This is a genomic window from Dyella sp. 05T440 (assembly GCF_056395965.1).
The window spans coordinates 1-55915 of record NZ_JBFTKN010000017.1 but is presented as its reverse complement, the minus strand read 5'-3'; the positions used below and the strand labels follow the sequence as shown (position 1 = coordinate 55915).

The following is a 55915-nucleotide window of genomic DNA, read 5'->3' as shown; positions in this document are numbered from 1 at the left end:
ATGGCCGGTACGCGATGTATTTCACCCGCGGCAACGTTGGCGGCGATTATTTCCCTGGCGTGGCCTTCAGCGACGACGGCATCCACTGGGAACGCCGCGACGAGGCCCTGGGCATGGCCTTGTCCGAGAGCGGCTGGGACTCGCGGACCATCTGCTACCCGGCCTTGATCGAGCGCGGCGACGACGTACTGATGTTCTACAACGGCAACGACATGGGCCTGGATGGCTTCGGCGTGGCCGTGGCCCGAGAGCCGCTGGCGGGGATGGCGCATGTTTAGGCTGCGCCCGTATCGCGCCGAGGACGCCGCCGCGTGGGACGCCGTGGTGGGCCGTTCGCGCAACGGCAACTTTCTGCATCGACGCGGCTACATGGACTATCACGCTGATCGTTTCCTCGACAGTTCGCTGGTGGTGGAACGCGGCACCGAGATCGTCGCCGTATTTCCCGCCAGCCGTCGCGACAACGTGGTCACCAGCCATGGCGGCCTGACCTATGCCGGCCTGATTACTACCCACGACCTGCGCGCCGACTCCACCTTGTCGGTGTTCGAGATGATGGGCGAGCACTACCAGCAGGCGGCCGTGGATCGTCTGATCTACAAGGCGGTGCCGCATATCTTCCATGCCTATCCGTCGGAAGAGGATCTCTACGCCCTGCAGCGGGTGGGCGCCAACCTGAAGCGGCGCGACATCTCCTCGGTGGTGCCGCTGCAGCACGCCGTCGGGTTTTCCGAGGCGCGCCGGCGGGCGATCCGGCGTGCGCGTGCGATGGGCGTGGAAGTTCGTCGCAGCGACGATCTGGCCGGCTATCACGCGCTGCTTGGCGACGTGCTGCGCCGGCACGACGCCGTGCCGACGCACACCCTGGCCGAGCTGCAACTCCTGCGCGAGCGTTTTCCGGGACAGATCACCTTGCACGAAGCGCGGCAGGGCGATGTGCTGCTTGCCGGTGCGCTGGTCTACGACTTTGGCCGCACGGTGCATACGCAATACCTCGCCGCGTCGGAGGAGGGCAGGCGCGTTGATGCGCTGAGCCTGCTGCTGGGCAGCCTGGTCACCGAGGCCTATGCGGACCGCAGTTATCTGAGTTTCGGCATCTCGACCGAGCAGGAGGGCACGGTGCTCAACAGCGGCCTGATCGCGCAGAAGGAATCGTTCGGCGCCCGCGGCATCGTGCACGATATCTACGAGTGGGTGCTGTGATGGACGTGCCCTTTCTCTCCCTGCGCGATGTCAATGCCCGTTACGCCGACGAGCTGAAGGCGGCTGCGTCGCGCGTGATCGACTCGGGCTGGTACGTGATGGGTGATGAACTGGCCGCGTTCGAGCGCGAGTTCGCGGGGTACTGCGGCGTTGCCCATGCCGTGGGCGTGGGCAACGGCCTGGATGCCTTGTCGCTGATCCTGCGTGGCTACAAGGAACTCGGTGCGCTGCGCGACGGCGACGAAGTCATCGTTCCCGCCAACACCTTCATCGCCACCTTGCTGGCGATCACCGCCAATCAACTGGTGCCGGTGCTGGTGGAGCCGGATCCGGCGACCTTCAACCTTGATCCGCAGCGCGTGGAGGCGGCCATTGGCCCACGCACGCGCGCCATCATGCCGGTGCACCTGTACGGCCAGCTGGCGGATATGGCCGCGCTATCGGGCATCGCCGGCCAGCACAAGCTGCTGCTGATCGAAGATGCCGCCCAGGCGCACGGCGCCAGCAGCGAAGGGCAGCGCGCGGGCGCTTTCGGCGACGCGGCCGGATTCAGTTTTTTCCCGGCCAAGAACCTGGGCGCGCTGGGCGATGGCGGCGCCGTCGTCACCAACGACGACGAACTGGCGGCGCGCGTGAAAGCCTTGCGCAACTACGGCTCGGAAGTGAAGTACCAGCATCTGTACCAAGGCGCCAATTCGCGGCTGGATGAAATCCAGGCCGCCATGTTGCGGGTGAAGCTGGCGCATCTGGATGAGGAGGTGGCGATCCGCCGCGAAGTGGCCAGCCGCTATCGCGCAGGCATCGATCACCCCCGCATCGTGTTGCCGCGCGTCGAGAGCAACGAGCGCCACGCATGGCATCTGTTCGTGATTCGCTGTGGCCAGCGCGACGCGCTGCGCCGACATCTGGAAGCCCAGGGCGTGCATAGCCAGGTGCATTACCCGGTGCCGCCGCATCGGCAGGCGGCGTATCCGTCCTTGCACACGTTGAGCCTGCCCATCACCGAGCAGTTGCACGATGAAGTGCTGAGCTTGCCGATGGGGCCGACCATGAATGACCAGGCGATCGAACGCGTGGTCGCCGCCTGCAATGCATTCGAGCGTGCGCCATGAACATCCTGCGCGCCGGTTTCTATGCCTCCTTCGCCACCGCGGCAAAACTGCTCGCGGGCCTGGTGATACTCAAGCTGGTGGCGTGGATGGCGGGGCCGGAGGGCGTGGGCCGGCTGGGCCAGTTCATGAGCCTGATGTCCATGCTGGCGGTGCTGGCCGGCGGCGGCATCAGTGCGGGCGTGGTCAAGTACGTCGCCGAATATCGGGATCATCCCGAGCGCCTGTCGCGTCTGCTGTCAGCCGCGCTGTGGTATGCGCTGTGCGCGTCCTGCCTGATCGGTTGTCTCGGCCTGCTGCTCAGCCGGCAACTGGCCGGCTGGCTGCTGGGCGATATCCGCTATCAGGGCTTGATTGCCGTGCTGGCGGCTGCGCAATTGGGCATTGCGCTGATCAACTACATCCTTGCCGTGATCAATGGCTTCATGGATGTGAAGCGCCTGGCCTTCGTGCAGGCGCTGGGTTCGTTGCTAAGCATCGTGGTGGCCTTGCTGCTGGCGCGCTGGCTGCAGCTCTACGGCGCGCTGCTGGCGCTCGTGATCGGGCAGCTGCTGGTGCTCGCCGTGGGCCTGCCGGCGTGGTGGCGCAGCCCGTATTTCCACCGCGGCATGTTGCGCATTCGTTTTGACCGCGACATGACGCTGCGGCTGGCGACCTTCTCGGTGATGACGCTGACCTCCGCGCTGGTGCCGCCGCTGGTCAATATCGCCGTGCGCGATCATCTGGCCGCGCAGTTCGGCTGGGGGCAGGTGGGTTACTGGCAGGCGGTGAGCAAGGTGTCGGACGCCTATCTGTTGTTCCTCACTACCGCCATCAATGTCTACTACCTGCCGAAACTGGCCTCGACCCACGAGCGCGCGCCGCTGCTGGCGGAACTGCGCCTCGCCTATCGCTACATCATGCCGGCCGTGCTGCTGCTGGCGGTGGGCATCTATGTCTGCCGCGGCTGGGTGACGGCGCTGCTGTTCAGCGCGGATTTCTCCGCCGCCAACAGCCTGTACGCGCCGCAGCTGGTCGGCGACGTGGTGAAGATCGCCTCGTTCGTACTCTCCTACGTGATGCTCGCCAAGGCCATGACGCGGCTGTTTGTGGCTTCGGAATTCGCCTTCGCGATCAGCTATGTGGTGCTGGTGTACCTGTTCACCGCGCGCTTCGGGCTGGTCGGGGCGATGTACGCATTTACGGTGAACTACGCGCTGTACCTGGTCTTCAACGTGATCGTGGTACGCCGCTACCTGAGGGAGCTATGACGATGAACGACGCCAAGCCGACGGGGGCACGCATGCCGCTGGTCTCCATCCTGGTGCCCGCGTTCAATCACGAGCGGTTCGTGGAACGCTGTCTGGACAGCGTGCTGGAGGATCCGTACCCGTGCAAGGAAATCGTGATCATCGATGACGGTTCCACGGACGATACGGGTCTGCGCATTGCCGCGTGGATCGCCAGGCACGGCAACGACGTGCCGGTGGAGTACGTGCGTCGCGCCAACAAGGGCGTGGCGGCCACGCTCAACGAGCTGGCGGCGCGGGCGCGTGGCGAATTTCTGCGGCTGGGCGCGAGCGACGATTACCTGCTGCCGGGCGGCCTCGACGCGCAGGTCGACTATCTGCTGGCGCATCCCGACAAATGGGCGGTGATCGGCGATTCGGAAGTGGTGGATCAGGACGGACATCGCCTGTACGACAGCGGCATGCGCGACCTGCACCACGCGGACAAGGGGCTGTATGGCAGTGCCGAGGGCATCCGCCGCGCGGTGATCACCCAGTGGGCCATCGGTGGGCCGGTGACGCTGGTGCGCCGCCGCGCGCTGGAAACCGTGGCCGGATGGAGCGAGACCCTGCGTATCGACGACTGGGATTTCTTCCTGCGCCTGGCCGCGCATGACGCGATCGGCTTCATCGATCGCAATGTGTGCGCCTACCGCATCCATGGCAACAACTTGAGCCGCACGCGCGACACGCGTACGCGCATCCATAACCTGATGGAGGCGCGCGACGTGGCGATCCGGCGCTCGGCCATGTTCGAAGAGCCGTATCGCACCCTGCTGCTGGCGCAGTCGCATCACATGGGCGCCAAGATCGCCTTCCTCGAGCGACGGGTGTGGGCGGTGGGCGTGCACATGGCGGGCTACGCCTTGCTGAGGTTGATGTCGCGCACGCGCAGCCGCTGGCCGCACCACCAGCTGGAGCGGGCATGAAACAATTGCTGCGCCTGCCGTCGTTCTATATCAGCTTTCCGCTGCTGCTGACCTGCGGGCTGACCCTGCTCAGCTACGACCTGCCGCCGGATTACCTGCAGGGCATCCTGTTGCTGGCGGTGATGGCGGTCGCCATTTTTGTGTTCGATGCGGTGGCTGGCATACGGCTGCCGCGCAGCACGGTGTTCCGTCATCGCGATTACGTGGGCACGCGCGACGGCCTGGTCGCGCTGCTGTTTGCCGGCTTGATCGTGGTGTTCTGCGTGCTCGATCTCACCCTGTTTCCCATCCCGCTGTTCGCGACGCCGTCGGCCTACGCGAACATGGAGGGCGGTCGCGATCATATCCGGCACGTATCGGACATGTGCTGGGTGCTGCCGCCCATCGGCCTGCTCTGCGCGCGCAACAAGTGGCTGCGTGCGGCGCTGGTGGTGGCGGGTTTGCTCTTCCCGGTGCTGGTGATCGATCGCAACCGCATCTTCGCCGCCTTGTTCTCGATGGCGCTGATCTTCCTGTTCCGTCGCGACGACGCGCGCCCCTTGCCGTGGAAGACCGTCACCGTGCTGGCGGTGGGCGGGGCGGTGATGTTCTCGGTGTTGGGCATCCTGCGTTCGGGCACGCTCGACTACGTGACGCTTCCCTTCAGCGACATGTACAAGGCCTCGCCGCAAGGCGTGAAGTGGCTGCTGCTGTACGCCAGCGCGGGGCCGTACAACTTCGGCTCCATTCTCGCCAAGCACTACACGGACAGTCACTTCCTGATCAATCAGCTGGTGCCGATGTCCGGCTCGATTGCCACGGCCGGCACGGGCATCCCGCTGGATGCAGCGAACATCAACGTGGGCACGGAGTTCTTTCCGTTCCTGATGGCGTTCGGCCCCGTCGGCGCCGTGGGATCGATGGTGGCGCTCTACGCGTTGCTGCTGTGGAGCGTGCGGCGGTTGCAGCCCACCGTGCCGCTGTTTGGCTGGCTGATCTTCCTGCGCGTGTCCTATACCTGCCTGATGGCGCCGTTCGCGCCGCAAGCCTTCACCTGGACCAATGCCGGTTTCATCCTGCTGTGCCTGCTGATGCAGCTGATTGCGGCGCTGCTGCCGAACCGCCGGCACGCCCGTCCCCAACACTCCCATGCCCACGCGCTGCCGAGCGGCGTGGTCCCACCTTCTCTTCCATGAGTCACGCCATCATGCAAAACGACGAAGTCTACGTAATGGATCTATGGCACATCCTGGCGCGCGAATGGGCGTGGTTCCTGGCCGGCCTGCTGGTGGTGCTGCTGGCGGTGTTTGCGTATGCGCACACGGCGCGACGACAGTGGGAAGCCACGGCGTTCATCCAGATCGGGCAGGTGCCGGCGCTTCAGGGTACCGATCCCAAGGTGGAGCCTCTGGCGCGCGTCCTTGAACGTCTTCAACTGGTGCCGTTCCAGAACCACGTACTGGCCAATCTGGGCATCAAGGAAGACGCGCCGGAAGCGAAGCTGTATCGCAAGAGCGTGAAACTGGATCCCTTGCCCTATGCCGGCCCCCTGATCAAATTCAGCGTGCGCGGCTGGTCGCCCGAGCAGGCGCGCAAGTTCGCCGAGGCCACCGTGGCGGAGTTGCAGGTCGTGCATCAGGCCTTGATGGCCAAGCCGCTGGCATTGACCCAGGCGCGCCTGGATGAAGTGAGTGCGGACCTGAAGGCGGCCGAGGCCGAACGCAGCCAGTTGTTGCAGGCGGCCACGCCGGCAGGTGCCCATGACAAGGATGCGCAGGGCGCGGGCGTCGCCTCGATGCTGTTGACGGCCACGGATGCGCAGATCCGCGAGCTGCGCCAGACGCAGGGCGAGCTCAGCGTGCGCCTGGCCCATAACTTCACCTACCAGACCTCGCTGATGTGGCCGGTTTACGTGCCTCAAGGGCCGGCATCCCCGAATCTGGCGCTGATCTGGGGCATGGGCGTGCTGTTTGGCCTGTCGTTGGGCGTGTTGGCTGCGATCGTGCGCAATGCGCTGCGCCGCGCGCATGTCGCCACGGTCTCATTCAACCAAACACACGCCTGACGGCACCTACAACGGACCGCATGCGCGGTCGCATCGATCAACCTGCAAACACTGTTGGAATCAGCCATGGAACAAGCGAGCCGGCGCCCCCTGGAAGCCACCTTGAACGAGGCGCAACTGCTCGACACGCAGCGCGCCTTCGACAGCGTGGCCGCCGACTACGACGGTCCGCGCGGCAACAATGAGCTGATCCAGCGCATGCGCGTCACCCTGTGGAATACCGTCTGCCGCGAGGTGCCGGCCAACGGCCAGCTGCTGGACATCGGCTGCGGCACGGGGATCGATGCGCTGGAATTCGCCGGCCGCGGTTACCAGGTGGTGGCCACCGACTGGTCGCCGGCGATGGTGGGACGCACGCGCTCGCGCGCCGCCGTGGCGGGTCTGGAATCGCATGTGGAGGCCAGGCATCTTGGCGTGCAGCAACTGGATCAGCTGCAGGAACAGTTCGACGGCATCTATTCCAATTTCGGTCCGCTCAATTGCGCACCCGACCTGCACGCGGTGGCCGAGCAGTGCGCACGGCTGCTCAAGCCCGGCGGCAAACTGATCTTCTCGGTGATCGGACGCATCTGTCCGTGGGAAATGGGGCACTACGCGATGCGCGGACGCTTCCGCCGCGCCAGCGTGCGCGGCACCCGCGGTCCCGCTGCGGTGGGCATGAACAAGCACACGATCTGGACTTACTACTACCTGCCGCGCGAGTTCTACCGGGCGTTCGCCGATCTGTTCACGCTGGACGACTATCGTGCGCTCAGCCTGTTCATGCCGCCGCCCTACCTGGTGGACTACTACCGTCGCCGCCAGCCCTGGTACGAGAAGCTGGGCCGACTCGACGACCGCCTCGGCGCGCTGCCCTTGCTGCGCGACATGGGCGATCACTTTCTGATCGTGATGCGCAAGCGCTGACGCCATGGACGCCTGGTTCGCTCGAACCCATGCCAGTCTCTGCGGAGCGGCATGCGTCGTGCCTGAGGGCATCACGCGCGGGCCATTGCGGATACGCGGCAGCCGCATCGACGCCTCGGTGCCGGCCTGGGCGCATCGCATCGACCTGCGCGATCACTTGATTTTTCCAGGCCTGATCAACTCGCACGAACACCTGCAGGTGAATGCCGTGCCGCCGTTGCCGGGCGCGCAGGTATTTCCCAACAGCTACGCGTGGATCGAGGCGTTCCAGTCGCACTTCGGCGATGCGGCCGTGTTGGCGGCCCTGCGCGTGCCCAAGGCGCTGCGCCTGCGCCACGGCGCACTGAAAAACCTGTTGGCCGGCACCACCTGCGTGGCGCACCACGATCCCTGGCACGAGGCGCTGGACGCGGAGGATTTCCCGGTGGCGCTGCTGCGCGACTACGGCTGGAGCTATGCGCTGGGCTGGAGCTCGTACGGGCCGCCGGTGCAACAGAGCTTTGCGAAGACGCCGATCGACCAACCCTGGATGATCCATCTGGCCGAAGGCAGCGATGCCACGGCGCAGGGCGAACTGGCGGAGCTGGACGAGCTGGGCTGTCTGGCGGGCCACAGCGTGCTGGTACATGGCGTGGGCATGCGCGAGCAGGATATCGATCGGGTGATCGAACGCGGCGCGGGCGTGGTGTGGTGTCCCACCAGCAATCAACGTCTGCTGGGCTGCACGCTGGATCCCCGTCGCCTGGCCGAGGCGGGACGCCTCGCGCTGGGTACGGATTCCCGGCTCAGCGGTTCGCGCGACCTGCTGGAGGAATTGCGGGCTGCATCGATGCACGGAGACCTCACCCCACAACAGTTGCTTGGCCTAGTCTCCACCGATGCATCGCGACTGCTGCGCCTGCCATGGCACGGCAGCCTGCAGGCTGGCGCGCAGGCCGATCTGCTGATCGTGGAAGACCGCGGCGGCGATCCACGGGCGAGCCTGCTCGGCCTGGAGCGCAGCGACATCCGTGCCGTGGTGCGCGACGGTCTGCCGCGCATTGCCGATACCGACTTTGCCGACTGGTTTGCCGTGGCGGGCGTGGAGACCGTGTCAGTGCTGCTGGATGGTCGTCCCAAATTGCTGGCCAAGGCGCTGGCCGATCCCGAGTTGCTGGCGCTGGAACCGGGGCTCGAACTTGCCACGGTGCGCCACGCGCCGGTCAACGCTGTAACCGCCGAGGCGCGCTGCTGATGCTGCACCACACTCCCATCCTCGATCCCTCCGACGCGTATGCGCTGTGGGCTCCCAGCTACCCGGCGCGGGCGCACAACCCGGTGATGCTGGCTGAAGAACGCGCCATGCTCAGCCTGTTGCCGCAGGATTTCAGCGGACGCAACGTGCTCGACGCCGGCTGCGGCACCGGCCGCTATATGCGGCATGCGGTGCAGCGCGGCGCCGCGCGCGTGGTGGGCGTGGACCTGTCGCCCGACATGTTGATGCGCGCTCACGATGAACTGGGCAACGTTCGTCGACGCGCCTCGATCGAATTGATGCAGGGCAGCCTGGACCAGCTGCCGGTCACCGACGCCTGGGCAGACCTGACCATCTGCGGACTGGCCGTGGGCCATGTCGAACAACTGGAGCCCGTGCTCGCCGAGCTGTGCCGCGTCACCCAGCCGGGCGGCATGGTGTTGTGCAGCGACGTCCATCCGATCGGCCATGCGCTGGGCTGGTTGCGCGACTTCAAGGCCGAGGGCCGTCGCTACGCCGTGCGCCACACGGCCCATCTCTACAGCCACTGGCACGCTGCCTGCGGCAGGCTGGGCCTGGATATCGGCTGCGTGCTCGAACCCATGCTCGACCCCACCGATATTCCGCCCGGCGCGCATTTCGACCGCGCCGCGCTGGAGGTGCCGGTCGCCCTCATTTTCCAGCTGTGGCGCAAGCCATGATCACCGCCACGACACGTCCGCCCATGAACCACGCGCCGCACACGATTCTGATCAACCCGACCATCACGTCGCGTTCCAGCGCGCGCTTTCCGCTGTCGTTGCTGCACCTGTCGACCTCGCTCGATCGTGCGGGCAGCAGTCGCATCATCGACGGCAATATGGAGCGCGACTTCGTCCAGCAGACGCTGCACGCGCTGGATGAAGGCCACTGCACGGCGGTCGGCATCAGCGTGATGGGCGGCCCGCAGATCGAGCCGGCCATCGCGGTGTCACGCGCGATACGCGCGCATCGACCCGACGTGCCCATCGTGTGGGGCGGCTACTTTCCCACGCTGTATACCGAGACGGCCCTGCGAGCGCCGTATGTGGATTACGCGATACGCGGGCAGGGCGAAGACAGCCTGCCGGAACTGGTTGCCGCCTTGCACGCGGGCGCGTCGGACAAGCTTTCCACCATCAACGGCCTGTCGTGGCTCAAGGATGGCGAGCTGGTCAACAACACGAGCCGGCCGTTCTCCCGCAATGGGCCGCCGACGGTATTGCCGTACGAGAAGCTCGGCGATCCCAGCCGCTATCTGGCGCGTACGTTCCTCGGTCGTCGCACGGCTGCGCATCAGGCGTCGGTGGGTTGCCGATTCCGTTGCACGTTCTGTGGCGTGGCCGCGATGTTTGGCGGCGCCACCGCGCTGCCGCCGCTAGAGCGTCTGGAACGCGATCTCAAATACCTGAAGTACGAGCTGGGCGCCGATTCCATCCAGTACTTCGACCACAATTTCTTCGACCGCGAGCAGGACATGATTCCGCTGCTGGAAATCATGGCGCGCTATGAGCTGCCCTGGTGGTGCTATGCGCGCGCGGATGCCTTGCTCAATCTCTCCGAGAGCACCTGGAAGCTGGTGCGCAAGAGTCGCCTGCGCATGGCCTACATCGGCGCGGAATCGGCGAGCCCGACCATGCTGAAGGAAATCCGCAAAGGCACCCGTCCGGACCAGACGCTGGCGGTGGCCGAGCTGTGCCGGCGGCATGGGGTGATCCCCGAGCTGTCCTTCATGGTCGCGCCGCCGGAGAACTCCGAAGAGGAGACCGAGCATACCTTCGAGTTCATCCGCGAACTCAAGCGGGTCAATCCGCAATCGGAAATCATCGTCTACGTCTATACGCCGCTGCCGGAAAGCAGCAAGCACGAGAAGGATCGCGGCAAGCGTGCTTCCACGCCGCTGCTCGACCTCAACGGCGAGCCCCTGGTGTTTCCCTCGACACCGGAGGAATGGACGCAGAAGCGGTGGGTGGACTACGCCTGCCATGCGGATGCGCCATGGGTGACCGACAAGCTGCGTCAACGCATCCACGATTTTGTCACCGTGCTGCGCTGCCGTTATCCGACTGTGCAGGACCTGCGTTCGCCGACCTGGGCCAAGCGCACGCTGTCCGCGGCGGCCTCGTGGCGCTACCGGATGCGTCGCTACGACCGGCCGTGGGAGTTGAATCTCGCCAACCGCCTGGTGCGCCTGCGCATGCCTCAGGTTTCGGGACTCTGACCCGTGCCATTGCATGTTGCGCAGATCAACTTTTTTCCTGCACCGGTGGACCTCATGCCGGCTGACATCCTCCAAACATGGCCTTCGCTGGTGGACATTGCCGAGATCGCCGCGAGCGCAGGCACGCGGGTCAGCGTGGTGCAACTGGCGGCGCATGCGCAGAGCCTGCAGCGCAACGGCGTCGACTATCACTTTGTCGCCGGCCATGACGGCAACGCCACCGATCGCGTACGACGGATCGCCCGGTTGCTCGGCGAGTTGAATGTCGACGTGGCACATGTCCACAGTCTTGGCGCAGCCGGCGATGCCTATGCGCTGTCGCGCGAGCTGCCGCAACTGCCGATCCTGTTGCAGGATCACGCCGACCGCATGCCGCCGCGTTGGCGCCGCCTGCGCTGGCGGCGCTGGTACGCGGCGGCGGCAGGCGTCGCCTTCACCGCGCCGGAACTTGCGCGCCCATACGTGACGGCCGGCCTGCTGGGCTTGTCGACGCGCCTGTTCGTGATACCCGAATCCACCAGCCGCTTCACCCCGGGCAGTCGCGAGCAGGCGCGGGCCGAGACCGGTCTGCACGGTGACCCCTGCGTGGTCTGGGTGGGTCATCTGCAGTCCGGCAAGGATCCCTTGACGGTGCTGGATGGTGTCGCCGAGGCATCAACGCATCTGCCTGGCCTGCAACTGTGGTGCGCCTTTGGCAGCGCGCCGATGCTGGCGCAGGTGCAGCAGCGCATCGATGGCGATGCGCGCCTGCACGGGCGCGTGCATCTGCTGGGCAAGGTGCCTCACGAGCAGGTGCAGTCGCTGATGCGCGCCGCCGATATCTTCGTGTCAGGCAGCCATGCGGAAAGCTGCGGCTACGCCCTGCTGGAGGCGATGGCCTGCGGCGTGACGCCGGTGGTGACCAATATTCCTTCGTTTCGCGCCTTGGTAGGCGACATGGGCGAGCTATGGCCGCGCGGCGACGCCAAGGCGCTGACCAGCGCCTTGTTGCGCAGTGCGACGCGCCGCCCGTCTGCTGCCGACGTGCGCCGTCATTTCGACCGCTGTCTGTCGCTGCAGGCGGTGGGTCGCCGCTGGGCCGACGCGTATGCACAGCTGCACGCCGGTCGGCGGGGAGGCACCGCATGAAACTGGCGCTGGTAGTCCCCGGCGGCGTCGATCGCAGCGGCGAATTCCGCGTGATTCCCGTGTTGCTTGCCTTGATTCGCCGTCTTGCCTGCGAGCACGAAGTGCACGTGTTTGCCCTGCGCCAGGAAGCGTCGGCCGACTGCTGGCATCTGGCCGGCGCGCACATCCACAACATCGGCGATGGCTGGTCGCGCCTGCGCGCCATCCAGGCGATACGCAACGAGCATCGCCGTGCGCCGTTTGACCTGGTGCAGGCGATTTTTTCCGGCTCATGCAGTTTCGTAGCGGTGGCGGCAGCGATGCTGCTGCGCCTGCCCAGCTTCGTGCATATCGCCGGCGGCGAGCTGGTCGCCTTGCACGATATCGGCTATGGCGGCCGCCAGCGCCTGAAAGGGCGGATTCGCGAAGCGCTGGTGCTGCGCAGTGCGGACGCCGTGACCGCGGCGAGCGTGCCCATCATCGACTCGCTGCAGGCGCTGGGATTGCGCGCCCGTCGCGTGCCGCTGGGCGTGGATCTGCGCGCGTGGCCGCCGTTGCCGCCGCGCTGTCGTCGCACCGGTCGCGCGCGCTTGATCCATGTGGCAAGCCTCAATCGCGTCAAGGATCAATCGACCTTGCTGCGGGCGCTGACCGTGCTGGCCGAATCGGGTGTGGATTTCCAGATGGATATCGTGGGCGTGGACACGCTCGATGGCGAGATCCAGCGACTTGCCCGCGAGCTGCGGCTCAACGGCCACGTGCACTTTCATGGTTTCAAGACGCAGCGCGAGTTGCGGCCGATGATGGAAGCGGCCGACGTGCTGGTGATGTCATCGCGCCATGAGGCCGGACCGCTGGTGTTGCTGGAAGCGGCAGTGATGGGGCTGCCCACGGTCGGCACCGCCGTGGGCCATCTGGCGGAATGGTCGCCGAGTGCGGCGTTGGCAGTACCGGTGGGTGATTGGGCAGCGCTGGCGGAGTCGATCCGGCAGGTATTGGCCGATGACGAGCTGCGCCTGCGCCTGGCGGTGGCTGCGCAGCGTCGCGCGGTCACCGAAGATGCGGACTACACCGCCCGCGCCTTCGAAGCACTTTATCTGCAGGTGCTGACGGCCGGTTCCGGGCGCTGAGCCCGGCTCGTGGTGGTTTGCGCCAGCGCGGCGCGCACCACGTACATGGTGTCCATGCGTGGCACCGAACGGGTCAGCAGGGTGACGATGCGGCTCAGCTGGCGCGACTTCACCCATGGCGAGCCTTGCAGCCAGAGCTGGGTGCGGATCATGTCGTCGCGTTCCTGCTTGGCCTCCTCGGAGGGGCGCAGGCGGTTGAGCAGGTAGTGGCCTGCTTCGCGTACCGAGCGCACCCATTCCAGGCCCGGCCACGCATGCAGCCACAGCTCCGAGCAGGACACCTGGGTGAGCGTGTGATGGCGCGAGACGCTGCGCAGCAGCGCATGACAGTCCAATTCCAGCTCGTACAGCAAGGCAGCCGGCACGGCGCCCTGGTAGTAGCGCGACACCAGCTGCAGCGGCGGCAGTGCCCACCACGGTGCCTCGTCGGTGTCGTGATCCCACAGGACATGCCAGTCGTTGCGCTGCATGCGCGAGGCCAGCAGCGAAATGTCGTTGAGATGGATCAGGCGCAGCGTGCGGCTACAGATATTGCCGGCGGCATGCAGCAGCAGATGGCACATCAACGCACCGAGCGAAGGGTAGGGCTGGATGCCCGGCAATGGATGGCGCGGATAGATGCGCTCAGTGATATCGACGGTCGCCACCGGCAGCCGTTCCTGGATACGCGTATGCAGCTCGATATTGACCGGCGTGTCGCGATGGTCGCCCAGGCCCACCGTCGGCGTGCCATGGAGCGGTTTGTAGACGCGGTGTTTCCAGCACGCGTAGGACTGCGCGTAACCCAGCGCTTCCAGCAAGGCGCCGGCGCGTTCGGCGTCGGCTTCGCTGACCAGCAGGTCGATGTCGGCCATCGGCCGTTCGCCCGGCGAGTAGACGCCGAGCGCATGCAACGCCGAACCCTTCAGCGCGACCAGCGCAATACCCGCATGGCGCGCATCGGCATCGATGCGTTTCAGCAGGGAGGCGATGCGTTGATGGCGCAGTGCCACGTGTTCGTACTGGCTGTCGATGAAACGGGACCATCCCGGGTTCTGCCAGCGCGGCTGCAGGGCGAACAATGACGCGACGCCGTGCGCGGCAGCTACCGCGGTGGCCAGCCGCCATTCCAGTTCGGTCCAGCCCGGCGTCTCGCCGCTGGGGTGGGCCAGTTCGGCAGCCAGCATCTCGGTGGTGTGTTTCAGACCGGATTTGATGGCGTCCAGCGGTGGCATGGAGGTGGACATGGCGAAGGCATCACACATGGCACGAGGTTCGCGGTCGCAGCGTGATCTCTGCGGCGCCGGTGCGGTGCACCGCCTCGGTGGCGATCAGGGCGTCCCAGCGCGCGTCCAGCGCATGCGCCGCCGTGCGATGGCGATCGGTCTGGCCCACCACTTTCCACTGCTGAACGATCGCCTGTTCGTGCAGCAGGTCGCGCACGTGGCGATAGAACTCCGAATCGTAAGCGCCCTGGAACATCATGGCGAGGTCATCGCTGTCCTGCCAATGCGTCTTCTCGCCGAGCTGCGCCTTCACCTGTTCGTAGAAGCGCGTGCCGGGCAGGGGATAGGACACGCTCACGCCGATGTCGTCAGGCGCGGCGCGGGTAATCAGATCGCGCGTGGCCATCAGGTCCTCGAGCTGCTCGCCCAGATAGCCCAGCTGGATGAAATAGCCCACCCGAATGCCTGCCGCGCCGAGCCGCTCGCGCGCCGTGATCAGTTCTTCGACCTTGGTGCCCTTGTTCATGTGATCGAGCACGCGCTGGCTGCCGCTCTCCGCGCCGATCCATGCCTCCTTGCAACCGGCGTGGCTCAGTGCTGCAGCCATGCGTTCGCTCATCAGGTCCGCGCGGGTCTGGATGGTGAAGGGAATGGAACCGTTCGATGCATTCACATGCGCAGCGAATGCCTCCACCCAATCCACGTGGAAGCCAAAGATGTCGTCGGCCAACCAGATGTGGTCGGCCTGGAAGGTGTGCTTGAGGTAACTCATCTCCGCCGCCACGTCTTCAGCGGTGCGGCGGTTGTAGTGATTGCCCCAGATCGGCTTGGCGCACCAGTTGCAGCGGAACGGGCAGCCGCGCGAAGCCGCCATGTTGAGGCTGAAATAGCCGTGGCGTTCTTTCCACAGCGTGCGGTAGCGCTCGATGTCGACCAGGTCCCACGCAGGCTGGCCGACGATGCGCGGATCGGGCGGCACGGCGCCGATTCGCGTCAGCTGCAACTGTCCGGCGCTGCGCGAGGCAACCCCGGGAAGGTTGGCCACCCAATCCTGGGTGCTGATCGTCGGATTCTTGTCGAGCCGTCCCATCAGTTCGATCAACGGCGCGACGCCTTCGCCGATCAACACCGCATCGGCGCCGGCTGCGAGAAAAGCCTCCGGCTGATCGGAAGCATCGGAACCGGCAACGATCACGCGTGCACCGTTGGCGCGCGCCATGGCGATCATCTCGCATGCGGCGTCGCGCATGCGGCCAAGACACATCTTGGTCAGGTAGTTGAAGTTGTCTTCGTAGATGACAACGACCTTGGGCGACGCGGCGCGCAAGGACGTGTCGAATTCGTCCACGCCTTCGGCGAGCATGGAGTCGAACAGCGAAACCTCGTGGCCCATGCGCCGCAACAAGGCGGCAACATGCAGGGTCGCGAGCGGCGGATACGGCTTGCCGCGCTCCCATTGCTTGCGGTCGAACCGCAGGAAGTAGGAGTGGCCGACCTGAATCGTTAGCATCTTCGAAGAGCCTCAATGGGTGAGCCCGTTCCACGGCAGACCGACGGCCCGGTCTCCTGCGTTCAAAGCTCGTCGCACGTGAGTGCCGGGCAGGGACGCAGGGGTTGCGGGCTGTTTCGAAAATATTTCGATGTCGCCGCGTGAAGGCTTGTGCTATCACAGCGCCGCAACCCTGCGAATGAAGCTCATGGCCGCGACCTTGGACCTTCTGACGGGCGATCTCAGCCCCGATCCCTTCCTCGAACGGATGCCTGAACGGTATTCGATGGACGTCCATGTGCTGGGCGGCCATTTCCATTTCACCAGCGACAGCGCCGCGCTGATTGACGTGGTGGCGATGGCCTATGCGGGCCTGCCAGCCCACGCGCTGCCGGTGGCGTCACCGGGCTTTCACGTCGAGCTGCGGCTCGCACCTGCCGGTGCCGGGCCATCGACGGAGGATCTCCCGCCGGCGCGCATGCAGTCGGGGGCCGGTTTCCTGTGCGGCGTGATGGACGCAAACAACTATGCGGTGCTGTTTCCCGAACAGCGCCGGGCGCTGGTGGTGGCCTCCGCCGATCAGTTGGTGCGTCCGTATCACCTGCGTTATGAGCTGATCGAATTCGCCGTGTTCACGCTGGCCACGCGTGCGCTTTCACTGGCGCCGCTGCACGGCGCCTGCGTGGGCTGGCACGGGCGGGCTGCGCTGGTGATGGGCAGCAGCGGTGCGGGCAAGTCCACGCTGGCCTTGCACAGCCTGCTGCGGGGCATGGACTTTCTTTCCGAGGATGCGGTGTTCGTGCATCCGCCAAGCGGAAAGGTCACCGGCGTGGCGAACTATCTGCACGTGCAGGCGGACGCCCTGCGTTTCGTCGACGAGCAGCGCCTGCGTGACTGGATCGGGCAATCGCCCGTGATCCGCCGCCGCAGCGGCGTGGAGAAGTACGAAGTGGACCTGCGCCATGGCCACGGTCGGCTGGCGCTGGAGCCGCTGGAGCTGGCCTGCGTGGTGTTCGCTTCGGCCCGGTCGGCCGATGATCCGCAGGCCTTGGTGCAGGCCATTCCCGATCACCAGATCGAAGAGCGCCTGCGCGCGGAACAGCCCTACGCGGCGTCGCAGCCAGGGTGGGACGCGTTCGTCGGCGCGATCCGGCGGCGCGGCGCGTACGAGCTGCGGCGTGGCCGTCATCCCACTGACTCGGTCGACGCCTTGATGCAGCTGTTGGGCTGAAGCGACCGTCGCGGCATGCAACCTTCCGCGCCCCGCCGCGCACCCATGGGCATGGGAGCTGAAGCGGATCGAGAGGTTTTTCTGCACTGTCATCAGGTGCCACCTGTGCCGCGACGGGCGCGTGTAAGAAGTCGTGTGGTTGGTTAGTCATGCAGAACGCAACCGCACGATCGCATCAGCAGTTACGTGGCCTGTCGCGGCCTTTTTTTGCCACGCTCGCCAGCCTCGGGGCTGGCGGCATCGCGTGGTATGTCGCGTTGTCGCTGGCCAGCGCGCTGATCGGCAATCTCGCTGCGATCTGCCTGGTGCCGCTGGTCGAACCTGGCCAGCCCTTGCCGGCGGGTTTTGGCTGGCTGGTGCGCGGCCAGGCCGATACGCAAGCGGTGGCCTTCCTGGTGGCCTCCGCACTGTTCGCCCTGCTGCGTTGGCAGGCTGCGCGCGTCGGTGCGCGCCTTAGCGGGCGTTATGCGATGACGCTCAGGCAGACGGTGCATGCCCGTCTGATCGATGCACGACTGTCGTCGTTGTCGGATGCCACCTCGGCCGAGGTGGCCAATGTGCTCACCTACAATATCGAAGTCGTCACCCAGGGCTTCAACGCGCTATTGCAGTTGCTGGTAGCCGGCATGACCGCGGCCGTGACGCTGGCCATGGCGTTGTGGTTGTCGCCACCGCTGTTGCTGGCGGTTCCGTTCGTGCTGGCTTTCGGCTTGATCGCTGCTCGCATCAGCAGTCGCGAGCAGGTGGTGGTGAGCCGGCAATACGTGGCCGATCTCACGCGCCTGTTCTGGTTGAGCGAGGATTTCCCGCGGCGCTGGCGGCATATCCGCTCCTTTGGGCGCGAAGACGCCGAGAAGGCCCATTACGCCGATATCGCGCAGCGGCTTGGCCGCGGCTATCGACGTCAGCAGGAGTTGATCGCGTCCGGTCGGCTCGCGCTGGAGATGCTGGCAGCGCTCGGTATTGCGTCGATCTTCCTGATCGCCAATCGATGGCACGGCGTGGACCGTGCCGCCCTGATCGCGGTATGCCTGTTGCTGGGGCGTCTGCTGCCTTATCTCGTCTCCACCCGGCAAGGTTTCCAGCAGGTTCGCTCTTCCATACCGGCGTTCGAACTGTGGCTTCGCCATGTGGGCATGGCTGCGGACAAGGCACCGCAGGCGGCCTCTTCGGCACGCTTGAACGAGGCCCTGCATATCCATCAGCTTCGGCTTGAGGCGCCCACGGCGCTGGACTTGCGCGAACTCACCCTGGTGCCCGGTGAACTGACCCTTGTGTGCGGCGATTCGGGCATCGGCAAGAGCAGCCTGGTCGATGTGCTCGCAGGCATGGTGACGCCCGCCATGTTCCGTGCGAGGGTCGGCGGCAAATCCATCGACTTCGCCAGCTACGCCGCACTCGTGCGCAAGTCGGCCTATGTGAGCCAGAGCGTGCGACCGTGGCAAATCACCGTGCGCGAATGCCTGTTGTGGGCCGCGCCGGATGCCACGGAGGCGATGATGCTGCAGGCGCTGGTCGACGTTGGCCTGGGCAAGCGCCTCGCCGATGCATCCACCGCGCTGGATACGACCTTGAACAGTTCGTCCAGCCGCCTGTCCGGCGGCGAGCTGCAGCGCTTGCTGCTGGCCCAGGTGCTGCTGCACGGGCCGGCGATCGCATTGCTGGACGAGGCCACCAGCGCGCTGGATGCGGAGTCGGAACTGTCTGTGCTGTCCGTGCTCAAACGCCGCTTGTCGCAAACGGTGCTGATCGTGGTATCCCATCGCGCCGGCGTCGCCGCGGTAGCCGATCAATGCCTGGCGATAGCCGAGGGCAGCGCCACGGTGACGGTGGTGGAAGCCAGGGACGCGGCTGCTTCCTAAGAACCACCCAGCGCATTCGGGTTGGGCGGCAGCGGGCCGAGAAACATCGCGCGCAGCCGCTCCACGCCGATCACGCGCGCCAGTTCGGCAAACACGCAGTAGTTGAAGATCAACACCAGCAGCAGGATCTGGATCGCCCAGAAGTGTGCCCAGTTCATGCTGGCGACGAGCTGGTGATTGGCGGCGGAAAGATCGTGCGTGTCCTTCCAGAACTCGTGCAGACGCTCCAGGTAGTGGATGAAGGTGGCGACCACGGTGTAGATCACGGTTTTCCATGCCGCGTTCCAGATCAGCGGTTTTTCCGGAAAGCGGTTGATGAAGGGCAGCATATTGGCAAGCAGCACCGCCTTGCCCAGGATCAGCGCGGAAATGAGCACCGTGGCGAAGGTGGGCAGCGACAGGCCGGTTCCCCGTGTCAGCAGCGCGCGCACCAGCAGGACGATATTGAGCATGACGAAGAAGAAGATGGTGGGCGGCAGCATCTTCAACATTTCGTGTTTGATTTTCGCCATGGTTCCCATGCTGTTCTCCGCCGATGCGCCAGGCCGGGTGGGGTCGGGGATCACCTGCGCCGGAGGCGTCCCGCGACGCGTAGACCCGGGCTATTTCATACGCTTGGATACACAGGGTGCTAGCGAACATCTACGTGCATATGACTAAGTAATTTCCCCTAAGTAGATGCAGATCTGGCGAGGCTCACGCAGAGGACACGGACCTACGCGCGATCTTCACGTCGGTTGCGCGCTTATTCCGGCTGGGGAACCAGCGCGCACGTCGCGTCTGTGCGGCATCGGCAGGGTTCCCCGCGGGGGATTGGACATGCCTTATGGCCTGCAACCACGACGACTCATCACACCGCATGCGGAAGGAGCGTTGCCATGGGTGCGACTGGCGTGACCGGCATCCCCACCGTATTGGTGGTGGACGATGCCCCCGACAACCGGATGATCCTGTGCGAACTGCTGACGCCGCTTTATCGCGTCATCGAGGCGCCGGACGGTGAGACCGCCATGCACATGGCCGCCGCCGAACAACCGGACATCATCCTGCTGGATGTGGTGATGCCGGGCATGTCGGGCTTCGATGTCTGTCGCCAGTTGAAATCCCATGGCGAGACGCGCGGCATCCCCGTGATCTTCCTGACGTCGTTGAATGCGCCCGAGGATGAAACGCGCGGGCTGGTGCTGGGCGGCGTCGACTACATCACCAAGCCGGTGAATCCGCCGGTGGTGATGGCGCGCGTGGCCAACCATCTGCGCCTGCGGGCGGCGGCGGATTTCCTGCGCGACCAGAATGCCTTTCTCGAACAGGAGATCTCGCGCCGCACGCGCGAAGTGACGGCCATCCAGGAGGCCACCGTGGTCGCGCTCACCTCGTTGGCGGAGACACGCGACAACGAAACCGGCAATCACATCCGGCGCACGCAGCATTACGTGAAAGCGCTGGCGGACAAGTTGCAGGATCACCCGCGTTTCGCCGCGACGCTGGATGAAGTCACGCGCCAGATGCTGTTCCAGTCGGCGCCGCTGCACGACATCGGCAAGATCGGCATACCCGATCGCATCCTGCTCAAACAGGGACGCCTGACGCCCGAAGAATACGAGATCATGAAGACGCACACGACGCTGGGGCGCGACGCCTTGCAGCGCGCCGAAGAGCGGCTCACCACGCCCGTGTCGTTTCTACGCGTCGCCAAGGAGATGGCCTATGGCCACCAGGAACGCTGGGACGGCAGCGGCTATCCGCAGGGGCTCAAAGGAAATGCGATTCCCATCTCGGCACGCCTGATGGCGGTCGCCGATGTCTATGATGCCTTGATCAGCAAGCGCGTCTACAAGCAGGGCATGACGCACGAGGCGGCGGCAGCGGCGATTGCCGCCAAGCGCGGTATCGATTTCGATCCCGACATCGTGGATGCCTTTCTTTCCATCCAGGACACGTTTCGCGGGATAGCCCATCGTTTTGCCGATGACGAGGCCGCCCACAGTGGCTCGGCGCATCACCTGGCGACCTGACGCTACGCCATGAACGCGCTGCTCGAACGCCTGCAACGCCTGTCGCTACGTCGACGACTGCAGCTGGGGTTTGGCGGCATCCTTCTGCTGATGACCTTGCTGAGTGTGTACAGCCTTGGCGTACAGCATCTGCAGAAAGAACAGATGCGCCGGCTCTACGAGCAGGACATGCAAGGCCTGCTGCATGTCGAGGCGGCACGTGCCGCGCTGGCCGACATGGGGCAAGACCTGCGCGAAGCCGTCTTCATGCGCCAGGGTCCGGCGCGCGCGGAGGCGCTGTACCAGCTGGCCGGAGCGCATACGCTGGTGCGACGCGAAATCGAGCTGGCCAGGACCAGGATCTACCGCGACGCCATTGTGCGCAGCCTGGCCGAGTTCGAGCTCGCATTCTCCGACTATGAGCGGCGGGTGGATACCATCGCCGAACTGCTGGAAACCAAGGCGGACAGTGGGCGCTCCGCCGCCGATCTGATCGTGTCGCCGGAATTTCAGCGCGCCGACGAAGCGGCCAAGCATGCGCTTGAGCGCGTTGAACGCCTCAAGCGGGAAGGGGCCGACGACGAGGTCAAGAACGCCAATGCCCGCTACCTGTTCGGCGTGCAGCTCACGGTCTGGTTGCTGATCCTGGGACTGGTGGCCGGCGTGCTGTTCGGCAGCCTGATCAGCCGCACCATCCGGCGACCCGCCGCCGCCTTTCGGCGCGCACTGGATTCGTTGAGCGCCGGGCAACTGGATATCGCGGTGCCTTATACGGAGTATCCAAACGAAGCCGGCGAACTGGCGCGCGCCATCGTCACCTTGCGGGACGAGGCGCGGCAGATGGCGGCGCGGCGCTGGGTGAAGACACACGTCGCAGCGATCGCCGGCGAGCTGCAATCGCTGACCGGGATGGATGCGCTGGCCGATCGCTTCCTCTGCGCACTCGCGCCCCTGCTGGCGATCAACCATGGCGCGCTCTATATCTTCGAACCGGGCATGCAGCGACTGCGTTTGACGGGCAACTATGCCGCCGCCGATGCGCGCGAGTTCGTCATGCTGGGCGAGGGGCTGGTGGGACAATGCGCGCTGGATGGCAAGACGCTCAGCCTGCGCGAGGTGCCGGCGGACTACCTCAAGATTGCCTCCGGCCTGGGCGGCACCACGCCCACCCAGCTCGTGGTGATGGCTATCCTGCGCAACGATCGACCGCTGGGCGTGGTGGAACTGGCCAGCCTGTCGCCATTCGATGGGGCGCAGCTGGAACTGCTGGACGAATTGATGCCGCTGCTGGCGATGAACGTGGATCTGCTCGAACGCGCCGCGGATCTGCGCAGTCTGCTCGCCAAGAGCCAGGAGCACGCCGAACTGGCCGCGCGGCAGGCCACCACGCTTTCAGAGAAAACCAGGGAGCTGGAGGCCACCCAGCGCGCCATCGAAGCCGCCCGTGCGTGGTATCGCGGGATCATTGAATCGGCACCCGACGGCATGATGATCGTCGACCAGGAGGGGCGCATCCTGCTGGCCAATCCGCGTCTGGAGACCATTTTCGGCTATGCCAAGGGCGAACTGGACGGCGTGCCGGTGGAACAGCTCGTGCCTGCCGGCATGCATGGGAAACACCGGGGGCTGCGCGGAGCGTTCTTCGCCGAGGGCGTCAGCCGCAAGATGGGTCGAGGCAATGTCGATCTGCGCGGCAGGCGCAAGGACGGCAGCGAGCTGTCGGTGGAGATCGGCGTGTCGTTCCTGCCCGAGCTGGACGGGCAGGGCCGTTGCGTCTGCGCCGCCGTGCGTGACGTGAGCGAGCGTCGGATGATGGAGATGGCGCTCGTGCAGAGCCAGGAGCGCCTGCAGACCATCCTCGACAACTCGCCCATCAGCATTGCGGTCTCCACGCAGGGGCGCATCTGCTTTGCCAATCCGAAATTCGTGGAGACCTTCGGCACCGGCCTGGGCGACAGTACCGCGCCGATCTACGTGGAAACCGCGGCGCGCGCGCATATCTGGGCGACGCTGGAGCGGGAGGGCTCGGTGACCAATGAGGAGATCCGCATGCACGATGCGCAGCGTCGCGAACGCGACATGGTGGCGACGTTCCTGCCGATCGACTTCGACGGCGAAGCGGGCGTGCTTGCCTGGTTGCTCGATGTCACCGAAGCAAGGGCGGCCGAAGCGGCCATCCGCCACGCCAAAGAAGTGGCCGAGGAGGCCACCCGGGCAAAGAGCGCCTTCCTCGCCAATATGAGCCACGAGATCCGTACGCCGATGAACGCCATCATCGGCATGAGTCATCTCGCGCTTGAGTCGTCGCAGGATGCCAGGCAGCGCGGCCACCTGGAGAACATCCATCGATCCGCGGAAAACCTGCTGCGCATCATCAACGACATTCTCGACTTTTCCCGTATCGAAGCCGGTGGCATGAGCCTGGAGCGGGTGGCGTTCAATCTGGACGACGTGATTGGCCAGGTCGCCGGCATCATCGGCCTCAAGGCGCAGGAGAAGGGCCTGGACTTGCTGTTCGAATACGGCGCGGGTCTGCGCCGTTACTGGATCGGCGATCCGCTGCGGCTGGGACAGATCCTGATCAACCTGGGCAACAACGCGGTGAAATTCACAGAGCACGGCGCCATCGTGGTGGGCATCGAGCAGTCCGGCGTGGAGGGCGATGAGGTGATCCTGCACGCCCGCATTCGCGACACCGGCATCGGCATGACGGAGGAACAGTGCCAACGCATTTTCCATCCCTTCGTGCAGGCCGATTCGTCCACCACGCGAAAATACGGCGGCTCCGGACTGGGCCTGGCGATCTCCAAAACACTGGCGGAAATGATGGGCGGCACGATCTGGGTCGACAGCGCGCCGGGACAAGGATCCACCTTTCACGTCGAAGTGCGCGTGGGCGCGGCGCCAGAGGGGGCAGGTGAGAGGCCGTGGCTGGCGCCGGCAGGTACACGGCTGCTCGTCGTCGAAGGTGGCGCGGTGACGCGCGCCGTCGTCGCCGGCATGGCACGCAGGCTGGGCTTTGAGGTGGATGCGGTGGCGAGCGACGAGCAGACGCAGCAGCAGCTGGCGGACGCCAGGGACGCGGCACGCCCGTACAGCGTCGTGCTGATCGATGCGCGCTTGCCCGGCTTCCAAACCGTCATCGACAAACTGAAGCAACCCGCGCACGCGACGGGCGCGGAGCAACTGGTGGTGATCGCCTTTGTCCAGGGCGACGACGCTGCCATCGCCCATGCCATGGAGGTGGATGCACGCCTTGATGTGCTGACCAAGCCAATCACGCCGAAGGGCTTGCGCGAGTCGTTGCGGAACGCGCTTGCGCCGGCCTTGGCTGGCTCAACCCAGATGACGGCTCATCCGTCGCAACCCGAGGCCGTGTCGCTCGCCGGTAGCCGCGTGCTCCTGGTGGAGGACAACGATCTCAACCGCGAGCTGGCCACCGAATTGCTGCGGCGCGCGGGCATCGAAGTCGTCACGGCCGGCAACGGGCGCGAAGCGCTGGAGCGCCTGAGGCAGGATGCCGATGTCGACGGCGTGCTGATGGATTGCCAGATGCCGGTGATGGATGGCTACGCCGCGACGCGGGCCATCCGTGAGCAATTGCACCTCACCGCGCTGCCCATTATCGCGATGACGGCCGACGCGCTCGCTGCCGATCGCGAGAGGGCGATCGCGGCGGGCATGAACGACCACATCGCCAAGCCGCTCGACATCCGCCGCATGTTCGCCACCATGGCGCGATGGATCAAACCGCGTCACGCGGAGTCTGCATCGCCAGGGCCTGGCGGGGAAACCATGGTGGCCTCAGCCGTGCTTCCCGGCATCGATCAAGCGGCGGGTCTGCGCACCTGTGGCGACAACGCCTCGCTGTATCGGCGGCTGCTGCACCTGTTTCTCGAGAGCAACGCGCACTTCGAGCAGTCATTCCATCAGGCGAGGCAGGGGGACGACGCGTCCGCGGCCTATCGCATGGCCCACACCCTGCGTGGATCGGCCGCCAACATCGGCGCGATCGATGTCGCCGCGGCCGCCGGCGAGTTGCAGCACGCTTGCAAGGAAGGTGCGCCATCAGAGGAGGTCGAGCGCCTGCTGAACAAGCTGATGAAGGCCCTGGGTCCCGTGCTCGATGGCCTGTCCCGATACGACGCGCCACCGGCGAGCGGATGACTCAATGAAGGCGCGGCTTGCCTTGCTGCGAGGCAAAAATCGCGCGATCCACGTCTGTCTGGCTGCCCATGGCCTGTTCCGGCCACAGCGACGCATCGTCTTCCCGCAGCGATTCACCGGGAAGCACGTGCACGTCGACAGCGTGCAGACCACGCAGGATGTCCGAGACTTCCTCGATCTGAGCATCGTCATCGATTTCCACGCTGAGCACCGCGAAGCCGATCTCGACCGCCGGCGGCAAGCTGGCGGGTTCACGCAGATGATGTTGCTTGCCTTCGCGTTCGCCGCGGTGGCTGACGCGCGACACCACGCTGGTCGGCGCACTGGCGCTTGCCGCGCACCCACCCACGCTTTCATCGCACTGGACCACACCTTTGCGACGAGGAAGACCGCGCGACATCAGTTTGTCGAACGCGGACGCCGCGCCGAACTGATTGCTGAACTTGGCAACGATAAGGGCGCTCATGGCTCTCTCCCGCGGGGATGGCTCGGCTCGCAAAGCCTTGCATGACAGGTGTTAACCGGGCGATGGCGCGGCGTGACCGGCAGGGCATCAGCATGAGTGTCCACTGAATGTTTTCCCTTGATGTGCAAAAGGATGACGCCAGCTGCACATCTCGTGGCTTAGACGTTTAGACACACTCGAACAGGAGTCCGCCCCATGCCCGAGGCAAAAACGCGCAAGGCCGTTGCGCGCGATAAACGGCAAGGAAAATCGGCCGGCACGCAGGCTGGCGAGTTCGTGCGTGAAGAGATGGAGCATGTGCGCAAAGGCAAACACGGCGCACGCTCGGCCAAACAGGCCATCGCCATTGGCTTGTCCAAGGCCCGCCGCGCCGGCGTGAAAGCGCCGGTCAGCAAGACCGCCAGCAAGGCCACGCGCAAGAAGGCCGCGCAGGACGAAACCGCATCCAAGCATCGCCGCAAGACCTCTGCCACGCGTTCGCGCGCCACCAGTGGCGCGTTGAACAAGGAAGGTCATGCGGCGGCATCCCACACTGCCTTGTCCAGGCAGGCCAAGAGCAGTGCGCGCAAACGGACCAGCGCATCGCGATCGGCGGCAGCCAGGAAGGCCGCGCGTACCAAAGGTGCAGCAGGCCGTTCCGCCGCCGCCAAGAAAGCTGCCCGTACCCGCAAGGCGCGTGCGTGAACTACTGCGCATCGCGTCAAACTCAGTTGAACCAACGCCCATGGAGGTAAGACATGGTTTTCCCGACCCGCAAGGTCTGTGCGCCGCTGTTGCTCGCTTTGCTAGCCGTTGCCGGCTGCAGTCACCAGGGTGACGACAGCGCCTCGCCGCCGCCGGCACCCGCCAGCTCCGCAGCGCCATCGCCGGCGATGCCCGCCACGACGCCCTCGCCCAGCAGCACCGCGATGACGCCAAGCCCGGCGTATCCGCAGAGCTCACCGGCTCCGGCTGCGTCTACGCACTGACGGCGCCCAAGCCATGACCACGCGATCCCGTGGCGCGGGATCGCGTGGTTTGCTGCTGCCGTGCGACAGCTCAGGGCGTGCTCAAGGGCTGGCCGGGCGACAAGGCCTGGGCCATTTCCAGGTGATGCTTGAGCGTGGGCAGTGTCTTGCCGGCGAAAGCGGCGACATCCGGATCGCTGCTATGCGAGGCGGCGTCGAACAGTTCGATGGCCTTCTGGTGTCCGCCCACCATGGCCGAGGCATAGGCTTTGTCGAAATCACTGCCGCTCAAGCTCTGCAACTTGTCCATGACGTCAGAGGGCTGCGGCTGCAGCACCACGTTGGCGTGCTTGCGATTGGCCAGTGCCGCCAGTTGCTTGTTGGCGGCGGTGTGATCCTTCATCAGCTGCTGTGCCAGGGCCTTGGTCTGGGGCGAGGACGCTTTCTGCTGCGCCAGTTGCGCCATCTGCACTTCGCCCGCGCCATCGCTCGATGCCTTGGTGAAGAACTCCTGGTCCGACACCGGGCTCTTGGCAGACGGCGACGCGCCCGATGTGGCGGCCTGTGCCCACAGGTCGTTGCATACCGGCACGGAGACCAACAATGCCGCGGCGATGATGAGAGAGGTTTGTTTCATGGGTGCCACCTTGATCCGCAGGGGAGTGGCGTCGACCGTAGTGCCAGCGCACTCCCGGACGTGTGACATCGGTGTGTGCATCTTCTTGTCGCGCATATACCGTTGTCCAAACGCTGGATTCACATGCGATGGACACGCCAGCCGTCGCAGTGAACCTATCGAAACGGCAACGCCTTGCTGACGCGGCCGTGACCTATGCACGGGCGGGGAAGCCTACGCTAGCGTTTTCCAACACGGGAGCTTGGCTATGCCGACCGGTTTCCAATGCGCGTATCCACCCTGCCAATGCTATGTGGAGAAGCCGGGTGAGTTTTGCAGCTCCCATTGCCGCAAGGCGCAGGCTTCCGGTCACATCGAGGGCCAGTGCCATTGCGGTCATCCCGCCTGCATGGGCCGATCCGAAGAGGACCAGGACGGCTCCGCCATCTGAACCGGCACGGCCGCGATCAGGGTCGCGGCCGTGCCCGTGCGTTACGCCGCTTTCGGGAAGTCGAGCACCGTGTCGTTGACGCGATTGACCATGTTGGTGAACAGGATCGCGCTGATGGCGAGGATGGCTTCCACGATCTGGCGATCGCTGTAACCGGCGTTCTTGACGCGATCCACGGCCTCGGCGGACAGCGTGTTGCTGGTGGTGACCAGGGTCAGCGCAAACTTCACCAGCGCATCGATCCTGGCGTTGCCTTCCAGCCCACCCTTGCGCAGCTGCAGGATCTGCTCGGCGGTGTAGCCAGCCATCTTGCCGGTCATCGTGTGCGCGGCCAGGCAGTAGTCACACTGCGATGCTTCGCTCACGGCCAGATTGATCGCTTCCAGTTCCAGCGCGGACAGCTCGCCTTGCTTCAACACGGCATTGGTCTGCAGCACGTTGGCCAGCACGTTTGGCGCGCTGCTGCCGACCGTGGCATATGCGTTGGGGACTTTGCCCATGGCCTTCTTGATGCCGGCGAACAGTGCGGCAGAGGCTTCAGGGGCGTCGGCGATATTGTTGATCGTAGTGAGACGGTTCATGACATGTACTCCGAGATTGAGTTGATGAAACCGGTGTGGGAGAAGCTTGACCGTGTGAAAATGATAGGAACGACGGCCGCTCTGGTCCGCACACGCGCGTCTCAACCTCTTGCTCCGGAGTCTCACCTCGATGGATGGTCTCGATCGCCTGGTCCATGCCATTGCACCCACCGGTTCGGTGGAGTTGCAATGCCGCTTTGCCGGGGAGTGGACGCTCGATCACCCGCCGTTGCCGCCGAACCATTTGCCCTACCACGTGATCCTCCAGGGCAGCGCCGAACTGGAGATCGACGGCAAGACCGCCGCACTGGCGCCGGGCGACGTGTTGCTGTTTCCCTATGGCGACGCGCACATCCTGCGCAGCGTCGTGGCAGGCACCGACGGTCGTCGACCTGAGCTGGAAAACCGCCGCCGCTCGCAGGGACGCGTCACCCTGATTGAACATGGCGGCGAGGGCCCGGCACTGGACATGTTGTGCGGCCAGTTCGAGCTGTCGGGTGCGACGGACGCCTTATGGACGGGCTTGCCCAAGGTGCTGCATGTGCGCACTGATCGTCGCGATGCGCTGCTGGGCCTGATCCAGGTATTGCGCGATGAAGCGGCGCGCGTGTTGCCGGGCGGCGGCGCGGTGGTCGAGATGGTCACCGGCGCGATGTTCACGCTGATCCTGCGCAGCATGACGGCGAGCGGACATCTGCAGCTGGGCATACTCGGTCTGCTGGCCAATCCAAGGCTGGCCAACGTGGTGGATGCCGTGCTGAAGGACCCGGCGCAGGCGTGGACGCTGCAGAGCCTGGCTGACCTTGCGCATATCTCGCGCGCCAGCTTTGCGCGGCACTTCAGCGAGATCAGCGGCATGACGCCGATGGAGTGGGTCAATGGCGTGCGGCTCGCCGTGGCCGCGCAATCGCTGCGCGCTGGCACCTTGTCGGCGGGCAGGGCGGCCGAGCTCGCCGGCTATGCCTCGGAAGCGGCTTTCACGCGCGCCTTCAAGACGCGCTACGGCGCGCCGCCCGGCGCTTACGGCCGCATGCACGCCCGCGCTGATCGACCCGCATCCTAGGCCGTCGCCAGCTCGTCCGCTTCAGGCAGCGATGACTGTCGCCGGATCGCCTGCGGCGGCTGCCCGAACGCGCGCAGGAATGCGCGGCGCATGCGTTCGCGATCGGCGAAACCCACTTCACGCGCCACCACTTCGACCGGATGGCGCGTCTGCTCCATCATCAGTCGCGCCGCCTCGACGCGCAGATGCTCCACCGCTTTCGCCGGCGATTGCCCGGTTTCCGCGCGAAACGCGCGGCTGAACTGGCGGGCGCTGAGATTCGCCGCCGCCGCGAGTTCTTCCACGGACAGTGCCGATTGCAGGTGGCTCTTGGCGTAGGTCAGCGCGCTCTGGATGCGGTCCGATTTGGGTTCCAGTTCCAGCAGCGTGGAAAACTGCGATTGTCCGCCTGCGCGCCGGTGATACAGCACCAGCTTGCGCGCGACCTGGCGTGCGACTTCAGCACCCAGGTCCTTCTCCACCATGGCCAGCGCCAGGTCGATGCCGGCGCTCATGCCGGCCGAGGTCCAGATCGGCCCGTCGATGATGAAGATGCGGTCTTCCTCTACCTGCACTTTTGGAAAGCGCTCGGCCAGGTCGCGCGCGAGCAGCCAGTGCGTGGTGGCGCGGCGTCCATCGAGCAGGCCGGTTTCGGCCAGCAGAAACGCGCCCGTGCAGATCGCAGCAATGCGCCGCGTGCGCGCGGGCGCCTCACGGATGAAGTCGAGCAGCGCAGGCGTCGATTCGGGCACGCCCACGCCGCCGCAGATCAGCAAGGTATCGATCGGCTGCGCTGAAAACGGCTCGCTCTGCGTGGTCATGCCGAACGAACTGCGGATGGTGGCCCCGGTTTCGGACAGGAAACGCACGTCGTAAACCGTCTCGCCCAGCTCGATATTGGCGAATTCGAAGGCCGAAGCCGCCGCCAGGCTCATCGCCTGGAACTGAGGAAACATTACAAAACCAATGACTTGCATGGCTCGGCCTCGCTATGGCCTAAAAGGTGGCATATACGACATTTAAGTCTTAAGGCGCGGAGCTTACAACGTTCTCCAGACGCCGGCATCCCGCCGGACGCTGTGGAGTATCGATATGACGACGCAAACCAAGGGCACCGCCCTGATCACTGGCGCTTCCTCGGGCATTGGTGCCATTTACGCCGAGCGCCTGGCTCGCCGCGGCCATGACCTGATCCTGGTGGCGCGCAACCGCGAACGCCTGACCGAGCTGGCGCGCCGCCTGACCGACGCGACCGGCCGCAGCGTGCAGGTCTTTCCCGCCGACCTCAGCGAGCCCGCCGATCTGGCCAAGGTGGAAGACTTGCTGCGCACCGATCGCAGCATCACCGTGCTGGTGAACAACGCCGGTTTCGGCGCCGCCACGCCGCTGCTGCAGTCGGATGTGGCGCGCATGTCGGAGATGATTTCGCTCAACGTCAACGCACTCACGCGCCTCACTTATGCAGCGGTGCCGGGCCTGGTGGAGCGGGGCAATGGCACGGTGATCAACATCGCCTCGATCGTGGCGGTGGCGCCGGAACTGCTCAACGGCGTGTACGGCGGCAGCAAGGCCTATGTGCTCGCCTTCACCCGCTCCCTGCAGCACGAGCTGGCGGACAAGGGCGTGCGTGTGCAAGCCGTACTGCCGGGTGCGACCGCGACGGAGTTCTGGGACGTGCTCGGCCATCCGGTCAGCAACCTGCCGCCGGCATGGGTGATGTCGGCTGCCGACATGGTGGACGCGGCGCTGGCAGGCCTGGACCAGGGCGAAGTGTTCACCGTGCCGGCCTTGCCCGATGCGGGTGACTGGAGCGCCTATGAAGACGCGCGCCAGAAGTTGATGCCCAACCTGTCCCATTCGCAGCCCGCGTCGCGCTACGGCGTGGCCAAGGCCTGAAGCGGCGTGCGGGGATTGTTCCGCACGATGGAAGACTGACTGCCGGGGCTGATGGTTTCGAGGTGACAGGCGGGGCGCGTAAAGTCGCGTGTATCCCCAGAGAGCCAGGAGTGGCCCGTCATGGCCAACGCCGCGTCTTCATCACTTCTCCGTGCCATCGGCATGAGCGTGCCCATCATCCAGGCCCCCATGGCCGGCATCTCTTCGCCGGCCATGGCGGCAGCGGCGAGCGAGAGCGGCGGCCTGGGTTCTTTGGGCGTGGGAGCCATGACGGCCAGCAAGGCGCGCGAAGCGATTCACGCGTTTCGCCAGCTGAGCAAGGGCCCGCTCAATGTGAACCTGTTCGTGCATCGACCGGCGCATGCGGATGCCGCGAAGCAGGCGGCGTGGATCGCGCGACTCGCGCCGGAGTTCCAACGCTTCGGGGCGACCCCGCCATCGTCGCTGGGCGAGATCTACACGTCTTTCCTGGTCGACAACGACATGCTCGCCATGCTGGTCGAGGAACGACCGGCCGTGGTGAGCTTTCATTTTGGTCTGCCCACGGCCGAACAGATCAGGGCGCTCCATGGCGCCGGCATTTACCTGATGGCATCGGCCACGAATGTGCGCGAAGCCAAGGCGGTGGAAGCCGCCGGCATCGATGCGGTGATTGCGCAGGGCTATGAGGCGGGCGGTCATCGGGGGATGTTCGATCCCGATGATGAGGACAGCCAGCTGGGCACCTTGGCCTTGACCCGGTTGCTGGTGGAAAACGTGCGCATTCCCGTGATCGCCGCGGGCGGCATCATGGACGGTGCCGGCATCGCCGCCGTGCTCAAGCTGGGCGCAGCCGCGGCGCAACTGGGCACGGCCTTTGTCTCCACCGACGAATCCCTCGCCGATGCCGGCTATCGCAAGGCGCTGGCCAGCGATGCCGCCTACGCCACCGTCATGACGCGTGCCGTCTCCGGTCGACCGGCGCGCAGCCTGGCGAGCCTGTTCACGCGGCTGGGCGCCAGCGTGCCCAACGCCGACGTACCCGACTATCCGATCGCCTACGACGTAGGCAAGGCACTGAATGCTGCCGGCCGCGCAGCCGGTGAAGCAGGTTATGGCGCACACTGGGCCGGGCAGGGCGCGCCGCTGGCGCGCGCCATGTCCACGCGCTCATTGATGCAGGTCTTGATCGGCGAATGGCGGCAAGCCACGGGCTGAGTTGAAGGGTTCGATGCGCGATTGGACCAGTTGTAGGACACTTCCCCGACCCACGTTTTCGCGCTGACAGGCAAGGCTCGTCCTATGGATCGCATCGATGCCATGAAGGTTTTCGTCGCCGCGCTCGACGAGGGCAGCCTCGCCGGCGCGAGCCGCAAGACCGGACGTTCGGCGGCGGCCGTGAGTCGCGCCATCGCGTTTCTCGAAGACCACGTGGGCGTGCCCTTGCTGCACCGGACCACACGCTCGATCAAATTGAGCGAAGCAGGCGAGCGCTACGCCATCGCCTGCCGCAAGCTGCTGGCGGATCTTGAGGAAGCCGATCGCAATGCGGCTGGCGAACGTTCGGTGCCACGCGGCACGCTGACGATTTCCGCCACGGTATTTTCCGGCGTGGAGATCCTGCGCCCCATCGTCGATGCCTTCATGGATGAATTTCCCACCGTGAATGTGCGGCTCCATCTGCTCGAGCGGCCGGTCAACCTGGTCGAGGAGGGCATGGACCTGGCCCTGCGCATCACCCATCTGTCCGACTCCACCCTGGTGGCGCATCCCATCGGCGAGGTGCGCCGCGTGATTGTGGCGTCGCCGCGGTACCTGGCCACGCACCCGCGCATTGCCGGCATCGCCGACCTGGGCAAGCAGCAGATCATCGCGATGGAGAACATGGGCATGGATTCCTGGAGTTTTCCGCCACTGGAAGGCTCGTCCGTGTCGCGTTCGGTGTCGTTCACCGCGCGACTGGTGGTCAACAACATTCGCGCAGCCGTTGAATCGGCGTTGGATGGATACGGCGTGACACGCCTGCTGTCCTACCACGTGGCGCCGGAAATCAAACAGGGCAAGTTGCAGGTGCTGCTGGCCGATGAGGAGCCGGCGCCGTTTCCCGTCAACATCGTGTCGCCGTACGGACGACTTGCCGTGCCCAAGGTGAGGGCCTTCGTCGACTTTGCCTTGCCGCGCCTGCGCGCACGCTTCGCCTCCCTGGCCAAGGACGCGGCCTCCCCGCCGGAAACGCTGATTCAACCGCCACGCGGAAGAGTGTCTGCCGAGTAGCAGGAATTCTCGAACGCCTGTTTCGCTCCTAAATTGTGGGTGTCGGCAAACGAAGCCGATCAGTCTTCAACTGAATCCCCCAACCCCATCTGGAGCAAACACTCATGAGCAATCAGCAGAAAGTCGCCGTCATCACTGGTGCGTCGCAAGGCATTGGCGCGGGCCTGGTCAAGGCATTCCGCGACCGCAACTATCGCGTGGTCGCCAACTCGCGCTCGATCAAGCCGTCCAGCGATCCGGACGTGATCACCGTAGCCGGCGATATCGGCGACCGTGCCGTGGCCAAGCGCGTGGTGGAAGAGGCGATCAATCATTTCGGTCGCATCGACACGCTGGTGAACAACGCCGGCATCTTCACCGCCAAGCCGTTCACCGCATTCACCGAGCAAGACTACGCCGACAACATCTCGGTCAATCTCAACGGCTTCTTCCACATCACGCAGTTCGCCATTGCGGAGATGGAAAAGCAGCGCAGCGGCCACATCGTCAGCATCACCACCAGCCTGGTCGATCACGCGATCGACGGCGTGCCCTCGGTGCTCGCTTCGCTCACCAAGGGTGGCCTGAACGCCGCCACGCGTTCGCTCGCCATCGAGTACGCCAAGCGCGGCATCCGCGTGAACGCCGTGGCGCCGGGCGTGATCAAGACGCCGATGCACGGCGTGGAAACGCACGGTGCGCTGGCGGGCCTGCACCCGGTGGGTCGCATGGGCGATATCGCCGACATCACCGACGCGGTGATCTACCTCGACAACGCGGGCTTTGTCACCGGCGAGATCCTGCACGTCGACGGTGGCCAGAGCGCCGGTCACTAAGTCCTCACGAGGGGTGGGCAAACGTCCACCCCTTGCCGCCGTAACGAGGTGGCATTTCGTCCACCGTGCATTACTTCAAGGAGAAGACCATGCCTATCGTGAACATCAAGGTCACCCGTGAGGGTTCCGCGCCGGGCCGCAGCGCCGTGACCGCCGAAGAGAAGGCGCTGCTGATCAAGGGCGTGAGCCAGCTGCTGCTCGACGTGCTGCACAAGCCGCTGGATTCGACCTTCGTCGTCATCGATGAAGTGGAGATGGAAAACTGGGGCTGGGGTGGACTGCCAGCCGCCGAATTCCGGGCGCAACGCGCCGCGGAAAAGAAATAACGCCTGCGGTGGCGCGAGCGATCGCGCCATCGAACGCCTTGCGCCGAGTCAACGTTGCCACGAAAGTCGAACCGAACGCATGTCCGCCCAGATCATTGCATCCCAGCCGTCCGTCCCATTGAATCGCGCTACCGCCAGCTACGCCGAACGCAACGAGGCCTACTGGAAGCGCAACCTTGCCATCGCGGTATTTGGTTCGTTCACCACGCTGGTGAGTCTGAGCATGTTGTTGCCGTTCCTGCCGCTTTATGTGGAGCAGCTGGGCGCTCATACACCATCGGCGATCGTGCAGTGGTCGGGTATCGCCTTCGGCGCGACGTTTCTTGGCACCGCGCTGACCGCGCCCCTGTGGGGCCACCTGGCGGATCGCTACGGCCGCAAACCCATGCTGGTGCGCGCGGCGATCGGCATGGCGATCGTCATGTCGCTGATCGGCACCGCGCATACCGTCACGCAACTGGTGACGCTGCGCCTGGTGGCTGGCCTGGTGGGTGGCTATGCGTCGGCGGCTACCGTGATGGTCGGCACGCAGGCGCCACGCGAGCGGTCGGGTTGGGCGCTCGGCGTGCTGTCGATCGGTGCGCTGTCCGGCAGTCTGATCGGACCGCTGGTCGGCGGCTTTCTGCCGGATCTCGTCGGTATTCGCGGCACGTTCTTCGTAGGCGGCGGCGTGATCGGCGTGGCGGCGCTGGTCACGATTTTCTTCGTGCGGGAAGATTTCAATCACGAACTGGATACACGCGCACCACTGGGCAGCAGCGACGACACCACCGGCATGGCGCACAAGGGCTTGATCGTCACCCTGCTGGTTACAGCCATGATGGTGTTGCTCGCCAATATGTCGATCGAGCCCATCATCACGGTCTATATCGCCCAGCTTGGCGTGCCGCACGACCACCTCGCGCGCATGGCCGGCATCGTGATGGCAGCGTCCGCCTTCGGCAGCATGCTCACTTCAGCGCGGCTTGGCTCCCTGGCCGATCGCGTCGGGAGCAACAAGGTGATCATCGGATGTCTGCTGGTCACGGCGCTGCTGATGGTGCCGCAGGCGTTCGTGACGCAGTGGTGGCAACTGGCCGTGCTGCGCGGGCTGATGGGCATGTCGATGGCCGGCATGCTGCCCGCGGTGGCCAAGGGCGTGCGCGCCCTGGTCGAGGACCGCAAGACCGGCAAGACGCTGGGTTATCTGCAATCCGCGCAATTTGCCGGTCAAGTGATAGGGCCGCTGATCGGCGGCCAGATCGGCGCGTGGGTGGGATTGCGCGATGTGTTCTTCGTCACTGCCGTACTGCTGGTGTTGTGTGCATGGTTGAACCGGTGGGCGAATCGCCAGGATACGAGCCTGGTCGCACCGCATCGGGCAGGGTAACAACCAGGGCTTTTATGGACTGCGTGGCCTGGTCGTGATGCCGGCAAGCCAGCGTGTCGCGGCGTCGCGGTCGCTGTTGGGGCCTGCTTGCAGCTCGGCCAGCAGCGACGTGGCCTCAGCGCGCCGTTGATCGCCCTCGGCATGTTGGTCCAGCGCATCATCGACACGGGCCAGATGCGCATCGATCAAGGCCATCAGTGCGGTTGCTCGTGGCATGATCGCCTTGGCCGCATCCAAAGCCTTGCCCAGTTGCGCGGCAGCCTCGTCGTTGCGACCCAGCGCATGCAGCGTGTCGGAGAACAGCAGGTTCGCGCGTATGGCCTTTTCCGAATGACGGTCGTCCAGGCCGGCATACATGGCAACCGCTTCTGCCGCGACTGCGGCAGCGCGCTCTTTAGCCGCTTGCGCGGCCATCAATTGGGCTTCGACGGTAAGCGCAAACGCGATGTCGGGATGGGCGTCGCGGTGTCGCTGCCGCGCTTCCAGCAGTGCGCTGTCGATGATGAGTCGCGCTTCGTCCAGATGCGCGCGTGCAATCAGCACCTGCGCGAGGCAGGCTCGATCATAGCTGCGCCCGTTGTCGGCATAGTCGGCGCCCAGCAAGTTTTGCTTGCGGTTGATCGACTCCCTGAGCCCGGTTTCGGCGGCGGCATATGCGCCTTGCGCAAATTTCAGCCGCGCCAGATTGCCGATGCTGATGGCTTCATTGAGCGCGCCGGCCGGCGCCAGCGCCTGGTCGATGGCCACGGATTTGGCGTAGAACACGTTGGCCTCGTCGAACTTGCCTTCGTAGGCGAGCACATTGGCCAGGTCGTTGAGGTGCCACGCCGTGTGCGCATTGGGGTGCGTGTAGGCGTGGGCATCGATATCGAGCGCGTCGCGCATCGTCTGTTCGCTCTCGGCATAGCGGCCCTGCTTGACTAGGTCCGAGGTCAGGATGGTCATCGCATCGGCTACCTCGGCATGGCCGGCGCCCAGATGGCTGCGCTTGCGGGCCAGCGCTTCGCGCAGCAACGGCGCGGCGCTGTCGGCGTGGCCGGCATCCATCTGGATCCAGCCCAGATTCATCACCGCCTCGGTCAGTGCATCGCTGTCCACCGGTAGCGAGCGCCGTGCAAGGGCGAGCGCTTTGTCGCCCACCTCGATGGCCTTGGCGGATTCGCCGATACGCTCATCCAGCCCGGCCAGCCAGGCCAGCGCGAGGACCTCTTCGGTGGAATCCCGATGCGGGCCTCGCTCGAACGCGTCGATGGCATGCTGCAGTCTTGCGGTGGCGTCTCGAACGCGGCCCAGTTCGTCGGCTTCCTTGGCCAGCAGATATTCGACATGCAGGGTGCGCGGGTCGGTGGGACCAAACTGCATGTTGGCAAGTGCAGCCGCTTCCTGCAGCGGCAGCCAGGCGCGTTCCGGATGACCGCTGCGGCGTTCGAGATCGCCGACCAGGGCGATGATTTCCGCGCGCAGGGCAGGCTGCATGGCAAAGTCGCGGTCGGCGCGTTCGCGTCCTCGCGCAAGCAGTTCCTGTGCCGTCTCATTTGCTTCCGTGCCGTGCGACGAGCTATCGAACAGACCTTCCAGAAACGATTTGAGCGCGCCCGCACGTTGCGCTTCGCTCTCGGCGGCGATCGCTTGTGCGCGTGCTGCATCGGCGGCGCGGCTGGCCTGGCGCGCTTCGTACACGCCGACAGCGGTGGCGCTGGCGAGCAGCACGACAATCACCGCGCCAAGCGAAACGGCGAGTGCATGGCGACGGGTGAACATGAGGACGCGATAGCTCAGGGTGTCGGGACGTGCCTGCAGTGGCTTGCCATCCATATAGCGCTGGACGTCGTCGCTCAAGGCCATCACGCCCGCGTAGCGGCGAGCGGGTTCTGCACGTGTGGCCTGCTGCACGATGGCGTGCAGGTCGACGCCCAGCGTCCGCCGCCATGCCTCTTCGTCGATGCCGTGCTCGCCGTCCCTGCGCGGCGCCTTTCCCTCCAACAACTCGGCAAGCAGGATGCCCAGGGCATAGACGTCGATCGCCGTCGTCGCCACGTCGCCCGCAAACTGCTCCGGTGCCGCATAGGAACGCGTGAGACGGCGCGCCTCGGTGCGCGTGCGCTCCCCATCGCCGGTGAGCAGTTTGGCGATGCCGAAATCCACCAGCTTCACGCCACCATCCGCGCCCACCAGCACGTTGCTGGGTTTCAGGTCGCGGTGCACGATCAGGGCGCGATGCGCGTGTTCCACCGCGGCGCAGACATCGATAAACAGTGCCAGCCGTTCGCGCCGCGACAGGTGCATGCGTTGGGCATGGGCGACCAGGTTGTCGCCCGCCACATATTCGAGGGCGAGAAACGGCGTACCCGTGGGCGAAAAGCCTGCATCGAGCAGTTGGGCAATATGCGGATGCTGCAGCCGCGCCAGAATGCGCTGTTCTTGCAGGAATCGACGACGCTCGTCCGCATCGTGCACATCGATGCGCAACAGCTTGAGCGCCACCCGCTGCGGACCGCCGGGCAGCTCGCGCTCGGCCTCGAACACACTGGCCATGCCGCCGGCGCCCACAAAGCGAAGCACGCGATAGCCGGCGATGGTCGGCAGCGCCTGCGCGGCCTCGTCGGCGAGCGCAGGCAGCCACTGCGCCATGCCGCGCTCCAGCGCTTCGATGCCCGATGCATTGTCCAGCGCCTGCACGACCAGGGTCCGCAAGGTGGCGTCTGCGCAGTGTTGGCGCAGCCACTCGGTGCGTTCGGCGACGGGCACGTCGAACAGCCGGTCGATCAGCGGTTCGATCTCGTGCCAGCGTTGGGAGAAGGCGGAAATCATCGGCGGCGCATTTCCGGTTCGGTGACCTACCTCTATAGCGTATTTACCCCGCGACTACCGACATCAACTCGGCTCGGGCATCAGGCAGGCGCTGAGAAAGGTACGCGCCTTCAACCAGTCCCGTTCGACAGTGCGTGCATTGACGCCCAGCACCTCGGCGATATCCGGGCTGGACAAGTCGGCGAACAGGCGCAGTTCCGCCACGCGAGCCAGTCGCTCGTCGGTCGCTGCCAGCCGGGTCAGTGCTTCGTCGATGGCCAGCACGTCGATGATGTCCGACGAATCCTGGCCCGCGGTCATCTCGGGCGCCTGGCGCTTCTGCGCCTTCCTGCGCCTTGCGTGGTCGATCAGGATGTGGCGCATCACCTGGCTCATATACGCATACAGATGCCCGCGGTCGGTGAACGCGACGGCGTCCTGGCTGACCAGCTTCAGATAGGCCTCGTGGACCAGGGCCGTGGTTTCCAGCGTGTGCGCCGCTTCGCGTGCGCGCTGGTGGCGGGCGAGGCGATGCAGCGTGGCATAGATCTTGGGGATCAGCGTGTCGAGCGCGGCGGCGTCACCGTGGGCGGCGCGCGCGAGCACTTCGGTGATGGGCGAGTCGGCGGTCATGCGCCCTGGATATCCGCTGGCTGACTTTGCGCAGAGCGTGTCGGTAAATGCTCCCGCTTTGCGCTGTAGGGAGAGATGGCGTGATTCGGAACGGCTGCACACCCTGGGAAGGCCATCGCCCGTCGCACCCTACAGAGGAATGAAATCATGTGGAATCATCGCTCTACGCACGGCGTTCTCACAAGGGCCGCTGGCCTGCTGGCGATTGCGCTGGCCGGCTTTTCCACCGCCGCGATGGCGGACACCAGCGTTGCCGCAGCGTCGTCCAACAACCAGGCCGTGACCTATAGCTATCAAACGCTGGATGTACCGGGCTCGTCGTTGACGATCTTCTGGGGCATCAACGATTTCGGCGAAGTGGCGGGGCAATACGCCGTCAATGGAGGCACCTCGCACGCCATGGCCTATCGACACGGCCATTTCGAGCCACTGGATCCCGCGCTGATGGGCACCTACTTCAGTGCAGCCGGCGGCCCCACCGACCTGGGTCAGACCTTCGGCGGTTACACGGACGCAGCAGGGCGGCAGCACGGCTTTGTGATCATCGGCAACCGCACCGTCACGGTGGACTTCCCCGGCCATCTCAACTCGAACGTGGACGGTCTCAATGAATTTGGCGCCATCGCCGGCGTGTATTGGGACGCCGACGGCATCTATCACGGCATCCTGCGCCGCGGTTTTGGCTGGGACACGCCGATCGACGTGCCCGGCGCGCGCGATACCTATCCGCTGGGCATCAATGGCAGCGGCGAGATCGTCGGCTACTGGGACAACGATCCGGCAGTGACGCACGGCTACTATCGCAGCGCCAACGGCAAGATCACCAACGTCGATGTGCCCGGCGCCGCGAGCAGCGTCGCCTTCGGCATCACCGACAACGGTGTGATCGCGGGCTACTACACCGAGCCGAGCGGGGCGATCCACGGCTTCGTCGAAACCAAGGGCAAGTTCCAGACACTCGACCTGCCGGGCGCAGCAGCAACGATCGTCACGGCGATCAATAATTTCGGCGTGGTCGCGGGCGAGTACTTCGATACGACCGGCAAGCGTCACGGCTTCATCGCGACGCCCAAGTTGTCCGATCACCGGCACTGAGCATGACCTGGCTCCGCAGCGATGCGGAGCCATCCGCTTGATGCGGTGGCTGCCCTGTGCATGCTTCACTCGCGCCGTGACGACCGCCGGATGGACTTATTGCGTGCGAATGGCGCCATCGCCGATACCCAGGCAGAGCCGCAAGGCGGCCAGGCTGCATCGACCGAAGCCTGGGGACGCTGGTTGCTCCGTCGCGCCAGACTTGGCCGAGCTTTCATCCGCCTCGGCAGCGGGCGTGGGCAACGGTTGAACGATATGGCCATGCAGGAACAGCAGGTCAAGCCACGGCCAGCGCATGCGAGCCTCCCGTGTTGGCATCGGCGACTGGCGCAGCATCGACGGTGTCGCCCGCGAAGCCGGTGGCCCTCATCGATGGACGTTCGCCGATGCGCTCGTACCATGAGGCCAGCCGCGGGCGGCCGTTCCGGAAGGCGAGGATCTGGCGAAATTCGATCCAGCTGAGCGCCGTCGCCAGTGCGATATCGCCGATGTCGACGTCTGGCTCATGGCCGATATGCGCTTCGAGGAAATCGCAGGCAGCCTCGATCTTTTGCAGATGCCCATCCCGCAGCGGTGTCCAACGGAACGCTTCGGGCCGGCGCGTGGTTTCCCAGCGCACGGCGATGCCGGCATCGGCGATACCCATGGCGATGGCCTGATTTCGCAACGCGTCGAAGCGTTGTTTTGGCTTGGCAGGAATGAGCGGGCGGCCCTGATGCAGGCCATCCAGGTATTCGCAGATCACGCTGGAATCGAACAAGACCGTGCCGTCATCGCAGATCAGCACGGGGACCTTGCCCAGCGGATTGAGTGCAAACACCTCGCTGTTGCGCACGGTCGGGCTGGTTTCGTGATGGATCACCTCGAGCCGGTTGGCGAGGCCGATTTCGTGCGCGGCGACTAGCACTTTTCGCGCATATGGCGAATGGGACTGATACAGGAGCCTCATGGGACGAATGCACGCTTCGGTGGTGGACGGTGCGAGCTATGCTAGGGTGCGCTCGCGCGGCCAGGCCGCGATTGTGCAAGGCAAGACAGGATTTTTCCCCGCCTTACGGAGGTTTCGCGCCCATGGCCACGCCGCTGGACAAGATCGATCGACGCATCCTGGCCATCGTCCAAAAGGACGCACGCCGTCCGGCCGAGCTGATCGGCGCGGATGTCGGACTATCGGCTTCGGCCGTGCAGCGCCGCATAGCGCGGATGCGCGACGAGGGCGTCATCACGGCGGAAGTGGCGGTAGTCGACCCGATGAGCGTCGGTCACCCGTTGACGATGATTGTCGATGTGGAAGTGGAGCGCGAACGACCGGAGCTGCTGGCGAGCCTCAAGCAGTGGATTGCCGCCCAGTCCTTCATCCAGGAGGCCTGGTACGTCACGGGCGCAGGTGACTACGTGCTGATCGTGATCGCGCGCGACGTGGATGACTTCGAGGCGTCGATGCAACGCATGATTGCCGAGAACGCGAATGTGCGGCGGTTCCACACGCGCGTCGCGCTGAGCACGCTCAAGCGCGGCCTGCTGGTGCCGATGGCCGCCATGGACGAATAAGCCGGTGGCGAGCAGTAACGCCGGCGCGAGGTGCCGCGCTTCTTGTGGGAGCGCACCCTGTGCGCGACAGCGGCGCTTCGGTGTACCACGGTCCCGGGCGTCCTCGCCAAAGGCTGTCGCGCACAGGGTGCGCTCCTACAAAATCGCCGCCGGCCGTGTCGAGACGCGATGCCAGGCAGACGCCTTGGTGCACGCCATGGCACCAAGGTGTCGCCCAATGAGTGTTGCGCGATCGCAGCCAGCGTGACGGGTTCGTAGCGATACCAAAGTGTGGTGGCCTGGCGCCATGGCTGGCGGGACACTGGCAGCTGCCTTCACCCATGCCAGCGACAGGAGCCGCCATGAATGACAGCCAGCCTTCCGCGCAACTTCGCATCACGCGTCGCACTCCCGCGTATTGGCGCGTCACCATCGACAACCCGCCCATCAACGTCATGGGCCCGCCCATGGTGCGAGACTTCCAGGACGTCATCAACGCGATCGAAGCGGATGAGCAGGTTCGGGTCGTGGTATTTGACAGTGCCGTGGACGGCTATTTCCTCAACCACTCCGATTTCAACGCACGGTTCGAGGACTTGACCAGTATGCCGAACGGGCCTACCGGCTTGCCGCCATGGCCGGACGTGCTGGTGCGCCTCACGCATGCACCCGTGGCGTCGATTGCGCTCATACGCGGTCGCGCGACGGGCAATGGCAGCGAACTCACGCTCGCCTGCGATATGAGTTTCGCCAGTCGCGAAAAGACCATCATCTCGCAGTGGGAGGCGGGCGTCGGCCTGGTGGCGGGTGGTGGGCCGATGGCGCGCTTGCCGCAACTGATCGGCCGCAATCGTGCACTGGAAGTGCTGCTGAGCTCGGAAGATCTTGGCGGCGATCAGGCGGCCGCCTATGGCTACGTCAATCGCGCCTTGCCCGATGCCGAACTCGATGACTTCGTGGAGGCGCTCGCGCTGCGCATCTCGCGCTTCGACAAATGGGCGCTGGCCAATACCAAGCGCCTGGTCAACACCCAGCTGCCGCCGGAAGTGGAGATCGGCGCCGGATGGGATACCTGCATGGCCTCGATTGGCCGCGAGCACGCGCAGCAGAGCATCAAGGCGCTGATGGCCAAGGGCTTCCACAAGCCCGGCGATGTGGAAGAACGCCTTGCCTACTACATCGGCCAGCTGGGCCAGTGACTGTCTTGGAAAGGAGTGACGTATGGATCTGCTTGCGACAGCGAAGGTCCCGGCGGAGCGCGTGGAAGCCGAGGCTGCGCGGGTCAAGGTGCCGGTCGCGGTGTCCGTGATGGATGTGCATGGCAACCTGGTCCTGCAGCATCGCATGAATGATGCGCCGCTATTCTCGCTCGAGATTTCCGAGCGCAAGGCGTATACCTCGGCGCTCATCGTCGCTGCAGACCGCTCGGCCTCCAGCGCAGGCCGTTGGTCACCCAAGCGAAGCCGGTCGACACAGATGCGTGGACCGTCCGGCGAGATCGCCCCTAGCCTTGGCGAATCTCCCGACGGACTCACACCATGCGCCCTACGTTCTTGCTGGCTGCTCTCCTCGTCGCTGGTACAGCCCATGCCACCGACCCCTGGCAACAGGTCGAAGATGCTTCGCCCGCATTCGCTCCTGATGGACGATCGGTGGTGTTCTCCCGTGGCGAGGGCGCCGAGCGGCATCTCTATGTCGCCGAGCGTGGCACGGCGGATTGGATGCCGGCGACGCTGGCGCCGTTCTCCGCCTCGTGGATGGACCTGGAGCCGGCGATGGCGCCGGATGGCTCGTACATGGTGTTTGCATCCAACCGGCCGGCGCACAACGATGGCGCGGCGTTGGACGGCTATTTCATGGGCAAGCCCAGGCCCGGACGTGGTGGCAACCTGTGGCGGGTCGATCGCACGGCGCAAGGATGGGGCGTGCCGCAGCGATTGCCGGACATCATCAATGGCGGCAACGCGATCTTCTCGCCGGCCATCGCGGCCGATGGCAGCCTGTATTTCATGAAGCCCGATTCCGGCACCGGCAAGTTCCGGCTGTATCTCAGTCGCTGGCAGCACGGTGAGTACCAGGCGCCGAGTCCCTTGAGTTTCAGCGACGGGACGGCGGGCGACTATGACCCGGCGGTGGCGCCCGATCAGTCCTTCGTGGTGTTCAGCTCGTCGCGGCCACCGGCGACGGCGTCCAGTGGCAGCGCGCTACTTATCAGCGTCGCCACGCCGCAGGGCTGGAGTGCGCCGCAGCCGCTGGGTCCGATGGGCATCGAGGCGCGGCTTACGCCCGATCTTTCCACGCTCTATTACAGCGGCAAGGATCAACATATCCACGCCTTTCCGTTGGCGCAGTGGCGGGCGACGCATCGGGATGTTGCGGCTCCCATGACCAGTGCCATGCCTGGGAAGTGATCGCACTTCCGCGCCGCGAATATAAAGAGGGGCAGTGGGTCCCATGAAACGCATTGGGACACTGCCCCGTTGCGCTTACCGAAGCATCTACCAAGACATGCGGTGCCTGGAGAGCCTATGGTTGAAGCGCAGATTGATACTACGCGGCCTTGTGTTAGTTCCGATGCAATCCATGTGCAATCGCCGTTAACGCGCGTGATCTGTCAGCCGCGCTGTGCCGACGAGCCGGAGACATACGGGCTGCCGCGCACGTTCCAGCGCCATGGATGTTCCTTGCCCACGCTGATGCCTATGCGCAGACTTACCAGCGGATCTTTGGGCGGCGCCACGCCATCGTCGACGATGGCGAAACCATCGAGCGCCTCCACCAGGTCGATGCCGTTCTGGGTGTTGTCGATGCCCATCGCCTGGGTAAGACGGGCGGGTCCACGGCACAAGTCGCGATCGAGCAAGGTGTGGGTCCGCGCTGCACGCATTTGTGCGAGGCCGTGGATGGGTTCGAGGGCGCGGATAAGTACGCCGCAACCGCTACCCACCGGACCGCTGACGCAGTTGCTGCACCAATGCATGCCATAGGTGAAGTAGACATACATATGCCCCGGCGGTCCGAACATGACGGCATTGCGCGGCGTTTTTCCGCGGTACGTGTGCGCTGCCGGATCGAGCGCGCCGAGATAAGCTTCCACTTCCACGATCCGACCCGCCCGGCCATCCGCGGACGCCAGCACTTTATTGAGCAGTCGCGGCGCCAACGTGGTGGCCGGGCGCTGGAAGAAGGCACGCGACAAGGGCTTGCCCGGCCAGCCGATCGGCGCGGCTTTCTTTTGACCCACCCTAGCTCTCCGTCCGCACGCTGTGCGCTGTGGGCGCCATCATTTCCAGATAAAGCTCGCGATACGCAGCCACCAGACCGTCGAGGGTGAAAGCGCGATTCCTGCCGCTGGGGTTGGGCAGTATCCACACGATCGCGCCTTCGAAGCCCATCGCTTGTCTTCCCCAGTTGAGTTCACGCTGGCCGGAAAGCCCCGCATAAGCCGCCTTGCCGAGAAAGGCCACAAAACGCGGCGCGTGGCTCGCGATCTTCCGCTTGAATGCTGCAGCGGCCGCGGTGAACTCGCTGGGCGACAACTCATCGGCGGCTGCCGTCGCCCGGGACACCACCGTCGTCAGTCCATAGCCATAGCGCAGGATGCTGCGGTCCTGCGCGGGTGCGATCTGCTCGGGCGTAAATCCCGCGAGATGAAGCACGCGCCAGAACCGATTGCTCCCGCTCACGAAATGATGACCGGCCGTGGCGGCCGTCATGCCGGGGTTGATGCCGCAGAACACCACCTTGAGCCGGTCGGCAAGCAGGTCGGGCAGCTCCTTGCTCACGATCGGCCCATCACTCGCACATCACGCTGACCGCCTTCTGCGCCAGCTTGCGCAGCTCCGCCTTTGAACTGCCGGAGCGGGCGCGCACGGCCAGCGAGTGCATGGTGGCGGAGGCGAGCAGGGCGAGCGCCTTGGGATCGGCATCGGGCTTCAACTCGCCCGCGCTGCGCGCCAGTTTGAAGCGCGCTTCGAAATCGGCGTCGAGCTTGCGAAAGCCATCCGCCGCCAGCTTCTGGATCTGCGGATCGCCCGGCGCCTCGGTAATCGCCGTGCCCACCACGAAGCATCCCAGCACCTGGTCGTCGCCGGAGAAATAAATCGACAGCGCGGCGTCGTAAACCTTCATCAAGGTCTCGGCCAGGCTGCCGCCGCTGGCGAAGGCCTTGTGCATCAGCTCGAACTTGCGTTCCCAATAGTCGTTCAGCGCCTTGACGTAGATGTCGTGCTTGTCGCCAAACGCGGCCCGAAGGCTGGGGCGGTTCATGCCGGTCGCGGCGGAGATGTCGTCCAGCGAGGTGCCCGAGTAGCCAGTCTTCCAGAACGCCTCGGCGGCCTGCCGCAACGCCGTTTCCGGTTCGTAGGCACGGGGCCGGCCGCGGGGTCTTTTTTCGGTCTTCTCTATTTTTGTTCCTGATCGCATAAAAAACTTGACCTCTCGTCTGTGCCGTGATTATTATCCTGATCAGTACAAAATTCAACAGGCACCGCGCGAAGGTCCGCAGCGGTGGCCAGTCAATGGGATCGAAATCATGCGTAAGCAATTTGATGAAACGAGCGATGGCCTGGGCTCAGGCAGTGCCGAGACCGCAGGCCGGAGCCTGAAGGAGCGGCTGCGTTGGCCCCTGATGGCGGCCTTGCCGCTGCTGTTGCTCGTCGGCGGTGGCGCCAGATATCTGCATGGAGCGCGCGATGTCGCGACCGACGATGCGTTCGTGCGAGCCGCCAAGGTCTCCATCAATGCCCGCATTCCCGGCCAGGTGGTGAAAGTGGCGGTGATCGACAACCAGCCGGTCAAGGCCGGCCAGTTGCTGTTCGAGATCGATCCCGAGCCTTATCGCATCGCCGTGGAGCAGGCCGAGGCGCGCCTCAACAGCGCACGCCTGCAGGTGGAAGCGCTCAAGGCGACCTATCGCCGCCAGTTGTCCGATCTCGAATCGGCCAAGGCATCGGCGAATTTCGACGGTCGCGAATACGCGCGCAAGAAGGAGTTGCTCGCCTCGGATTTCGCCTCGCGCGCTTCCTACGAGCGTGCCGAAACCGACATGCAGGTATCGCGTCAGCACATTGCATCGGCGCAGCAGGATGTCGCCAACACCGTCGCGGGCTTGAATGGCGATCCCAATATCGACGTCGATCGCCATCCGACCGTGCGCGAGGCGCGGGCCCAGCTTGACCGCGCGCGGCTCGATCTTTCCTATACCCGCGTGATGGCGCCGGACGATGGCGTGGTGACCAAGGTGGATGATCTGCAGGTCGGCGATTTCGTCAGCAGCGGCGCCACCGTGTTCTCGATGATGTCGAGCCGGCATGTGTGGATCGAAGCGAATTTCCGCGAAACCGGCCTGACCCATATGCGTCCGGGACAGGCGGCCACCATCGATGTCGATACTTATCCCGGTCATGGCTTCAAGGCGCATGTAGTGAGCATGAGTCCCGGCACCGGCTCGGAATTCGCGCTGCTGCCGCCGGAAAACGCCACCGGCAATTGGGTGAAGGTGGTGCAGCGCCTGCCGGTGCGCCTGGAGTTGGACGCGATCGATCCCAACTGGCCGCTGTACTCGGGCATGAGCGTCACCGCGCAAGTCGATACACGTCGGCAAGCCGGGGGAGCAAGGCAGTGAATGCCGCCCATGACCACAACAGCGAGGTGCGGGCGCATTGGAGCCTTGTCGCCGCCGCGTTGATGGCGACGTATATGCAAGCCGTGAACATCTCGATCCCGAACGCCGCGGTACTGCACGTGCAGGGCGGCCTGTCGATGACGGACGACGAGATTGGCTGGGTGTTCTCCTCGTATATCGCTGCAAGCGCCATCGTGATGCCGTTGACGCATTGGCTGGCTGGCCGGTTTGGCAGGAAGAAAGTGTTTCTGGTCTCGCTGGCGCTGTTCACCGTGGCGCTGATCCTCGACACGCTGGCGACGACGCCGCTGCAATTCGTCTCCGCGCGCATCCTGCAAGGTGCCGCGAGCGGCACGCTGGCGCCGCTGTCGATGGCGATCCTGCTGCATGAACTGCCGCCCCTGCGCCATGGCCGCATCGGCATGGCCTGGAGCGTGATTGCCTTGCTGGGCATCTTAAGTGGACCGGCGATCGGCGGATGGCTGGGCGAATATGTCGGCTGGCACGCGATCTTCTACTTCAGCCTGCCGATGGCTGCGTTTATCGCGCTGGCGATGAGTGCGTACCTTAAGGAAAAGAAGCTGCACAAGCTTGAGCACTTCGACTTCTTCGGGCTGGTGACGTTTTCCATGGGCATCGCCGGTCTGCAGATGATGCTCGACCGCGGCGAACGACTGGAATGGTTTGCGTCGCCGGAGATCTGGGCGGAAGCCATCGCTTCGGCGCTGGGCTTCTATCTCTACATCGTGCACGTGCTGACCAGGGACCATCACTTCCTGCACAAGGCCTTGTTCAAGGACCGCAACTTCCGCGTGGCGACGGTGATGTTCTTTGCGTTTGGCTTTGTGCTGCTGCCGACCCTGGCGCTGACCTCACCGATGCTCGAGGAACTGCTCGGCTATCCAGCCGACACGGCGGGATACCTCAGCATTCCGCGCGGTGCTGCCTTGGTGACAGCCTTGCTGCTGACCTGGCGCGCACCGTCGCGCTTTGACAATCGCTGGCTGATCCTCGGCGGTTTGGCGCTGGTGGTCTACGGCAACTGGCGGATGCTGGGCTATTCGCCCTTGATGGACTGGTGGCCGGTCGCCGTCGCGGGCGCCATTCAAGGCGCAGGGCTCGGCGTGCTGATGCCGGCGCTTACCCGTGCTGCCTTCAGCACGCTCGATCCCCAATTCCGCGCGGAAGGCACCGTGCTTTTCAACCTCTCGCGCCTGTACGGCAGCACGATCGGCATCGCGATCGTGCAGATCTACTTCTACTGCAACACACAGAGCATGCACCTGGCGCTCGCCAACCACCTCACGCCGCATCGTACCGATCCTCTGACGGGCCAGGCGCTCGCCATGATGAATGAACTGGTGACCGGCCAGGCGGCGGTGGTCGCGGTGATCGGCCAGTTCAAGCTTTTGATGATAGCCATGCTGATCGTCAGTCCGCTGGCTCTGTTCCTGCGCAAGCCGCGTGCCGGCAACTGATCTTCTGGAGTCACACCATGAAATCGATGAACTCACTCGCGTTGGGGCCTTTTGTCCGAACGCTCCTGCTGGCCGCTGCTGCGCCCGCGCTTTTGTCCGCGTGCATGGTGGGGCCCAACTTTGAACGTCCGGCAGCGCCGGCCACCGAGCACTACGACGCTCAGGCCGAGCAGGCGCTCGACGGCAGCCATGCGTCGGCGGGCACGGCGCACGTCGAGCTTGGCAAAACCATGCAGGGCGACTGGTGGTCGACGCTCGGCTCGGCCAAGCTCGATCAAGTGATGCGCAAAGCCATCGCTGGCAATTTTGATCTGCAGGCCGCGGATGCCACGATCGCGCAAGCGAATGAAGCGGTGGCTGCCACTGCCGGCGCCTTGAGTCCGCAAGTGGGATTTGGCGCCACGGGCGGTCGCCAGAAGGGCAGCAACGGTGCGGGAGTTGGCACGTCCAACTTTTATGCCGTCGGGCCGCAGGTGAGTTTTGACTTCGACCTTTTCGGCGGCACCAGGCGCAAGGTCGAAGAGCGCACCGCGCTCGCCGAGCTGGAGAAGCATCGCTTCGATGCGGCCTACCTCACGGTGACCGGCGATGTGGCCAGCGAAGCGATTGCACTGGCTTCGGCCCGTGCACAGATCAAGGCAGTGCAAGTGCTGATTGCCGACGACCAGAAAAACCTGGACCTGGTGCGCAAGGCGCACGAATACGGCACGGCCACGCAAGTGGATATCGCGCTGGCCACCACGCAGCTGGCGCAGGACGAAACCCTGCTGCCGCCGCTGGCGCAGCAGCGTGATGTTGCGCGGCATGCCTTGGCTATCCTGGTCGGCAAGAGCCCGGGCGACTGGACCGCACCGGATTTCGATCTCAGCGATTTTGCGCTGCCGGAAAGGCTGCCCGTGACGCTGCCCTCTGAGCTGGCGCGCGAACGCCCCGACATCCTCGAGGCTGAGGCGCAACTGCATGCGGCCAGCGCCGAGATTGGTGTGGCTACGGCGGATATGTATCCGCATCTGACCCTGTCCGCGTCGCTCACCCAGGCGGGTCCTGGCATCGGAACACTGTTTGGACTCGCCGGCGCGCTGGCCGGGCCGATCTTCGATGGCGGCACCCTGAAGGCAAACCGTCGCGGCGCCGTCGACGGCTATAAGGCATCGCTCGCGGGTTACCAGCAAACCGTCATCACCTCGTTGGGCCAGGTGGCGGACGTGCTGCAGGCGATCAACCACGACACCGAGGAATACGCAGCGCAGGAGCGCGCCTTGAACGCGGCCGAGGCCAGCTTGAAATTGAACCAGCAGGGCTATCGGGTCGGCGAGATCGGCGTGCTGCAAGTGCTGGACGCCGAGCGTGCTTACCAGCGTGCCTTGATTGGCCATATCCAGGCACAGACGGCACGCCACCTCGACAGCGTGCAGCTTTCGATCGCCCTGGGTGGCAACGCCAACGGCGTCTCCGAGCAGCGCGTGGCGTCTCGCGATCAACCCTGAGCAGCGGCGCCGATAGAAATCTTCGACTCACGCGGCGGCTGCCCTGTGCAAGCCGCCCATACGACCAGAGAGCACGACATGCGTTCGTCCGACCATCTTCGTCACACCACCATTTCCCTGGCCCACGGCATCGGTGACATGCCGGCGGTGGGATTCGGCACCCTGATCGCCAACCGCGATGCCGCCAGGCAGGCCATCAAGGCGGCACTGGAAACCGGCTTCCGTCATCTCGATGCGGCAGAACGCTATCTCAACGAAGACGTCGTCGGCGCGGCGATGCAAGAGGTGTTTGCGGCCGGCACCGTGAAGCGCGAGGAGCTCTTCGTCACCACCAAGCTGTGGAACACCAATCACCGGCCGGAACGCGTCAGGCCTGCGTTTGAAGCGAGCCTTCGCCGGCTCCAGCTCCACTACATCGATCTCTACCTGATCCACACGCCGTTTGCGTTCAAGCCGGGCGACGAGATGGATCCCCGTGACGAGCACGACCAGCCCATCTACGACACCGGTGTGACCCTGGTGGAAACCTGGCGCGCGATGGAACGCCTGGTGGACGAAGGGAAGTGCCGCGCCATCGGGTTATCGGACGTCACGCTGCCCAAGCTCAAGGAGATTGTCGAGGTGGCGCGCATCAAGCCCGCGGCGGTGCAGGTGGAGTGCCACCCGTATCTGCCCGAATGGGAGCTGTTGGAGTACTGCCAGCAACACGGCATCGTGCTGCTCGCGTTTGCGCCGCTGGGTCATGGCATGGAGCCGCGCATCACCGACGACGCGGTGATCACCGGCATCGCCCAGCGCGTTGGCAAGACGCCGGCGCAAGTGGCGCTGGCCTGGGCTGCGCAACGCGGCACGGCCTTTCTGACCACCTCGACCAACCCCGCGCATATCGAGGAGAACTTCGCCATCGATTCACTGCCCGACCAAGCGATGCGCCAGATGAACGAGGACATCACCACCTCGGTGCGCTTGAATGCCGTGGTCGAGACTGGTGTTCCTGGGTTCGTGCCGCGGCGTAAGTAAGTGGGCGGACTGCCTTAGAGATCAAGCTCAATGTCGGTCGTGGGGCGTGCACAGCAGATCAGCACGCTGCCACTGGCCGGCGCGCCCACCGGTTCGGTGTCGTAGCGAATCTGGCCGGCAATAAGCGCGGTCTCGCAGGTATGGCACACGCCCGCACGGCACGACCAGCGCACGGGCACATCGCAGGCTTCGGCAAATTCCAGCAGGCTTTGATACCGATCGGACCAGGGCAGCGCCAGGCCGCTGCGACTGAAAGACACCGTGGGACCTTGCCCCGCCGGGCCTTGCGGCAGATGCGGCGACCTGGCGGGCCCTGCAGCGATGCCCGGCGTGATCGACCCTACGCTGCCGAAGATCTCCGTATGCAGATGCGTGGACGCGTAACCCGCCGCTGCCAGTCCGTCCATCAGGTCGGACATGAAGCCAGTTGGGCCGCAGAGGTAAAACTGGGCGTTGCCGGGTACGCCCAGTCGCTGGATCGTCGCGGCGCTGATGCGTTCGGCGACATCGAAATCGTGGCCCAACTGATCTTCAGCGCGAGGCTGGCTAAAGGCGACGAGCGCATGTACATGCGGTAGTGCGCCAAGCAGGCGGCGGACTTCCGATGCAAACGGACGTTCGGCGCCGTTGCGTGCGCCGTAGATCCAGTAGACCTCGCGCCTGGCCGCCGCTCCTTCCGCCACCAATTGATGCAGCATGCCGAGCACCGGCGTAACGCCGATGCCCGCGCTCACCAACACTACCGGATCGTCACCCGCCTGCAGCGTAAACGTCCCGCGTGGCGCGCTGACCTCAAGCAGGTCCCCCGCATGAATATGGCTGTGGATATATTGGCTGCCCTCGCCGGAACCGCGCTTGATGCTCACGCGATAGCAGCCTTCTTCACCAATATTGGAGATCGAGTAGCTGCGCGTGACCGCGCTGCCGCCATCGGCCGCAGGCAGGCGCAACACCACGAACGATCCTGCGGCCGGCGGCGCGAGAAAGGGTGGCTCCGTCGCGGTCAGCAGCAGGGACTTCACCTCGCTGCTTTCCTCCACCACGCTCACTACTTTCAAGGTGCGAAAGCCCGGCCACGCAGCCGGCGGCAGCACTGGTGCGAGCCCGGCGTTGCCCGGCAGGCCCTCGGTATTCGCCAGCAAGGCATCGAAGGACTGCTTCCAGCCAGGACTGAGCGAAGGCTCGCTGGCTGCGCGTTGCAGCCGGTCTTTGGGATGATCGGGTAGGTAGAGCAGGCCATCCACTTCGGCCACCGTCATGCGTTCACGTCCCCGTTCGACGCGCACGATTTCGTCGCCAGCGCCGATCTCGCCTTCCTCGATCACCCGAAAATAAAAGCCTGGCCGACGATGCGAGACGAGCAGGGCGGGCATGCGCGGTTCATCCATGCGTATACCGACGCGATAGCAGGTAACGCGCGGCTGCGATACTTCGAACAAGGCTCCGCCGATGCGATAACGGTCGCCGACGCATACGTCGTCGTCGGGCAGTCCATCGACCGTCAGGTTTTCACCGAACATGCCGTATTCGCCCAGCGTTCGCTGAAGCACCTGTTCCCAGTATCGGTACGAGGCAACCTGGTAAACCATCACCGCACGATGCACGCCGCCGTGGCCTTGCAGGTCGCCCTGGCCGTCACCATCGAGATTGAGCCGGCGCGCCATCACGCGTCCGCTCACGGGGCGTTTCCACACGGCCGTCCGAACGACTTTGCCGCGCCATGACACATCTGCGGGAAGGCCGACATTGACGGATACGACGTGGCTCATGGCTGACAACTCCGCGCACATCAGGGGCAGCCTCGGCGCCCATGGAGTCGACTCACTGCGGAGACGAACGTTTCCCCGGCACGAGCAGACGAATAGTCGCCACCGTCATGATCAGGATGACCAGGTTGCCGCCGATGAACAGATACGGCGCCATCAGGGCGAACGGACCTTGTTCGCCATGCTGGATGAGGCGCAGTGGTGCCGCCGTGAGGGACGTCACGCCAAAGGTGAAGCCCCAGTAGCTCACCGAAAAAGGCTGCTCGCGTATCCATGGCAGCAGGCGCAGCAATACCACCGCGATCATCAGGCCATAGGCCAGCATGGCGTGGATGAACAGGTCCGGCGGACCGCTGCTCAGATTGATGTACGCGATCGCGCCGACCGTCGGCGGCGCCAGCTGGATGCCCAGGGTGGGGCGCATCATCGGCGGCATGGCGTCGGCGGTATAGAGCCGATGCAACAGCACCGCATCGATTGCCAGCCAGGTGAACGCGCCGGCGCCAAACGCCAACTGGCCCCAGTCGGCGTAGCCCAGGTTGGCCGCCACGGCTGCCGCCACGAAAGAGCCGCCCACCACCGGCAGATAGAGCGCGGCGGTGGTACAGGCCTTGTCCCGTCCACCCACCCACAGCGTACCCGTCAGCCACACGGCGAAACTCACCGTGTGAAGGAAGCCGAGCACGAACAGCACCAGCGCGGTGGCGCGTGAATAGGGCAACACGGCGCCGGCCATCACCATGGTGGTGAGGCCGGCCAGTCCCACGAAGCAACTTTGCACGGGATGGCTCAGCTCAGCGAGCGCGGCCGGTCGCGCATAGATCCATTTGGCCGAGGTCAGCACGATCAAACAGATCCAGACCAGGGCCGCCAGGGCGAGCAGTGATTCGCCGACCCACGAAGGCAGTTGCCAAACCTGATGCGCCGCCCGCCAGGCGTTACCCAGGCCGCCAATCCCAAGCACGATGCCGAAGAAGCTCGCAGGAACGACGGGCAACTTGCTCAGTGCCATGGCGAAGGCCTCGATGGAGCGCTGCGGTTTGACGGACGGCTTGCGCCGAAAGTTTCCCGAAGAACGCGCAATCCGAGACGCCACGCCTGAGCTTGCACCCGAAAGACGCTGTCAACCAAGGGGGCACCATAGGCAGGCCATCTGGCCGGCACCATTGCACCAAAGTGTCACCGATACTTTGGTATCGACGCGGTGGGCAGGAGCGGCTTGTCGCATGGCCGGCACCTCATCGCGCAAGCAGGTAACATCGGCCGGTAACGGCCTGATGTAGTTGCACGAGGAGTGACCCATGATTTTCGCCGTGTTCCTTGTTGCCCCCCACGACGTGAAAACCGAGCGCGTCGAAGAAGCCCCCGAACTGCTTGAACGCGATGGCGTGCTGTTTTCCTTGCGTGGCGGACCTCGCCAGCCGCAGACCACCGATCACGTGTGGGATCGGGTGGCCGTGTATGCACCCGACGAACTCAGCGAAGAAGAATTTCAGGACCTGTTCGAGCTCAACCGGCCGCGCGTGCCGGAATTGAACCTGCGGTATTGAGTACGTGCGAAGGCAGGGCATGCCCGGCGGGACCGCGCGCCGTTGGAAGCACGCCGACGCCGTCATGCACCTCGCCAACTCTGTCGCGATGTAAGTCAGGCGCCCTGGCCTGCGCTGGCGCGTCGGTGCACCATCGCGTCAGACCACCCGTGTCGTTCGTGGTGATACGCCGCGGTCATTCGCGGCTGCACGGGTTTCAGCGCACCGTGAGCTGAGTCGGCGCAGCCGCCGATGCAGACTCTGCGGCATGATCGGCCTGCCTGGCGGTAACCACCGGCTGCGGCGCAAGCTGGGAAGGGTAGTCCACGTCCCAATCGATGCGGCCGTTGATGCGGCTGCCCGATACCTCCAGGGCCTCACTGTTGCGAGTCTGCGTGGCAGCTTGCGGGACTGCGTTGGCCAGGGTGTTGTCCGCTGCCAGCAGCGGGGTAGCGACCAAGGTCGCGCCCAACATCAGGGCGGTCGCGAGCAGGTGCTTGGCTGAAAGTGTGCGTTGGATAGATGAATATGTGACGTTCATGATTAGGGCTCCGATAGATAGCGGCGACGAGCACCTTGAGTAGGCTCCCTGCGTCAAGTTCGCATCCCTTCTGGGTGCGTCTTATTTTGTACAAGTACGAATAATAATCGGTGGCGGCGGGAAGTCAAGAGTTTTTGTGCGTAAGTGTATAAAAATATGATTGCGCGTAAGACGGGCCCCGCTGCTTGTCTGTGGGAGCGCACCCTGTGCGCGACGGCCACGCTCGGGCGCGCCGCTCCGTCGGGTTGTCGCGCACAGGGTGCGCTCCCACAAATGGCCGAACCGCAACCTTGACCCACCATTCGTCGGCCTGCGCCCCCTTTTGTAGGAGCGCACTTGTGCGCGACCGCAGCGCTGTGGCGTACCGCTCCGTTGGTTTGTCGCGCACAAGTGCGCTCCTACAAGGGAGCGGCTGCGTCCTTTCATTCGAAAGCCAACACCGTAGGGTCACCCCTGTGGGAGCGCACCCTGTGCGCGACTGCCACGCCTGGGTGTATCGCTTCGTCGGCTTGTCGCCCACAGGGTGCGCTCCCACAAATGG

General features: G+C 65.0%; 52 protein-coding genes and 1 pseudogene (1 of these 53 cut by a window edge). 36 read left to right on the top strand and 17 right to left on the bottom strand.

Annotated features, from left to right (window positions below):
- The 13 genes in view from AC1DE1_RS18565 to AC1DE1_RS18505 are tightly spaced (at most 54 nt apart) and all read left to right on the top strand, a layout consistent with a single transcriptional unit that may run on beyond the window.
- Positions 1-278 carry the end of a hypothetical protein gene (locus tag AC1DE1_RS18565; protein ID WP_477176153.1) on the top strand. It extends 667 nt beyond the left edge of the window, so the window shows 278 of its 945 coding nt (coding positions 668-945); its start codon lies off the left edge, out of view; its stop codon occupies positions 276-278.
- On the top strand, positions 271-1203 hold the full coding sequence (locus AC1DE1_RS18560) for a GNAT family N-acetyltransferase (RefSeq protein WP_477176154.1): 933 nt from the start codon (positions 271-273) through the stop codon (positions 1201-1203). The genes AC1DE1_RS18565 and AC1DE1_RS18560 overlap by 8 nt, the downstream gene beginning before the upstream one ends.
- Positions 1203-2315 carry a DegT/DnrJ/EryC1/StrS family aminotransferase gene (locus AC1DE1_RS18555; RefSeq protein WP_477176155.1) on the top strand — a complete coding sequence of 371 codons (1113 nt, stop codon included), beginning with the start codon at positions 1203-1205 and terminating at the stop codon, positions 2313-2315. Before AC1DE1_RS18560 ends, AC1DE1_RS18555 begins: the two co-directional genes overlap by 1 nt.
- Positions 2312-3562 (top strand): O-antigen translocase, encoded by a 1251-nt coding sequence (locus tag AC1DE1_RS18550; protein WP_441604553.1) that lies wholly within the window; start codon positions 2312-2314, stop codon positions 3560-3562. Before AC1DE1_RS18555 ends, AC1DE1_RS18550 begins: the two co-directional genes overlap by 4 nt.
- Positions 3563-3564: 2 nt before the next feature.
- Positions 3565-4509, top strand: coding sequence for a glycosyltransferase (locus AC1DE1_RS18545; protein ID WP_477176156.1), 945 nt, complete (start codon positions 3565-3567; stop codon positions 4507-4509).
- Complete coding sequence (locus AC1DE1_RS18540; RefSeq protein WP_477176157.1) at positions 4506-5684, top strand: hypothetical protein; 1179 nt, start codon at positions 4506-4508, stop codon at positions 5682-5684. The genes AC1DE1_RS18545 and AC1DE1_RS18540 overlap by 4 nt, the downstream gene beginning before the upstream one ends.
- Positions 5685-5695: 11 nt before the next feature.
- Positions 5696-6553, top strand: a complete 858-nt coding sequence (locus AC1DE1_RS18535; RefSeq protein WP_441604556.1) for a Wzz/FepE/Etk N-terminal domain-containing protein — start codon at positions 5696-5698, stop codon at positions 6551-6553.
- Positions 6554-6607: 54 nt separating this feature from the next.
- Complete coding sequence (locus AC1DE1_RS18530; RefSeq protein WP_477176159.1) at positions 6608-7459, top strand: class I SAM-dependent methyltransferase; 852 nt, start codon at positions 6608-6610, stop codon at positions 7457-7459.
- Positions 7460-7463: 4 nt separating this feature from the next.
- A complete protein-coding gene (locus tag AC1DE1_RS18525) occupies positions 7464-8693 on the top strand; it encodes an amidohydrolase family protein (protein WP_477176160.1) in 1230 nt (409 codons plus the stop codon).
- Positions 8693-9394, top strand: coding sequence for a class I SAM-dependent methyltransferase (locus AC1DE1_RS18520; RefSeq protein ID WP_441604559.1), 702 nt, complete (start codon positions 8693-8695; stop codon positions 9392-9394). The genes AC1DE1_RS18525 and AC1DE1_RS18520 overlap by 1 nt, the downstream gene beginning before the upstream one ends.
- Positions 9395-9417: 23 nt before the next feature.
- Complete coding sequence (locus tag AC1DE1_RS18515; protein WP_477176195.1) at positions 9418-10932, top strand: B12-binding domain-containing radical SAM protein; 1515 nt, start codon at positions 9418-9420, stop codon at positions 10930-10932.
- Between the two features lie 54 nt (positions 10933-10986).
- Complete coding sequence (locus tag AC1DE1_RS18510; protein ID WP_477176196.1) at positions 10987-12060, top strand: glycosyltransferase family 4 protein; 1074 nt, start codon at positions 10987-10989, stop codon at positions 12058-12060.
- The gene (locus AC1DE1_RS18505; RefSeq protein ID WP_441604560.1) at positions 12057-13169 is read left to right on the top strand and encodes a glycosyltransferase family 4 protein; all 1113 of its coding nucleotides are present in this window, start codon (positions 12057-12059) and stop codon (positions 13167-13169) included. Before AC1DE1_RS18510 ends, AC1DE1_RS18505 begins: the two co-directional genes overlap by 4 nt.
- On the opposite strand, the gene AC1DE1_RS18500 is transcribed toward AC1DE1_RS18505, so the two are convergent.
- Complete coding sequence (locus AC1DE1_RS18500) at positions 13133-14383, bottom strand: nucleotidyltransferase family protein (protein ID WP_477176197.1); 1251 nt, start codon at positions 14381-14383, stop codon at positions 13133-13135. The two genes, AC1DE1_RS18505 and AC1DE1_RS18500, sit on opposite strands and share 37 nt — an antisense overlap.
- A gap of 22 nt (positions 14384-14405) precedes the next feature.
- Positions 14406-15884: a B12-binding domain-containing radical SAM protein gene (locus AC1DE1_RS18495; RefSeq protein ID WP_441604561.1), complete on the bottom strand. Its 1479-nt coding sequence runs from the start codon at positions 15882-15884 to the stop codon at positions 14406-14408.
- Between the two features lie 178 nt (positions 15885-16062).
- Between AC1DE1_RS18495 and AC1DE1_RS18490 the strand changes: the two genes are divergently transcribed.
- Both AC1DE1_RS18490 and AC1DE1_RS18485 read left to right on the top strand, forming a co-directional pair.
- The gene (locus AC1DE1_RS18490) at positions 16063-17094 is read left to right on the top strand and encodes a phosphoenolpyruvate carboxykinase (ATP) (RefSeq protein WP_477176161.1); all 1032 of its coding nucleotides are present in this window, start codon (positions 16063-16065) and stop codon (positions 17092-17094) included.
- 149 nt (positions 17095-17243) lie between these two features.
- The gene (locus AC1DE1_RS18485; protein ID WP_477179253.1) at positions 17244-18956 is read left to right on the top strand and encodes an ATP-binding cassette domain-containing protein; all 1713 of its coding nucleotides are present in this window, start codon (positions 17244-17246) and stop codon (positions 18954-18956) included.
- Here the strand turns inward: AC1DE1_RS18485 and AC1DE1_RS18480 are convergent.
- Positions 18953-19468, bottom strand: a complete 516-nt coding sequence (locus tag AC1DE1_RS18480) for a hypothetical protein (protein WP_441604564.1) — start codon at positions 19466-19468, stop codon at positions 18953-18955. The genes AC1DE1_RS18485 and AC1DE1_RS18480 overlap by 4 nt on opposite strands.
- 366 nt (positions 19469-19834) lie before the next feature.
- On the opposite strand from AC1DE1_RS18480, the gene AC1DE1_RS18475 reads away from it, so the two are divergent.
- Positions 19835-20971 carry a response regulator gene (locus AC1DE1_RS18475; RefSeq protein WP_477176163.1) on the top strand — a complete coding sequence of 379 codons (1137 nt, stop codon included), beginning with the start codon at positions 19835-19837 and terminating at the stop codon, positions 20969-20971.
- A 9-nt stretch (positions 20972-20980) separates the two neighbouring features.
- Positions 20981-25117: a response regulator gene (locus AC1DE1_RS18470; RefSeq protein WP_477176164.1), complete on the top strand. Its 4137-nt coding sequence runs from the start codon at positions 20981-20983 to the stop codon at positions 25115-25117.
- A gap of 1 nt (position 25118) precedes the next feature.
- Here the strand turns inward: AC1DE1_RS18470 and AC1DE1_RS18465 are convergent, their stop codons facing one another.
- On the bottom strand, positions 25119-25583 hold the full coding sequence (locus AC1DE1_RS18465) for a hypothetical protein (protein WP_441604567.1): 465 nt from the start codon (positions 25581-25583) through the stop codon (positions 25119-25121).
- A 195-nt stretch (positions 25584-25778) separates the two neighbouring features.
- On the opposite strand from AC1DE1_RS18465, the gene AC1DE1_RS18460 reads away from it, so the two are divergent.
- Positions 25779-26267 carry a DUF6496 domain-containing protein gene (locus AC1DE1_RS18460; RefSeq protein ID WP_477176165.1) on the top strand — a complete coding sequence of 163 codons (489 nt, stop codon included), beginning with the start codon at positions 25779-25781 and terminating at the stop codon, positions 26265-26267.
- 53 nt (positions 26268-26320) lie between these two features.
- Positions 26321-26551 carry a hypothetical protein gene (locus tag AC1DE1_RS18455; RefSeq protein ID WP_441604569.1) on the top strand — a complete coding sequence of 77 codons (231 nt, stop codon included), beginning with the start codon at positions 26321-26323 and terminating at the stop codon, positions 26549-26551.
- Between the two features lie 70 nt (positions 26552-26621).
- On the opposite strand, the gene AC1DE1_RS18450 is transcribed toward AC1DE1_RS18455, so the two are convergent.
- Complete coding sequence (locus AC1DE1_RS18450) at positions 26622-27167, bottom strand: DUF4142 domain-containing protein (RefSeq protein ID WP_477176166.1); 546 nt, start codon at positions 27165-27167, stop codon at positions 26622-26624.
- Between the two features lie 471 nt (positions 27168-27638).
- The gene (locus tag AC1DE1_RS18445; protein WP_477176167.1) at positions 27639-28178 is read right to left on the bottom strand and encodes a carboxymuconolactone decarboxylase family protein; all 540 of its coding nucleotides are present in this window, start codon (positions 28176-28178) and stop codon (positions 27639-27641) included.
- A 130-nt stretch (positions 28179-28308) separates the two neighbouring features.
- On the opposite strand from AC1DE1_RS18445, the gene AC1DE1_RS18440 reads away from it, so the two are divergent.
- Positions 28309-29241: an AraC family transcriptional regulator gene (locus AC1DE1_RS18440; RefSeq protein WP_477176168.1), complete on the top strand. Its 933-nt coding sequence runs from the start codon at positions 28309-28311 to the stop codon at positions 29239-29241.
- Here the strand turns inward: AC1DE1_RS18440 and AC1DE1_RS18435 are convergent.
- Positions 29238-30176, bottom strand: coding sequence for a GlxA family transcriptional regulator (locus tag AC1DE1_RS18435; protein WP_477179252.1), 939 nt, complete (start codon positions 30174-30176; stop codon positions 29238-29240). The two genes, AC1DE1_RS18440 and AC1DE1_RS18435, sit on opposite strands and share 4 nt — an antisense overlap.
- A 136-nt stretch (positions 30177-30312) precedes the next feature.
- Here AC1DE1_RS18435 and AC1DE1_RS18430 point away from each other — a divergent pair, with 136 nt between their 5' ends.
- The 6 genes from AC1DE1_RS18430 to AC1DE1_RS18405 all read left to right on the top strand — a co-directional run bounded on the left by AC1DE1_RS18430 (position 30313) and on the right by AC1DE1_RS18405 (position 35879).
- Positions 30313-31116 carry an SDR family NAD(P)-dependent oxidoreductase gene (locus tag AC1DE1_RS18430; RefSeq protein WP_441611084.1) on the top strand — a complete coding sequence of 268 codons (804 nt, stop codon included), beginning with the start codon at positions 30313-30315 and terminating at the stop codon, positions 31114-31116.
- 120 nt (positions 31117-31236) lie between these two features.
- Positions 31237-32313 (top strand): NAD(P)H-dependent flavin oxidoreductase, encoded by a 1077-nt coding sequence (locus AC1DE1_RS18425; RefSeq protein ID WP_477176170.1) that lies wholly within the window; start codon positions 31237-31239, stop codon positions 32311-32313.
- Positions 32314-32397: 84 nt separating this feature from the next.
- The gene (locus tag AC1DE1_RS18420; protein ID WP_477176171.1) at positions 32398-33369 is read left to right on the top strand and encodes a LysR family transcriptional regulator; all 972 of its coding nucleotides are present in this window, start codon (positions 32398-32400) and stop codon (positions 33367-33369) included.
- A gap of 104 nt (positions 33370-33473) precedes the next feature.
- Positions 33474-34184 carry an SDR family NAD(P)-dependent oxidoreductase gene (locus AC1DE1_RS18415; protein ID WP_477176172.1) on the top strand — a complete coding sequence of 237 codons (711 nt, stop codon included), beginning with the start codon at positions 33474-33476 and terminating at the stop codon, positions 34182-34184.
- An 89-nt stretch (positions 34185-34273) separates the two neighbouring features.
- Positions 34274-34510, top strand: a complete 237-nt coding sequence (locus AC1DE1_RS18410) for a tautomerase family protein (protein ID WP_046972535.1) — start codon at positions 34274-34276, stop codon at positions 34508-34510.
- A gap of 79 nt (positions 34511-34589) precedes the next feature.
- Complete coding sequence (locus AC1DE1_RS18405; protein ID WP_441604578.1) at positions 34590-35879, top strand: MFS transporter; 1290 nt, start codon at positions 34590-34592, stop codon at positions 35877-35879.
- 12 nt (positions 35880-35891) lie between these two features.
- On the opposite strand, the gene AC1DE1_RS18400 is transcribed toward AC1DE1_RS18405, so the two are convergent.
- Complete coding sequence (locus AC1DE1_RS18400) at positions 35892-38690, bottom strand: serine/threonine-protein kinase (RefSeq protein WP_477176173.1); 2799 nt, start codon at positions 38688-38690, stop codon at positions 35892-35894.
- A gap of 63 nt (positions 38691-38753) precedes the next feature.
- Entirely contained in the window at positions 38754-39302 is a 549-nt protein-coding gene (locus AC1DE1_RS18395; RefSeq protein ID WP_477176174.1) for an ECF-type sigma factor, read from the bottom strand.
- Positions 39303-39449: 147 nt separating this feature from the next.
- Here AC1DE1_RS18395 and AC1DE1_RS18390 point away from each other — a divergent pair, with 147 nt between their 5' ends.
- Complete coding sequence (locus AC1DE1_RS18390; RefSeq protein WP_477176175.1) at positions 39450-40397, top strand: hypothetical protein; 948 nt, start codon at positions 39450-39452, stop codon at positions 40395-40397.
- 96 nt (positions 40398-40493) lie between these two features.
- Here the strand turns inward: AC1DE1_RS18390 and AC1DE1_RS18385 are convergent, their stop codons facing one another.
- Positions 40494-40694 carry a hypothetical protein gene (locus AC1DE1_RS18385; RefSeq protein WP_477176176.1) on the bottom strand — a complete coding sequence of 67 codons (201 nt, stop codon included), beginning with the start codon at positions 40692-40694 and terminating at the stop codon, positions 40494-40496.
- The gene (locus AC1DE1_RS18380; RefSeq protein WP_477176177.1) at positions 40675-41346 is read right to left on the bottom strand and encodes a glutathione S-transferase family protein; all 672 of its coding nucleotides are present in this window, start codon (positions 41344-41346) and stop codon (positions 40675-40677) included. Before AC1DE1_RS18380 ends, AC1DE1_RS18385 begins: the two co-directional genes overlap by 20 nt.
- Before the next feature lie 122 nt (positions 41347-41468).
- Here AC1DE1_RS18380 and AC1DE1_RS18375 point away from each other — a divergent pair, with 122 nt between their 5' ends.
- The 4 genes and pseudogenes from AC1DE1_RS18375 to AC1DE1_RS18360 all read left to right on the top strand — a co-directional run bounded on the left by AC1DE1_RS18375 (position 41469) and on the right by AC1DE1_RS18360 (position 44338).
- A complete protein-coding gene (locus AC1DE1_RS18375; protein WP_477176178.1) occupies positions 41469-41948 on the top strand; it encodes an Lrp/AsnC family transcriptional regulator in 480 nt (159 codons plus the stop codon).
- A gap of 341 nt (positions 41949-42289) precedes the next feature.
- Positions 42290-43126: an enoyl-CoA hydratase/isomerase family protein gene (locus tag AC1DE1_RS18370; protein WP_477176179.1), complete on the top strand. Its 837-nt coding sequence runs from the start codon at positions 42290-42292 to the stop codon at positions 43124-43126.
- A gap of 22 nt (positions 43127-43148) precedes the next feature.
- Positions 43149-43325 (top strand): annotated as a pseudogene (locus AC1DE1_RS18365) (GlcG/HbpS family heme-binding protein); the annotation flags it as partial.
- Positions 43326-43465: 140 nt separating this feature from the next.
- Positions 43466-44338, top strand: a complete 873-nt coding sequence (locus AC1DE1_RS18360) for a TolB family protein (RefSeq protein WP_477176198.1) — start codon at positions 43466-43468, stop codon at positions 44336-44338.
- Positions 44339-44541: 203 nt separating this feature from the next.
- Here AC1DE1_RS18360 and AC1DE1_RS18355 read toward each other — a convergent pair whose 3' ends face one another.
- The 3 genes from AC1DE1_RS18355 to AC1DE1_RS18345 are packed head-to-tail and all read right to left on the bottom strand — an operon-like array spanning position 44542 to position 46274.
- Positions 44542-45171, bottom strand: a complete 630-nt coding sequence (locus AC1DE1_RS18355; RefSeq protein WP_477176180.1) for a DNA-3-methyladenine glycosylase — start codon at positions 45169-45171, stop codon at positions 44542-44544.
- Position 45172: 1 nt separating this feature from the next.
- The gene (gene mug / locus AC1DE1_RS18350) at positions 45173-45712 is read right to left on the bottom strand and encodes a G/U mismatch-specific DNA glycosylase (protein WP_477176181.1); all 540 of its coding nucleotides are present in this window, start codon (positions 45710-45712) and stop codon (positions 45173-45175) included.
- A gap of 10 nt (positions 45713-45722) precedes the next feature.
- Positions 45723-46274 carry a TetR/AcrR family transcriptional regulator gene (locus AC1DE1_RS18345; RefSeq protein ID WP_477176182.1) on the bottom strand — a complete coding sequence of 184 codons (552 nt, stop codon included), beginning with the start codon at positions 46272-46274 and terminating at the stop codon, positions 45723-45725.
- Between the two features lie 187 nt (positions 46275-46461).
- Here AC1DE1_RS18345 and AC1DE1_RS18340 point away from each other — a divergent pair, with 187 nt between their 5' ends.
- The 4 genes from AC1DE1_RS18340 (at position 46462) to AC1DE1_RS18325 (ending at position 51538) form a co-directional block, all read left to right on the top strand.
- Positions 46462-47553: an HlyD family secretion protein gene (locus AC1DE1_RS18340; RefSeq protein ID WP_477176183.1), complete on the top strand. Its 1092-nt coding sequence runs from the start codon at positions 46462-46464 to the stop codon at positions 47551-47553.
- Positions 47550-49031, top strand: a complete 1482-nt coding sequence (locus AC1DE1_RS18335) for an MDR family MFS transporter (protein ID WP_477179251.1) — start codon at positions 47550-47552, stop codon at positions 49029-49031. The genes AC1DE1_RS18340 and AC1DE1_RS18335 overlap by 4 nt, the downstream gene beginning before the upstream one ends.
- 17 nt (positions 49032-49048) lie before the next feature.
- Positions 49049-50518 carry an efflux transporter outer membrane subunit gene (locus tag AC1DE1_RS18330; protein WP_477176185.1) on the top strand — a complete coding sequence of 490 codons (1470 nt, stop codon included), beginning with the start codon at positions 49049-49051 and terminating at the stop codon, positions 50516-50518.
- Positions 50519-50596: 78 nt separating this feature from the next.
- A complete protein-coding gene (locus AC1DE1_RS18325) occupies positions 50597-51538 on the top strand; it encodes an aldo/keto reductase (RefSeq protein WP_477176186.1) in 942 nt (313 codons plus the stop codon).
- Between the two features lie 14 nt (positions 51539-51552).
- On the opposite strand, the gene AC1DE1_RS18320 is transcribed toward AC1DE1_RS18325, so the two are convergent.
- Positions 51553-53307, bottom strand: coding sequence for an MOSC domain-containing protein (locus tag AC1DE1_RS18320; RefSeq protein WP_477176187.1), 1755 nt, complete (start codon positions 53305-53307; stop codon positions 51553-51555).
- 52 nt (positions 53308-53359) lie between these two features.
- Positions 53360-54316, bottom strand: a complete 957-nt coding sequence (gene tehA / locus AC1DE1_RS18315; RefSeq protein ID WP_477176188.1) for a dicarboxylate transporter/tellurite-resistance protein TehA — start codon at positions 54314-54316, stop codon at positions 53360-53362.
- 289 nt (positions 54317-54605) lie between these two features.
- On the opposite strand from tehA, the gene AC1DE1_RS18310 reads away from it, so the two are divergent.
- A complete protein-coding gene (locus AC1DE1_RS18310) occupies positions 54606-54854 on the top strand; it encodes a hypothetical protein (protein ID WP_477176189.1) in 249 nt (82 codons plus the stop codon).
- 196 nt (positions 54855-55050) lie between these two features.
- Here the strand turns inward: AC1DE1_RS18310 and AC1DE1_RS18305 are convergent, their stop codons facing one another.
- Entirely contained in the window at positions 55051-55374 is a 324-nt protein-coding gene (locus tag AC1DE1_RS18305; protein WP_477176190.1) for a hypothetical protein, read from the bottom strand.
- Between the last annotated feature and the right edge of the window lie 541 nt (positions 55375-55915).

What these genes read in the sequence shown, in the direction of transcription:
- AC1DE1_RS18560 (WP_477176154.1), top strand. Translation starts at nt 271, where the DNA reads ATGTTTAGGCTGCGCCCGTATCGCGCCGAGGACGCCGCCGCGTGGGAC.
- AC1DE1_RS18555 (WP_477176155.1), top strand. Translation starts at nt 1,203, where the DNA reads ATGGACGTGCCCTTTCTCTCCCTGCGCGATGTCAATGCCCGTTACGCC.
- AC1DE1_RS18550 (WP_441604553.1), top strand. Translation starts at nt 2,312, where the DNA reads ATGAACATCCTGCGCGCCGGTTTCTATGCCTCCTTCGCCACCGCGGCA.
- AC1DE1_RS18545 (WP_477176156.1), top strand. Translation starts at nt 3,565, where the DNA reads ATGAACGACGCCAAGCCGACGGGGGCACGCATGCCGCTGGTCTCCATC.
- AC1DE1_RS18540 (WP_477176157.1), top strand. Translation starts at nt 4,506, where the DNA reads ATGAAACAATTGCTGCGCCTGCCGTCGTTCTATATCAGCTTTCCGCTG.
- AC1DE1_RS18535 (WP_441604556.1), top strand. Translation starts at nt 5,696, where the DNA reads ATGCAAAACGACGAAGTCTACGTAATGGATCTATGGCACATCCTGGCG.
- AC1DE1_RS18525 (WP_477176160.1), top strand. Translation starts at nt 7,464, where the DNA reads ATGGACGCCTGGTTCGCTCGAACCCATGCCAGTCTCTGCGGAGCGGCA.
- AC1DE1_RS18520 (WP_441604559.1), top strand. Translation starts at nt 8,693, where the DNA reads ATGCTGCACCACACTCCCATCCTCGATCCCTCCGACGCGTATGCGCTG.
- AC1DE1_RS18515 (WP_477176195.1), top strand. Translation starts at nt 9,418, where the DNA reads ATGAACCACGCGCCGCACACGATTCTGATCAACCCGACCATCACGTCG.
- AC1DE1_RS18510 (WP_477176196.1), top strand. Translation starts at nt 10,987, where the DNA reads ATGCCGGCTGACATCCTCCAAACATGGCCTTCGCTGGTGGACATTGCC.
- AC1DE1_RS18505 (WP_441604560.1), top strand. Translation starts at nt 12,057, where the DNA reads ATGAAACTGGCGCTGGTAGTCCCCGGCGGCGTCGATCGCAGCGGCGAA.
- AC1DE1_RS18500 (WP_477176197.1), bottom strand. Translation starts at nt 14,383, where the DNA reads ATGCCACCGCTGGACGCCATCAAATCCGGTCTGAAACACACCACCGAG.
- AC1DE1_RS18495 (WP_441604561.1), bottom strand. Translation starts at nt 15,884, where the DNA reads ATGCTAACGATTCAGGTCGGCCACTCCTACTTCCTGCGGTTCGACCGC.
- AC1DE1_RS18490 (WP_477176161.1), top strand. Translation starts at nt 16,063, where the DNA reads ATGAAGCTCATGGCCGCGACCTTGGACCTTCTGACGGGCGATCTCAGC.
- AC1DE1_RS18485 (WP_477179253.1), top strand. Translation starts at nt 17,244, where the DNA reads ATGCAGAACGCAACCGCACGATCGCATCAGCAGTTACGTGGCCTGTCG.
- AC1DE1_RS18480 (WP_441604564.1), bottom strand. Translation starts at nt 19,468, where the DNA reads ATGGCGAAAATCAAACACGAAATGTTGAAGATGCTGCCGCCCACCATC.
- AC1DE1_RS18475 (WP_477176163.1), top strand. Translation starts at nt 19,835, where the DNA reads ATGGGTGCGACTGGCGTGACCGGCATCCCCACCGTATTGGTGGTGGAC.
- AC1DE1_RS18470 (WP_477176164.1), top strand. Translation starts at nt 20,981, where the DNA reads ATGAACGCGCTGCTCGAACGCCTGCAACGCCTGTCGCTACGTCGACGA.
- AC1DE1_RS18465 (WP_441604567.1), bottom strand. Translation starts at nt 25,583, where the DNA reads ATGAGCGCCCTTATCGTTGCCAAGTTCAGCAATCAGTTCGGCGCGGCG.
- AC1DE1_RS18460 (WP_477176165.1), top strand. Translation starts at nt 25,779, where the DNA reads ATGCCCGAGGCAAAAACGCGCAAGGCCGTTGCGCGCGATAAACGGCAA.
- AC1DE1_RS18455 (WP_441604569.1), top strand. Translation starts at nt 26,321, where the DNA reads ATGGTTTTCCCGACCCGCAAGGTCTGTGCGCCGCTGTTGCTCGCTTTG.
- AC1DE1_RS18450 (WP_477176166.1), bottom strand. Translation starts at nt 27,167, where the DNA reads ATGAAACAAACCTCTCTCATCATCGCCGCGGCATTGTTGGTCTCCGTG.
- AC1DE1_RS18445 (WP_477176167.1), bottom strand. Translation starts at nt 28,178, where the DNA reads ATGAACCGTCTCACTACGATCAACAATATCGCCGACGCCCCTGAAGCC.
- AC1DE1_RS18440 (WP_477176168.1), top strand. Translation starts at nt 28,309, where the DNA reads ATGGATGGTCTCGATCGCCTGGTCCATGCCATTGCACCCACCGGTTCG.
- AC1DE1_RS18435 (WP_477179252.1), bottom strand. Translation starts at nt 30,176, where the DNA reads ATGTTTCCTCAGTTCCAGGCGATGAGCCTGGCGGCGGCTTCGGCCTTC.
- AC1DE1_RS18430 (WP_441611084.1), top strand. Translation starts at nt 30,313, where the DNA reads ATGACGACGCAAACCAAGGGCACCGCCCTGATCACTGGCGCTTCCTCG.
- AC1DE1_RS18425 (WP_477176170.1), top strand. Translation starts at nt 31,237, where the DNA reads ATGGCCAACGCCGCGTCTTCATCACTTCTCCGTGCCATCGGCATGAGC.
- AC1DE1_RS18420 (WP_477176171.1), top strand. Translation starts at nt 32,398, where the DNA reads ATGGATCGCATCGATGCCATGAAGGTTTTCGTCGCCGCGCTCGACGAG.
- AC1DE1_RS18415 (WP_477176172.1), top strand. Translation starts at nt 33,474, where the DNA reads ATGAGCAATCAGCAGAAAGTCGCCGTCATCACTGGTGCGTCGCAAGGC.
- AC1DE1_RS18410 (WP_046972535.1), top strand. Translation starts at nt 34,274, where the DNA reads ATGCCTATCGTGAACATCAAGGTCACCCGTGAGGGTTCCGCGCCGGGC.
- AC1DE1_RS18405 (WP_441604578.1), top strand. Translation starts at nt 34,590, where the DNA reads ATGTCCGCCCAGATCATTGCATCCCAGCCGTCCGTCCCATTGAATCGC.
- AC1DE1_RS18400 (WP_477176173.1), bottom strand. Translation starts at nt 38,690, where the DNA reads ATGATTTCCGCCTTCTCCCAACGCTGGCACGAGATCGAACCGCTGATC.
- AC1DE1_RS18395 (WP_477176174.1), bottom strand. Translation starts at nt 39,302, where the DNA reads ATGACCGCCGACTCGCCCATCACCGAAGTGCTCGCGCGCGCCGCCCAC.
- AC1DE1_RS18390 (WP_477176175.1), top strand. Translation starts at nt 39,450, where the DNA reads ATGTGGAATCATCGCTCTACGCACGGCGTTCTCACAAGGGCCGCTGGC.
- AC1DE1_RS18385 (WP_477176176.1), bottom strand. Translation starts at nt 40,694, where the DNA reads ATGCGCTGGCCGTGGCTTGACCTGCTGTTCCTGCATGGCCATATCGTT.
- AC1DE1_RS18380 (WP_477176177.1), bottom strand. Translation starts at nt 41,346, where the DNA reads ATGAGGCTCCTGTATCAGTCCCATTCGCCATATGCGCGAAAAGTGCTA.
- AC1DE1_RS18375 (WP_477176178.1), top strand. Translation starts at nt 41,469, where the DNA reads ATGGCCACGCCGCTGGACAAGATCGATCGACGCATCCTGGCCATCGTC.
- AC1DE1_RS18370 (WP_477176179.1), top strand. Translation starts at nt 42,290, where the DNA reads ATGAATGACAGCCAGCCTTCCGCGCAACTTCGCATCACGCGTCGCACT.
- AC1DE1_RS18360 (WP_477176198.1), top strand. Translation starts at nt 43,466, where the DNA reads ATGCGCCCTACGTTCTTGCTGGCTGCTCTCCTCGTCGCTGGTACAGCC.
- AC1DE1_RS18340 (WP_477176183.1), top strand. Translation starts at nt 46,462, where the DNA reads ATGCGTAAGCAATTTGATGAAACGAGCGATGGCCTGGGCTCAGGCAGT.
- AC1DE1_RS18330 (WP_477176185.1), top strand. Translation starts at nt 49,049, where the DNA reads ATGAAATCGATGAACTCACTCGCGTTGGGGCCTTTTGTCCGAACGCTC.
- AC1DE1_RS18325 (WP_477176186.1), top strand. Translation starts at nt 50,597, where the DNA reads ATGCGTTCGTCCGACCATCTTCGTCACACCACCATTTCCCTGGCCCAC.
- AC1DE1_RS18320 (WP_477176187.1), bottom strand. Translation starts at nt 53,307, where the DNA reads ATGAGCCACGTCGTATCCGTCAATGTCGGCCTTCCCGCAGATGTGTCA.
- tehA (WP_477176188.1), bottom strand. Translation starts at nt 54,316, where the DNA reads ATGGCACTGAGCAAGTTGCCCGTCGTTCCTGCGAGCTTCTTCGGCATC.
- AC1DE1_RS18310 (WP_477176189.1), top strand. Translation starts at nt 54,606, where the DNA reads ATGATTTTCGCCGTGTTCCTTGTTGCCCCCCACGACGTGAAAACCGAG.
- AC1DE1_RS18305 (WP_477176190.1), bottom strand. Translation starts at nt 55,374, where the DNA reads ATGAACGTCACATATTCATCTATCCAACGCACACTTTCAGCCAAGCAC.